Source organism: Cryobacterium sp. TMS1-20-1, assembly GCF_004402355.1.
GTDB lineage: Bacteria > Actinomycetota > Actinomycetes > Actinomycetales > Microbacteriaceae > Cryobacterium > Cryobacterium levicorallinum.
This window is the reverse complement of record NZ_SOGF01000011.1, coordinates 1-40,411: the sequence shown is the minus strand read 5'-3', so window position 1 is coordinate 40,411 and position 40,411 is coordinate 1. Positions and strand designations below refer to the sequence as shown.

The window sequence follows — 40,411 nt, the reverse complement described above, 5'->3', positions numbered from 1 at the left end:
CTCGATCGGCGATGTCAGCCCCGTCACCTTCGAACTGCAATACTCGTCAGAGACCGCGGAAGTTCAACTCGCCGCTTAACCCGTGTCCACTAACCGGGGGCAAGGCCACGGTCACGATATCGGGCGCGCGATCTGGCTTGGACGCGTCCACCCTGGCCGGCGTGCACTAGCCCGTGTGTCCTTTTTACGGCGAGCCAGCACCAGTACTTCTCATCTGCCGCAACCAATTATTTGACGGATGCCCGGAAGCTCGAGTTTGACGTCGGTTTAGCGCCGCGGCACCGAGTCGCGAATGATGAGTAGCGCCCACCACTCGCGCCTGGCTCACGGTCGGTTGACCGTGGTGGCGGGCGTTCCAGCAGACTCAGGCGCTCGTGGGATGCTCGGCCGGATACGCCGCCGGCCCCTGTAGATCACCCAATGTCGTATATGATTCAGAAAACGATAATAGAACACGGTGTTCTATTATCGAACGGTGACTGATCGCCGTGCGAGACCACACCGAGGAACCACACAGAGAAGTGAGGAAGCCGTGCAGTTTCACCACCACGGATACGTGTCCACCGATCCCCGCGTTCAGGACGCCGCCGGGGTCGGCATCGATCGCCCCGACGAACTTCCCGCCACCGTCGACGTTCTCATCGTCGGCACGGGCCCGGCCGGCATGATCACGGCCGCCCAGCTCTCCCAGTTTCCGAACATCACGACCCGCATCGTCGAACGCCGCGGCGACCGCCTGGCGATCGGGCAGGCCGACGGCATCCAGGCTCGCAGCGTCGAAACCTTTCAGGCCTTCGGTTTCGCCGAGCGCATCATCGCCGAGGCCTACCGCATCACCGAGATGGCGTTCTGGAAGCCCGACCCCACCAACCCGGCCAACATCATCCGCACCGCCCGGGCCATCGACGACCCGACCGGCATCAGCGAGTTTCCGCACCTCATCGTCAATCAGGCCCGCGTACTGGATTATTTCGCCGAGGTGATGGCCAATGCGCCCACCCGCATGACCCCGGATTTCGGTTTCGAATTTCACAGCCTTGTGAACACGAATGAGGGCGAGTACCCCGTCACGGTGACGCTCGTGCACACCACCGGCGCCCACAAGGGCCAGGAACGCATCGTGCACGCCAAATACGTCGTCGGCGCCGACGGTGCCCGCAGCGCTGTGCGCGACTCGATCGGCTGCACCCTCGCCGGTGACGCGGCCTTCCACGCCTGGGGCGTCATGGACGTACTCGCCGTCACCGATTTTCCCGACATTCGCACCAAGTGCGCCATCCAGTCCGGAACCGGCGGAAGCATCCTGCACATTCCGCGCGAGGGCGGCTACCTGTTTCGCATGTACGTTGACCTCGGCGAAGTCGCTCCCGACGACAATGGCGCGGTGCGCCAGACCTCGATGGAGCAGATCATCGCGAAGGCGAACGCCATTCTGCACCCGTACACCCTCGACGTGAAAAACGTCGCCTGGCACAGCGTGTACGAGGTTGCCCACCGCCTCACCGACCGCTTCGACGATGTGCTGCCGGTGGAGATCGGCATCCGCTCGCCGCGGGTTTTCATTCTCGGTGACGCCTGCCACACGCACAGCGCCAAGGCCGGCCAGGGCATGAACGTCTCGATGCAGGACGGCTTCAACCTGGGCTGGAAGCTCGGTTACGTGCTCGACGGGCGCAGCCCGGACAGCCTGCTCGGCACCTATTCGGCCGAACGCCAGGTCATCGCCAAGAACCTGATCGACTTCGACAAGGAGTGGTCGTCGCTCATGGCCGCCAAGCCGGAGGACCTCAAGGTACCGCTGGAGGAGTTCTACACGCAGACGGCGGAGTTTCCGGCCGGCTTCATGACCCAGTATCCGCCGTCGATGCTGATCGGCGAGGCGACCCACCAGTCGCTCGCGACCGGGTTCCCAATTGGTAAGCGTTTCAAGTCGGCCCCGGTGGTGCGGGTCGGTGACGCCAACCCGGTCGAACTCGGCCACCACCACCGCGCCGACGGCCGCTGGCGCGTCTACGCGTTTGCCGACGCCGCATCCGTTGAACTGGCCGCCTGGGCAGAGTGGATGCGCACCTCTGCTGACTCGCCGCTGCTCGCCCACACCCCGGACGGGAGCGACATCGACAGCATCTTCGACGTCAAGGTGGTCTACCAGCAGGCCCACGCCGAGGTCGACATCAGCCAGGTCTCCGAGGTGTTCCTGCCCAAAACTGGTCCGTTCGGGTTGATCGACTACGAGAAGCTTTACGCCACCGACCCCAAGCACGACATCTTCTCCCTGCGCGGAATCAGCCGCGACGGTGCCATCGTGGTCGTGCGACCCGACCAGTACGTCGCGAACGTGCTGCCGCTGACGGCGACCGACGAGCTCGCGGCGTACTTTCGGCAGATGTTGCTCGTGCGATAGCCGCTTCAAGCGGATGCCGATCGGTCAAGTGGCACCGTCCCGGGAGGCTATTGCCTTCTCGGCGAGCGGATACCGGTAGGCCGCCCCTAATCGGCAGCGGGACGCTGGCGGTTCTGCTTGGTGGCTGAGCGCTGCTGTTTGGCGGCGAGGTGCCGCCGCCCCGAGCCCTTCGTGGGTTTGGTCGCGCGGCGGGCGGGCGGCTCAGCCGCCAGCCCGGCGATCACCAGATCGGCGAGCTTCCGCAGGGCGATCTCGCGGTTGCGCAGCTGGGAGCGCTGCTCGCTCGCGGCGATGGTGACCACCCCGGAAACGATACGGTGCCCGAGGCGGGTGAGCAGCAGCATCCGCTCATCGTCGGAAAGCACCGTCGAGTCGGCGACGTTCCAGGACAGCTCTACCCGGCTGTCTGAGGTGTTGACGTGCTGGCCGCCGGGCCCGGACGAACGCGAAAACCGCCAGCCGAGTTCGCGCTCGGGAATGGTTAGCGCCGGCGATACCTCAAGATCCATGCATCAAGCGTGGCACAGACTCGTGCCGCGGCGGATCGATTCAGGTGTTCTGCAACCTTTCATCATGGGTAACGACGACGGACAGCTCAAGCTTTTGCCCGAGCGAATGCAGCGTCGCGGCGAGCTTTCGCACAGTTATATTCCGTTCGCCGGCAAGACGAGCCGTAACCTCACTCCTGCTCACTCCCAAGGCCCGCGCAAGTTCGGCCCGCGACATGCCGCTCCGCTCGAGAGCGGAGGCAATAATCTCGCTGGCCTCAACCATTGCGGATTCCTCCGCATACGTTGAGGCATAGGTGGGGTCGCCTGTAGGAAACACCGATTCATCGCTCACGAGACGTCTCCAATTCCTTCCCAGAAAATCTCCAGGGCTTTCTTGATTTCCTGGTTAACCTGATTGTCTTTGGGTTTCACGCGGCCATGCGTGGCGTACCAAGCTGATCGGAACCGCACGATATAGAGGCGATACTTGTCAACCTTGATCTCAAATACCACCGCAGCGGAACCCGGTAAACTCAACCGCCGAAAGTTCTCGGGCGATTTTATAAGGACTCCATCGCGAAGATATTCCAGATAACGCTGATACCGCGCTAAGAAGCGAAAATTCAAACTTCGAAGAAACTCCTGTGTGTCGCACGCCCCGCTCGGCCGCACAATAGCAAGCACGACAGAGCTACCGTCGAGCAGTTGCACGGGTTTATGTTCAGTCATAACTTAACACATCCTGTCCGCTGTGACAAGCATCCACGTGATTTTCGAGCCAATTCACACTGACCGCGCGGCCGCGCGATCGGCCCCCGTCCACTGAGTCCAATACTGCCGCGCACCACTGACATTGACGTTGAGCGCGAACGACAATCAGAACAGGGGCCAGGGCACCGCGGGCATGTCGCCGCTCGGTGCGGGGAACTCCCCCTCTGACCGCAACCGGCCGCAGCGTTCCGCGAGCGCAGCAACTTCTTCGGCGCTCAGAAGGCCAGCAAGGGTCGCGCCCAGCGCACCATTCAGGTCGGCCTGCACCCGGTCGATGCCCTCGAGTTCCTCGTCGGTGAGCGCATCGCCGAGCCAGCCCCACAGCACGGTGCGCAGCTTGTGCTCGATATGAAAGGTGAGCCCATGGTCGACGCCGTGCCGGTGACCGTCGGGCATGGCGAGAATGTGGTCGCCCTTGCGATCGGCATTGTTCACGACGATGTCGAACACGGCCATGCGGCGTAGCGCCGCGCTGTCTTCGTGGATGAGGGTGACCATCCGTTCGTGTTCGTCTCGCCCATCGAGAACGTGTCGCCACCCGGTATCCGGCACGGCATCGGCCGCGACAAGGTCGACGGCGGCCTGCGCGGGGTCAGACTCCTGCCACAGTTGCACCATGCCTTCGCCCATCGGTCCCTCGCGCAGCCAGGTGTGCGGCACGACGTTCCAGCCGAAGACCTGCGAGACCAAGTAGGCCGCCACCTCGCGATTGGCCAGGTGGCCGCCCGGAAAATCCCACAGCGGATGCTCCCCCGCCACCGGTTTGTAGACGACCACCGCGCCGTCGATGCTCCCCAGGAACGTTGCATTCGAGGCCGTCGTGATGCGGCCGGTGAGCTTCAGCTCACCGTTGATCAGGTCGGGAATCGGCATCAGGCTTCGGGCAGGGTGCAGGTGTGCCCGTCGGCGTCGACGGGGTAACCGCAGAGGGGGCACATGGGCCTGCCGGCGCCGACGACCTCGCGCGTGCGTTTGGCGAAGGCTCGCGCCGTGCCGACGGGCATGCGCACCAGCAGCATTTCAGCCACTTCTGCCGGATCGAGCAATTCCTCGTCATCGTCGGTGATCGGGTAGGCCTCGATCACGACCTGCACCGTCGACGGGTCCCAGCCCAGGCTCATCGCCCCGGTGCGAAATTCCTCGGCGACGGGCTGTTCGAGCGGGTCGTTGTCGACGAGCTCGATGGGGGTCGTGGTCGGAATGCTGAAGGGATTGCCTTCTAAGGTGATCAACTGGTCAAGAATCTCGTCGATCTTTTCGCCGAGAAGCGCCGACTGCTGTTTCTCCAGCGCGATACTCACGATGCGGGTGCCGCTGCGCACCTGCAAGTAAAATGTGCGCGACCCGGGCAGGCCGACGGTACCGACGACTACCCGGTCGGGCCAGTCGAACTCATGGACGATTGTGGGCATGTTAATATTTTACGCGGTCGAGGTGCGCGCTGGCTGATGACCGGCCCCACCGCCGACCGGCGCATCCGCTGAGTGGATGCTGCCAGCCAGCCAGGACAGATCGCCGCCGTCGGTGTTGGTCGCGTGCACGCTCGGCCTTTTGGGGCCGTATTGCACGATCGATACCGACGCGGGCCCGACGTTGATACGTTGGAACAGGTCGAGGTGTATGCCGAGCGCGTCAGCCAAAATGGACTTGATAACGTCGCCGTGGCTGACCGCGACCCACACCGCACCGGGCCCGTGCTGCGCCTCGAAGGCGGCGTCGTGGCGTCGAATCGCGGCCACCGACCGCGCCTGCATCGCCGCCATCGACTCGCCGCCGGGAAAGACCACGGCTGAGGGTTGCGTCTGCACCACCGACCAGAGGTCTTCTGTGGCCAGGTCGCTGAGGGTCCGGCCCTGCCACTGGCCGTAATCACACTCGGTGAGATCGTCGTCAATCGGCATGTCCGGGGAACCACTCTGGTGGTCGAGAATGAGCTGCGCGGTCTGCTGGCAGCGTTCCAGGGGGCTGGAGACCACGGCGACCAGGGGTACCACCGCGAGGCGTTTTCCGGTCAGCGCCGCCTGGTCCTGCCCGATCTGGTCGAGTCGCACGCCGGCGGCCCGCCCGGCGAGTATTCCGGCGGTGTTTGCGGTGGTGCGGCCGTGCCGCACGAGAATGACTGTGGCCATGGGTCTAGCCTAGGCATCCGTTTGGTGAATTTTGGACGCGCACCATCAAGGCTCGCGGCACGTGTTGGGGAAGTCCGCGCTGGTTTAAACACGTGTCAGCTTGTCAACCGCGTGTCGCGACGCCCGACACCCAGGCTCAGCCGACCTCACTGCGCAACGGGAGCGTTCGCACGCTGGCAAACTGCCGCGGGCGACCGTCGATCGGGTCGGTGAAGCGCACCCCGTTCGCCAGCAGCTGCAGGGGGTGGCTGAAATCGTCGATCGCGATATCTCGCACGACCGGATAGATCGGGTCGTCACTGATTGGAATCCCCAGGCCGAGCATGTGCATGCGCAATTGGTGGGTGCGGCCGGTGCGCGGCGTCAATGCGTAGACGCCCTGGCCGTCGATCACCGAGTCGAGTTCGATCAACGACTCAGCGTTGGCCGGCGCGTCCGGCAGTACCTCGGCCTGCCACTGACCACGGCGGGTCGTGAGGTGGTTGCGCACCGTCACGGGCAGGTCGAGGCTCGGCAGCAGCGGCGCCAGCGCCCGATAGGTCTTGGCGACCTCCTGCCGTTGGAACATCGACTGATACGCCCCGCGCCACCGCCGCTCGGTTGCCAGCACCACCAGCCCCGACGTCACCCGATCCAGCCGATGCAGCGGCGAGAGCTCCGGAAGCCCGAGTTCGGCGCGCAGGCGCACCACCACGCTCTGCACGACGTGGCGCCCGCGGGGAATGGTCGAGAGAAAGGCGGGCTTGTCGATCACGACGAGGCGATCGTCGCGATAGATCAGGTGGATGGGCCCCGGAACAAAAGTCTCGGCGGCCAGGTCGCGGTGGAACCAGACGAAGGCGTTCGGCCGGTACGGGTCGAGACCGGCTACCGCGGTGCCCGACTCATAGACCAATCGCCCCTGAGCCAGAAAGCCGGCTACGTCCACGAACTCCGACAAACGCTCATCCAGCCAGGCGCCCATCGTGTCCCAAAGCGGATGCTGCGCCCGTTCCGGGGTGCAGACCCACGCGGCCTCGAGGCCGTGACGTTGCGGAAGTGGCGAGCACGGCGGCATCCACTGATCGTACGTCGCATGGCTGCATAATTTTTCGTTGACATCATCGGGAGAGTCCAATAGCGTTCCTTCGGCGGCACCACATCTCGAATACAAAGCCCCATCAGCACATACTCAGGCAATCCACATAGGAGAAAAACTCCGAAATTCGCACCCCTTCAAGCCGTCCTTCCGTGGGCATTCCGAGCGAACTGGCCAACGCGCTGGCCCTCGAGGTAGGCATCGAGTCCACTCGTCATCGAACACCTGGTGCGGGGATAGCCGAGGGGTCGATGTGCAGGGCGCGCAGCACTCGGCGAATCGCAGCGATGCTCTCGACAGGTTTGCCGCGCTCAATTGCTGACAGAACAGTCAGGTCCACGTCGGCGGCCGCGGCGAGGTCGGCTCGGGTCAGGCCGCGAATAGCGCGTTCATCACTGACCCGCTGGGCAAGGTCAACTCTCTCCCGTAGATACGCGGCATGTCTGCGTTGGAGCACCTGCCGCACCCGGGCATCATTGCCGGCCACCGCATGGGCAATGAGATTGGACCCCGCATTCAAGCCGGCAGGCGGCTGGCCATTGAACCAATCCGCGAGCACCGCAGCTGGCGCATCGCTGCCACGCAGAAAGCGGATGCGCTGAGCTGTGCGTTCCCTGGTCCTCGAGTCGAGCCCTTCAAGGGAGTTGGTGCGAAAGAAGTCAATCAAGGCATCCTGCGAACGCGGCGCGAGCGGGCGGCGCGACGGCGTGTGTCGAGTCGCCGACGAGTCTTCAATGACCCACGCCTTGCTCCCCGGATTCCTGCTCGCGGGGATGCGCCACGGCCAGATAGTCGATCGCACCCCGGTCGTCGGTGAGGAACATTGCGTCAAGCTGCCGTCGAACGATGACAGCGATAGTCTCCGATTCTCCAAAGCTCCTTCCAGAAGGGTCACCCGGCGCCCGCAGTCGGATCTGAATGGCTCGGGCATCGACACGCTCCGCACGATCAGATCTGATGGGGACTCCGAGAATTTCAGGCACGTTTTTCAGGTCTTCGAGCTGCACAAGTTCTGCGGACCTCTCGCACTCCGCCGCGACGGACGACACCCAGCGCCCTCGACCCTGGAGAAGCCCCTCCAACACAGAGATCTGGCGAATGTGGGCAAAGTTCACCAGGACCGTGTTGTCCGGGAAAAAGAGAGTCACTTCGCCGGGACAAATCCGAATGCCGTCGCCATCGTATCCAGGTTGGTTTGAGCCTCCACTTCGTCGGAAGCTTCGTCGACCTCAACACCCAACATCCACGCCAGGGAACGCCGTGTTGTTTCAAATTTCTCGTGCGCGACAAGGATTCTGACAGGAAACCGTCGGCGGCCGGCGGCAACCCACCGCTGACTAATCGGGTCGTCGAAGACCCCGACGTCCATTGGTGGATACTTGCGAATCAGCTGCCCGGTGCGCAGCGTCACCTCGGGACGATCAATTTTGAGACTGTCCAAGCGCACGCCGAGCGCCCCGATCGAAACACCGCTCCCCCAGAGAAACTTTGCTAGCTCTGGCCCGCGAGTGGCGGACCAGTCGATCATTCGCATTTCCTCCTCGGGCAGCAGCAGTTGCGTCGCGAATGCATTCGCCGCCGACTCGTCCGATATTGAAGCTGGCTCGTCAATCGGCGTGAACTCCGCTCGAGAAATGTGCCCAAGCTCATGAGCTATTGTCCAATTCTGTCGACCCCAGAAGTTCTCAGTCGGGACAACAATGACAGTTGCGTTCGGCAACTGCATCGAATAGCCGGCGGCGTCGGGCATGGCTAGTTTGACGACGTCGATGCCGAAAACGCGCTCAACGGCATCCGCAAAGTGAAGTGTCCAATCCGCGCCAAATGCGTCGAGCAGCATCTTGCGGGCCTCGAATGGATCGTTCGGGACCGCGCGCCGAGCCAGGGGCTGCAGGTCGTCTACTGCCTGGCGGAACACCAGAGCAACATCGTCCAGAATTGCTCGCTCTCCCGCCGCCGCTCGTGACAGTTGGTAGCCGTTAATCTGCGAAAAGTTGTGGCGGGCAGCGATACGGATCGGAAATGGGTCTTCCCCCGTCAGTACCCAGTCGACCGACATCCGAAGTTCCCGTGCCAAGCTCACGAGTTCGTCACCCGTGAGTCCGCGTGTTTCATTGAGCGCACGCGACAGAGCGCTCGGCGCCATCCCGATGCGCCTCGCGAGTTCATTCTGAGACGTGCCGGGCGCCATCTGCTCCAGACACGTCAGAACGCGGTCTCGAAGGGTTTCCATCTCCCCAGAATACCCCTCGTTGCGAAAATCACATCGGTCGGTGTGCTCTGGTTTGCAGACCGCGAGAAGGTCGCCGGTATTAGCGGTCCCCGGCAAACCGCAGCGCCATCGACTCCATTTGCTCCATCACGAGCTTGATCGCACCGGGCTGCTGGTCGGGCGGGTAGCCGTTGAGCACGAGCAGCCGCTTGATCGACGAACGCAGCTTGGCACGCACGTCGTCGCGCACGGTCCAGTCGGTGCGCACGTCGCGGCGCATCACCTGCACCAGCCCGCGCGCAATGTCGGCCAGCTTGCCCTCGCCCTGCAGATCTACCGCGGACTCGTTCTGCGCCACCGCGTCGTAGAACGCGAGTTCATCGCTGGTCAGCTCCGGCGTGAAGTGCAAACCGCGCTGCGACTCGGCAGCGACCTCCCGCGACATCTCCACCAGCGCGGCAATCACCTCGGCCGAGGTCAGCTGCTGGTTGGTGTACTTGTTCATCAGCTCGGTGATGCGTTCCGAGAACGCGCGCTGCCGCACCATATTGTTGCGAGTGGATGCCACGGCCTCCTCGGTCAGCAACTTGCGCAACGCTTCAATCGCCAGATGCGGGTTGCGCGCCTGCTGCGTCTTCGCCACGAACTCCGGCGTCAGATCGCTGAGCGACGGCTTCGGCATGCCGGCCGCTTCATAGATGTCGAGCACGTCACCCGACGACGTCGCGGACGCGATCAGTTCCCCCAGCAACCGTTGAATCTCCTCGGGGATCGGCTCGCCGCGGGACTGCCGATCATTGGCATCGCCCTTGGCCATCCAGACCCGAATCTCCTCGTAGATCTGCACCTCTGGCCGCAATGAAGCCAAATTCTGCGACCCCGAACACAACGCCCAGGCCCGTGAGAGCTGACCGGAGTACCGGCGGTACTTCACGCCGAGTGTCTCTTCACCCTCAACGATCTGGTTGCCGGGCGTGCCGGGGGCCCGCAGATAGTTCACGGAACCGGTCACCGCGTTCAGGTAAGCCTTTGAACCGGCCTTCTGCAGCACGGCCTTCCAGTCGTACCCGGCCAGAAGGCCGCGCAGGGTCTCGACGAGCGTCTCGGTGAGGGCGACCACCTCGTCGATGTTGCGGCCGAGCGGTTTGCCGGTCTGGTCATCCGCTGTGTATTCGGCGAGCGCCTTGGCCAGGTTCTCAGCGAGCGGGGCATAGGCCACGAGCAGCCCGTCTTCCTTGCCGCGAAACGTGCGGTTCACTCGCGCGAGCGTCTGCATCAGCAGCGCGCCCTTGAGCGGGCGGTCGAGGTAGAGGGTGTGCAGCGGCGGCGAGTCGAAGCCGGTGAGCATCATGTCCTTGACGATGACGAGCTCGAGCGGGTCGTCGACGTTCTTCAGCCGCGCCTTGATCGCGTCGTTCTGGGACGTGCGTCGCACGTGGTTCGACACGGGCGGCTGGTCCGTCGCATCCCCGGAGTAGACGACCTTGATGGTGCCCTGGTCGAGCGCGGCGGAATGCCAGTCGGGCCGCAAGAGAACGATCGCCTCGTACAGCAGCGCGCAGATCTCCCGCGTACCACCGACGATCATGGCCTTGCCCGGGGCATCAATGAATTTGATCATCCGGCTGCGCCGATTCTCCCAATGCGCCACGATATCCAAAGCGAGTGCAGCGATGCGCTCGGGCGCACCATAGACCGCGTTGACCACGGCAACGCTCTGCTCGATGCGGGCGCGCTCGGTTTCGTCGAGCCCCTGGGTGGCGTCGTCGGCCGCGTCGTCGAGCATCTCTTCGGTGACATCCGCAGCCAACGAGACCTTGATCAGTCGCGGTTCGAAGTACACCGGCACGGTCGCGCCGTCGTCGACTGCGCGAGTGAGGTCGTACACGTCGATGTAGTCACCGAACACGTCCTGCGTGTTGCGATCATCGAATGAAATGGGCGTGCCGGTGAACGCGATCAGTGTCGCGTGCGGCAGGGCGTCGCGCAGGTGGCGGGCATACCCGTCGAGGTCGTCGTAGTGGCTGCGGTGCGCCTCATCGACGATCAGGATGATGTTGCGCCGGTCCGACAAGAGCGGATGCTCCATCCCGGCATCCTTCTCGGCTTTGCTGATTCCGAATTTCTGCAGCGTGGTGAAGAAGATTCCGCCGGTGTTGCGCTCGCTCAGCTTCTGCCGCAGGTCGGAGCGTTTGAGGATCTGCTCCGGCTTGCCCGGCAGCAGCAGACTGCGGTTGAACGACGAGAACAACTGCCCGTCGAGCTCCTTGCGGTCGGTGATCACCACCACGGTCGGGTTCTTCAGCTTGGGGTGCAGCGTCACCAGGTTGGTATACAACTCCATCTCCATCGACTTGCCTGACCCCTGCGTGTGCCAAACCACCCCGGCCTTGCCGTTGCTCGCGACGGCCTGCACGGTGCTCGCGACCGCCTTATTCACCGCGAAGAACTGGTGCGGCTTGGCGATGCGCTTGGTGAGGCCGTCGTCGCCCTCATCGAACGCGGTGAAATAGGTCAGAAGCTGCAGAAATCGCTCCTGGTCGTAGAGGCCGGCCAAAGCCGTCTCGAGCCCGGTGACCGCGTCGCCGTCGACCGTGATCGTGCCCGGCGCAACCGGCTTGCCATCGTCGTCGACGTTCCACGGCGAAAAGTGATTGAGCGGAGTGAACGGCGTGCCATACGACGCCGACTGCCCATCGGAGGCGAGCGTGAATACGCAGAACCGAAACGCCATCGGAAACTCGCGCAGGTAGGTCTGTAGCTGGGCGTGCGCTGCGGCCACGGTGGCCCGCTCGCTGCCCGCCTTCTTCAACTCGATGATGCTCACCGGCATGCCGTTGCAGTACAGCACGATGTCGAACCGGCGCAGATAGTCGCCCTGGCGCAGCGTCACCTGGTTCACGGCCAGCCAGTCGTTCTGCGCCGGGTCAGAACTGATCAAGCGGATGCTGGGGCTCACCTCGGCCCCGCTGGCATCGAGATAGCTGAACGGAAAGCCGTGCACGAAGTACTCGTGCATACGCTGATTCTCGGTGATCGCGTCCATCGATTTGGGTGCGGTCAGCTCGGCGAGCGCCTGGCGCAGGTACTCCACCGGAACGGTCGGGTTAAGATTGCGCAACGCCTCGAGCAGGCGCGGGCGAATGAGCAGTTCGCCCCACGACTCGCGCTCCCCAGTGCCCGGCGCGATCTTCTCGCCGGCGAGCGGAAGCCAGCCGAGCGGCTCCCCCAGCTGGTCGAGCGCGAAGTTCTCCCACGCGGCTTCGGACAGCCCCTGTGCTGCCGTAGATATAGTGATCGTCATTGCCTATCCCCTCAATTGCGGCGACGCCGATTTGTCATGACACGGTTTCCAATATGTCGAGCGAAATTGCCGTGCCCTGTGGTGACTCATTTGCGATGCCATACGGCACGTGCACACTTGCAGCGAATTCTGCCGTGGCAGTGAGATGGCCTTCCTGGTCATCAAAGAAGATATGCGGCCGTAGAACTTTAAGGACGGAGCCTTTGGAAATACCGCCAAGGAAAAAGGCGTCGTTTACCGTTATTCCCCAGGCGCTGAGTGTTCTCACGGCGCGTTCATGTGCCGGCGCATTTCGGGCCGTTACAATCGAGATTCGCACCCGCGGCTGATATTGAGGTTGCTCCAGCTTCTTGATCTTTTCAAGATTCTGGATCATGTGTAGATCCTTCAGCAGCTCGCGTAACGGTCCCGCGCTAAGAGATCGATCAAGGTTGAAGACCTCATGATCCTGAAATCCTTTCAAGCCGCCAGGGCCTTGAAAAATTCTTTCAGACTCGTCGTCGGCCAAGACTCCGTCAAAGTCGAACGCCACGCGCACTTCGCCACCATCCTCGGCGTAGCTCAGATCAGAAGGCATCACACGGCCGGCCGGAAACCCGAGTTCGACAGCCTTTCTTACGTCACGTTCATCTGCGGATAGAAAGAGGGACATCTCGAATGCACCGATGTACTCGTAGGGGGACTTGCCCTGTGTGAAAACTGCGCGAGTAATGGACAGCCCGTGAGATTCGATGGATCGCATGACTCGAAGTCCAGTAGTTGGGTCGTTTTTCGAAAGGACTATCACTTCGACCAAGGGATCGCCTATCGGACTAAGGTCGTTCAGCCCCAGTAGTCTCTGAATGAATGGGAAGGCCACCCCGGGAAGAAGCTGAGTATCTATGTTGGCATCTTGATAAGTTCGATACGGTTCTTCCCCCTCCGCGCGAAATATGGCGTCCGACTCGCTCAGGTCAAAAAGCGCGCTCGATGCGACACCGACGACGAGTCGGTTAGTAAGTACATAAGCCATGATTCCCCCAACTTTCTTGCGTATGGCGCATCATCTGATCTTAACGAAACAACTCCAAGCTCAGTCGCTTATTCTCACCAGAGATCAAACTCTGACTATGACCGGCTGCGTTCCCACAAGACACGGGCCAGTCTGGTGGTCATTTTTAGTGGTTTGTTCAATCGTGGGCGTCCGGGGAAATCTCTTCACCGGCGAGCTCGGCTTCGATTGTCTCGATCGTCGGCAGGCTGGAAGCGAACTCTTCCGGCAGGGAGTCTGTGATGGCATCCTTCCACTCAGCCACGCCAATGGGCATCGAGGAACTTCGGAGCGCGTACTCAGCCACGACATTGTTCTTCGTCTTGCAGAGCAGCAGCCCAATGGTCGGCTTGTCGTCGGGGTGGGCAAGGAGATCGTCGACGGCTGCCATATACATGCCGAGCTGCCCCACGAAGCCGGGGTTGAAGGCCGTGGCCTTCAACTCGACGACGACATAGCAGCGCAAACGCAAGTGGTAGAAAAGGAGGTCGGCAAAGAACTCGTCGTCGCCGATCTCCAGACGAACCTGCTCGCCAACGAACGCGAAACCCTGCCCGAGCTCCAGCAGAAACTTCTGCACGTGCGTCACCAGCTGGGTCTCCAGCTCACGCTCGTTGCGCCGGTCGGTCATCGCGAGGAAATCGAAGACGTAGGGATCTTTGGTGGCCTGCTGGGCCAGGTCGGAATCTGCCGGCGGAAGTGTCGCCGCGAAGTTGGTGATTGCTTTGCCCGAGCGTTCATGGAGCCGCGTGTCAATCTGGTGCACCAGAATATCGCGAGACCAGCCGTTTTCGATGGCTGCCGCCGCGTACCAAAGGCGCGTAGCCGGGTCGCCCAACTTCTCGAGTAGTGCGATCTGGTGATACCAGGGCAATCTTGCAAGCGAGCCTTGCAAGATTGAAGACTCGGGCCAAGCCGCGGCGAAACTCTTCATGTACCTGAGGTTGCGTGGAGAATACCCTTTCGTTCCGAGAAATTGACCGCGGATGTCTGCCGATAGTCTGAGCACGACGCGCGTCCCCCAGCCTTCTTGGGCTTCACGGTAGATAAGGTCTGCACCGATTGCCCAGTACGTGGCAAGCAATTCTGAATTGACCGCTGCGATCGCCCGCGAACGCCCAGCAGCAACGCGTCCGGCGACGGAGGCGAGCAGGTCGGGGTACCACTCGGGCATAGAAATTCGGTCAGGCGTGCTGGGAAACGATGCGCGGTTCGTCTCATTCGCTTCTGCATCTGTCGAGTCGTACTTGGAGCTCATGATCCAATCTCCTCAAATCGATCTGTTGCGACAAGATCCTCCTGCCGATTCGCAACCACAGTTCGTACGTCTAGTTGAGGCTCTATGAAAATAGTGGCAGGCACCACCGACATGCAGGTTTGCGCGCCTCGCGCTTCACGAGGCCATGTCATGACCGTCGCGACCCCCATTGATTGAGCCCCCGAACGACGTAACCATCCCGCTGATCGAGCCTGCCGAGATCGCAATGCGCATGACGGTGGCTGCGATCCCAACGCGGGTCGCGCTGGTCGATGGAGATCTCGGCAAGCTCGATCAACGGATGGGGCCAGACTGCAGGGTGGGTATCACAGCACGCCCGCGAGCGACTTCTCGACGTCTTTGACGCGCAGCTTGCCCGACATCAGCTGCGGGAGGAGGGCGTCGCGAGTGGCGGCCAGCTGAGCATTTTCTTGCAAGGCACTCTGTATCACTCGACGCAAGGGCTTGATTCGCGCGTTGAAAAGGGCGATATCTTGCCTGGTCGGACAGGATATCGTCGTCCCGACGATCACCTTGGCATTCATGTTCATCTGCACTGATCCCTGCATCGCTCCTTCCGAGTAGTTCCGATACTCGTCTGATCGCAAGAAATAGTAGATAAACAGTGCGTCATCTGGGTTCTTGGCCTTGAGCCGGACTAAGTAGGACGCAAAGACCGCTTCCGGATCCCCCTCATCGATGAAAGCCGCCTTGCCTGGGTCAGCCATTCGTGCAACGAGGATATCGCCTTCCTCAACCCGATACTTTTCCCGGTCGGCATCACCAAGCGTGCAATTTGGAGTTGAGCCCCAAGTTATCCACGGGTGTTTGTTGATGTCCGTTACACGCAGGAACTTCGGACCAGGTTCAGAGTGCGCCGATGTTGTGAATCCGTACTGGGTTGTGACGAGTTCGTCTAGGAGGAACCGCTCGCCGCGCCGAGATCGGACCGCTACATAAGTGGCCGTCGCAAGTTCAGCGGCTTTACCCGCCTGTTTGCCATTTACAGCGATCTTGTCATCGAGCGCGCCCAGCACCTCCGCGATCGCGCGTTGCTCAAGCAACGATGGAATTGCAATGGGCCACTCGGGCATCGTCGAAAGGCCGATTCGGTTGACCGTCGCGCCGTGGATTGTGTGCGTCGCAATCAAGGCTTGAAATACAGGGCTGAGATAGAAGTAGAGAAGAAACCCGGGCTCGACGACCGCACGGTTGGGCCGGAGCAGCGCCATCCGCCGACCAAGGCACGCCTCTACGTTGGGTGGCATAAGAGCAACATCTCCGAGTCGCGTCTCATAAGAGAAAAGTACGTCATCAGCCTTCGGAGTGACTCGTCGTGTCCACTTCGCGAAGTCGACTTCCGAAACGTGGTCCGACTGATCGAGGTCAAGTCGTCCATCAACCAGACTCGAGATGTTGAGAAAGTAGGGGCCTTCCGTCGTGCGTGTTGGGGTCGCATGAGGGCCATCGAATAGTTCACCCAAGTCGCCAAACGTCATCTCGGTGCGATCAAGCACGAACGCGCCCCAGCTGCTCGCGCACGACCGCCGCTAGGCGCTCCGACTCGTCGAACTGGGCGAAGAGCTCGGCGCTCAGCCGGGCGATCTTCTCCTCGATCGGCTCGGCATCCGATTCGGCCTCGGCTGCACCGACGTAACGCCCCGGGGTCAGCGCGTAGTCCGCGGCTTTGATCTCGGCGAGGGTCGCGGAGTAGGCGAAGCCGGGCTCGTCTGCGTAGACGAGCGAAGCATCCGTGGTCTCGACAGGCTCGACCGACGTGTGCGTGCCGCGCCAGGCGTGATACGTGCCGGTGATCTTGGCGATGTCGTCGTCGGTCAGGGCGCGCTCGGCACGGTCGACCATGGTGCCGAGGTTCCGCGCGTCAATGAAGAGCACCTGGCCGGTGCGGTCGATGCTGCCCTTCTCCCCCGCGGTCTTGTCTTTGGCGAAGAACCACGTGCAGACGGGAATGCCGGTGCTGCGAAACAGCTGGGTGGGCAGGGCGACCATACACGTGACGAGGTCGGCCTCCACGAGCTGCGCGCGAATCTCGCCCTCGCCGCCGGAGTTGGACGACATCGATCCGTTGGCCATGACCACTCCGGCGCTGCCGCCGGGGTTGAGCTTGGAGATAATGTGCTGGATCCAGGCGTAGTTGGCGTTGCCGGCGGGCGGCACGCCGTAGCGCCAGCGGGGATCCTGTTCGTTGCGGGCCCAGTCCTTGATGTTGAAAGGCGGGTTGGCGAGGATGTAGTCGGCCTGCATGTCGGGGTGCTGGTCGCGGGCGAAGGTGTCGCCCCAGCGGCTGGCGAGGTTGCCATTGAGGCCGTGAATGGCGAGGTTCATCTTGGCCATGCGCCAGGTGCGCTCGTTGAGCTCCTGGCCGAAGACCGAGAGCTCTGAGCCCTCCTTATGGTGGTTCTCGAGAAACTTTTCGGCCTGCACGAACATGCCGCCCGAGCCGCAGCACGGGTCGTAGACGCGGCCGCGGGTGGGCTCGAGCATTTCGACCAGCACGCGCACGACTCCGGCCGGGNCGGGTGGGCTCGAGCATTTCGACCAGCACGCGCACGACTCCGGCCGGGGTGTAGAACTCGCCGCCGCGCTTGCCCTCGGCCTTGGCGAATTTCTCCAGAAAATACTCGTAGACCTCGCCGAGCAGGTCGCGGGCCTTGGTCGACCCTTCGCCGGTAAACCGGGCGGAGTTGAACAGGTCGAGCAGTTCGCCGAGGCGGCGCTGGTCGACGCCGTCGCGGTTGTAAATGCGCGGCAGTGTGGCGGCAAGGGTGGGGTTGGCCACCATGATGAGGTCCATGGCCTCGTCGATGAGCTGGCCCACCTGTTTAAACGGCTCACCGGCGGCGCCCGCGATGCCCTTGGCGTTTTCGGCGATGTAGGTCCAGCGAGCTGCGGCCGGCACCCAGAACACCCGGCGGCCGGTGTATTCGTCGACGTCATCGATGAGCTGGCCGATCTGATCCTCGTCGAGGCCGTCGGCGGTCAGTTCGGTGCGAATCTGCTCGCGCCGCTCGTCGAAGGAGTCGCTGACGTACTTGAGAAACACCAGACCGAGAATGACGTCTTTGTACTGCGAGGCGTCCATGGATCCGCGCAGCTTGTCCGCGGCCTTCCACAGGGTGTCTTTCAGTTCCTTCATGGTCGACGGCAGTGCGGCGGCTTTGGTCTTCGGTGCCACTAGGTGGTTCCTTTCAAGAGTGCGTCAGAAGCGATGGTGATGGTGCCGGCGGTGACGCCGGCCATGAGCAAATCGGTGAGCTCGTCGAGTTGCCCGAGCCGATCAAGCGCCTGCTTCTGTTCCCACCGTAGCGAGGTGAGAGCGTCAGCGAGCGCCGCGCGTTGGTTCAGGGCCACCTGGCGCACCGGCCAGGACCGCCACCGGCGATGGCCGGGGGGCATTGACTGGATGTCGGCGGCGAGTACCGCATCGAGCAGACCATTCGGGTCGGCCTGCTCGATGCGAAGAATGCGGGCGGGAAAGAGCACGACGGAGGTGCCTTCCGTGTCGACCACCGCTGCCGGCCGGGGCGAGGTGGCGAACACCACGTCGCCCGGCTCGGTCACGCGGCCAGACGAGTACGCGGCCGCGAACCTCAGTCGGTCGATTCGCCGGTGGCCGAGCTGTGAGGGGTTCGCGACTTCGGCCGGTCCTATTAAGCGGATGCCGGCGGCATCCGTTGCCCCCTCGATCACGTCGTCGGCGGCGATGCGATTGCCCGGAATATAGTGCAGGTGCCCGGCTGTGAGGAGCTCGTGCACGGTCGAGGAGGCAGGCTTGTCGCTGGCGGGTTCAACCGCCAGGTCGGCGTCGAGCAAGGCTGCCAGCCGGTCAATGGTCACGGCGAGCGCCGCCGCCGGCTGATCGGCGGCCGAGGGAACCGTGTGCACTCCGGCCACGAGTGGCCGGCGACTGGCGAGCAGACTGCGGGTGAGCACGAGTCGGGCAAAGCGAAAGGCGTGGGCGCGCACGGTGCTCTGGCTGCCGAGTGACGCGGCGAGGTCGCTGACGAGGTCGTCGATGGCGGCGCCACCCAGCGGCGTCGCCACGAGGTCGGCGACCATGGCGTAGCGATCGGCGAGGGCGACCTCGGCGTGGGCGGCACCGAGCACCCAGAGCGCCTGCAACTGCTGCGGTTTGCCAGTCAGCAGCCCGGCGGGCAGACGCACGACGGCGCGCACTCGGCCGGAACGCAAGAGAGACGAGCGCAGCTCGTCGGCTTCGCGGCTGAGGCCGGTGTCGCTGAGCACCGCTGACGGAGCCAGAACCACGGCCAGCTGCTCATCGGTCATCTGCAGCACGATCTGCTCAATGTCCGAGAGAATCTGCACCGGCGTCATGGTCGGCCGGGCCGCTGAGGGGTATTGCGCCACGTGCACGGCGGCGCCGGTCACGCTGAAGGCACCGGAGGGCAGAACCTGCAGCTCGGTGCGCACGACCCCGTGCACCATCAGCCGCCGGCGCTGCAGACGTGCGGTGGGGCTGTCGATGTTCGCTGTCATCACCGGAACCTCGCCCTGGTGAATAGCAATGAGCAGGTCGCTCGCGCTGCCCGTGGGGTCGACGAGCACCGAATCAGCGGGCTGGGTGAGGCGCAGCGCGGCGACGGTCTCGGCCATGAGGTCAAGGGCTGCACGGCTAAGCGTGAGGTCACCCTCGCCGGCGAGGTTGCGCTTGAAACGGTCGGTGAGCATCCGTTCGAAGGCGGGCGCCGGGCCAAAAGCAGCCTCGACCAGGGCGTCGACGTAGACGGCCAGGGTGGGCAGGGTGTCGCCGAGGGCTTCGATCTCGCGTAACAGCAGGTCGTCGTCGGGGTCGTGCTCATCGGCCAAGTCGACCAGCTCGGCTTCGGTAAGGGTACTGAGCGCGTGATCGCACGCCGCGCGCAGGGCGAGCAGGGCGGTGACGCCACGGAAGGTTTGTTCGTCGTGCGCGTCGGGTACAGCGTAGGCAGCGGCATCCGCTGCGGCGTCACGGTTGTTGCCGCGGCCGGTTGCGCTGAGCCAGCTGCCCACCTGGTCGGCGTTGAAGAGGTCGACGCCGCGCTGTCGGCTGACCGGCGTGGGAAAGGGTGTGTTGGTGGCTGCGGAGCGGCTGCGCCAGACGGAGACGACCGGGCGTTGCACGTGGGCGAGGCCGGCGATGTCGGACATGGTCATCAGCAGTGCGGTGTCGGTCATTGCGTTCCCTTCTCGTGGGTTCAGGTTAGGGCAGATTCGTGTCGTCCATGTTGATTTGCTGATAACCCCTGTTATCGGTGTTCTTTGCGCCAAGAACGTGGCGCTGCAATAACTTGTTCCTGTGCCCGCCGCAGTCGGCTGGCACCAGCAGGTGAGGATCGGCCGTTGTCATTGGGGGGAATGGCCGCTCCTCACTTGCCCCTCCCAAGCACCATCACCAGCAAAGGACGTCAGAATGACTACCAGCCAGCGCCCCGCTCCGACCGGCGTACCGACCACCCAGCAGGAACAATTTCTGCTTCCCGCTCCCCCGATTCAGGCGGCCACCATGGCCAACCCGCCCATCTCGCAGAAATCGTTCGTGGCCACCTGGCTGTTTTCTTGGCTGCTCGGCATCTTCGCCGTTGACCGTTTCTACCTCGGCAAGATCGGTACCGGCCTCTTGAAGCTGGTGACCTTCGGCGGGTTGGGGATCTGGTGGCTCGTCGACCTCATCCTCGTGCTGGTCGGTGCCCAGCGCGACAAGCACGGCCTCACACTCGCCGGCTACGGCCAGTTCAAGAAGGTCGCCTGGATTGTCACCGGCGCGGTGACCGTGCTGTCGATGATCGTGTCCGGTATCAGCGCGGGTAATGGGCCGAGTGAGAGTCCGGCCGCTGTGGCGCCGGCCGCCGCAGTCGCCGATGCGGCGGACGAGCCGGTCGCTGACGAGCCGGTGGTTGACGAGCCGGTGGTTGAGGAGGAGCCGGTCGTTGAAGCGGCGCCCGTCGACACCGTGCAGTCCTGGGCCGACGACGCCTTCGGCACGTTCGAGGTCGTCTCGCAGACCGGCTTCGGCGATAACCTCGTCACCCTGCCCGCCGGTGCCACCGCGGGGATCGTCACCGCGACCCACGACGGGAGCAGCAATTTCTCGATTTCCGTTCTCGACGCTGCGAATGCATCCACTGGGCAACTGCTCGTGAACACGATTGGTGCCTACAACGGCACGACCGAGTACGGCTTCAGCTCCTTCGGTGAGGACGCGACGCTGCAGATCACCGCCGATGGCAACTGGAGTCTGACCATCGCGCCGATCTCTGCGGCACCCGTGCTCGCGGCATCCGGTGCCGGCGACGGCGTGTTTCTCTACGACGGCTCAGCCGGCAAGCTCACGGCGACCCACGACGGCTCGAGCAACTTTGCCATCATCGAGGAAACCGACGAGCTCTTCAGCATGGGGCTGCTCGTGAACGAGATCGGGCCCTACTCGGGAACCGTGCCGCTCAGCTCCGGCCCGTCGGCCATCGTCGTCAGCGCCGACGGCAACTGGACGCTGCTGGCCGAATAGTTCGACAAGGGGGCCGGGCCGTTGCGGCTTGGCCCCCGCTGGCTGCCTCGTGGCACGTGTTTGATCCCGTGGCACTGGTTCGAACCGGTGCCGGCTTCTCGAACACGTACCACGAGGCGCGACCACTTCTCCTGATCGGCGTGGCAGAACCGTGCGACGACGTTTTTGTAGTTAATCGGCGTGACTGCCTGGGAACGCGCCAGCGGCTGACTTGCTTAAAACGACACTCCGCACACCAGCGCCGCGTTGGCGAACGGCGTCGCCTCGCCCGTGCGTATGAAGAGCTTGGCCGTCGCGGAGAAGGACTTCAACTCCGCGTGGTTGATGTACTCGATGTCTTTGAACCGTTCGGCCAGCCAGGCCCCCGCGGGGGCGGTCTTGGCCTCCTCCGCCGCCACGCAGCCCTGGAACACCATCTCGTCGAGCAGGGCGTCGAGAACCTGTTCGAACCGCGGGATACCGTGCACCAGAGCCAGGTCGATCACGGGAACCCCGGGCGGAATCGGCATGCCGCAGTCCGCGAGCAGAATGATATCCGTGTGACCCAGCCGGGCGAGTGCTCCCGACAGCTCGGCGTTCAAAATTCCCCGCTTCTTCATGCGTGAACCTGGGCTTTCACCGTCGGCAGCTCGTCGGCCAGGGTCGGATAGGAGGGCTGGGTTCCCCGGCTCTGCACCGCGAACGCGCCCACCCGCACGGCCAGGCGAACGGCCTCAAGCAGACTCGTCCCGGCGGCCAGCTGCGCGCTCAGCGCGCCGACGAAGGCATCACCGGCTCCCGAGCTGTCCACGGCGACGACCGTCGGCGAAGCCACGGCATGGGTGCCCTCGCGGTCGCCGCAGATCGCCCCGCTGGCACCACGGGTCAGTACAACGGATGCGACGCCCCACTCCAGCAGTCGGGCAACCAAGTCGGCGTCCTCGGCCGGAACGGAGCGCTGCGGAGCCAGTTGAGCGAGCACGAGGGCAGCCTCGTGCTCGTTGACGACCAGCGGGTCGGCGCGCCGGATAGCGGCGGGATCCAGTTCGATCACGGGCGCCAGATTCAACACCACGCGTCCCGTTGCCAGCCGCGCCGCCAGGGCGATTCCCGCCGCGGGGATCTCGCCCTGGAGCACCACGACGGCTGCGGCCGCGATGATGTCGGCGCAGGCCTGAACGGCCTCTGCGCCCATCAGGGCGTTGGCACCGGGGATGACCACGATGGTGTTCTCGCCATCGTCGGCCACGCTGACCAACGCCAGCCCGGTGGGGGCGTCGACCGTGCGCACGGCCGACTGGTCGACACCGGCGCGAGTCAGAATCGCGGTGGCGACGTGGGCCTGTGCATCCCGGCCCACGGCGCCGACCAGAAGTACGCTCGCACCGAGTTGGGCCGCGGCCACCGCCTGGTTGGCCCCCTTACCGCCCGGCAGAAACTCCATCGACGTTCCGATGAGGGTCTCCCCCGGCTGCGGGTGGCGGTGCACACGGATCAGCTGGTCGACGTTGATGGAACCGACGACAACAACCGAACCGCGCTCGACGATGCCGATCGGTGGAACGAGCGCACTACTGGCCAGATGAATCACTTGGTGAAATCGCCGACATTCGTCTTGGTGACGGAGACAACCTCGACCGGCACGGTCGTCTCGATCGTTTCGCCCTTGATGGCCTTGACGGCGAATTCGATCGCGAGCTTGCCGAGTTCGGCCGGCTGCTGGGCAATGGTAGCCACCAGGGTGCCCGCTTCAATTGCGGCGAGTCCATCAGCGGTGCCGTCAAAGCCGACGACGAAGACCTCGGTGCCGGCCTTGGCGCCGAGCGCCTGGATGGCGCCGAGCGCCATCTCGTCGTTCTCCGCGAAGAGACCAGTGACACCCGGGTTGGACTGCAACAGGTTGGTCGTCACATCGAGCGCGGCGGCGCGGTCGAAGTTGGCGGTCTGCGTGGCGACCACGGTGATGCCGGGGTAGGCCAACATGCCTTCCTCGAAGCCGGCACCGCGCTCGCGGCTGGCCGACGTTCCGGCCACACCCTGCAGGTGAATGACGGTGCCCGCTTCGCCCATGGCCTTGGCGAGTTCGTCGGCCGCCTGGCGCCCGCCGGCTACGTTGTCGCTGGCGACGAGTGAGGCGAGGTCGACTCCGGTGACGGTGCGGTCAACGCCGATAACCGGAATACCGGCCGTGATCAAATCGCCAACGGCGGAGGCCGCGGCATCCGAGTCGACCGGGTTGATAATGACGGCCTGGGCACCGCTGGACGCAGCGGTGGCGAGCTGATTGGCCTGGGTGGCGGAGTCGTTCTGAGCATCGACGATGCTCAGTTCCACTCCGGCCTCGGCGGCGGCAGCTTCTGCTCCGTCGCGCAGTTCCACGAAGAACGGGTTGTTCAGGGTGGAAATCGCGAGCACGATTTTATCGCCGGACGCCTCAGCGCCGCCTCGGCCGCAGGCGGTGGTGCCCGCGAGGATCAAGGCCGCTGTCGCGGTCAGTGCCGCGATTTTGAGGAACGAGGATGACTTCATTGTTTTTCCTTTGGGTGGGGATGGAACGAACGGGGAGCGGTGAAAGATTGGTGGGTGCTGGCAGCGTCGAGTCAGCTGCTGCGCGTTTTGCGGCGCAGCACGTCGATGCCCACGGCCAGGGCGATCACGAGGCCGATGACGACCTGTTGCCAGAACGACGTGACGTTGAGCAGATTCAAGCCGTTGCGAATGACGACCAAAACCAGGGCTCCAACCAGGGTGCCGGAGATCCTGCCGAGTCCGCCGGCCAGGGAGGCGCCGCCGATCACGACGGCCGCAATGGCGTCGAGTTCGTAGCCGGCAGCTGCCTGAGGCTGCGCGGAGTCAAGCCGGCCGGCGAGCAGCAGCCCGGCGAGGGCCGCGAACAGGCCGGCCAGCGTGAAGACGGTGACCAGGATGCGCTTGACCGGCAGTCCCGAGAGCCGCGCCGCTTCGGCGTTGCCGCCGACGGCATACATCGAACGGCCGATCACGGTGCGGTTGAGGATGAACGAGGCGACCAGGGCGGCGATGACGAGAATGACGATCGGCATCGGAACCGGTCCCAGATTACCGCCGAGAAAGGAAACCTCGGGCGCGGTCTTGATCGGGCGGCCGTCGGAGATGACCAGGGTCAGTCCCCGGGCCACGCTGAGCATGGCGAGGGTGGCGATGAAGGAGGGAAGCTTTCCGTAGGCGTTCGCCATACCGTTGATGGCACCGGCCAGCGCTCCGACGAGCAAGCCTCCCACTAGGGCGAGCCACCCCGGAAGCCCGGCGCTGGCGAACATCCAGCCCGAGGACATGGCCGACAACGCCGCCACGCTGCCGACGGAGAGGTCGATCCCCCCGGCAACGATGACGAAGGTCATACCGAAGGCCAACACGGCCACGGTGGAGACCTGGATGCCGATGTTCAGCAGGTTCGGCCCGGTCAGAAAGTCGGGGGTGGCGATGAACAGGGCGAGGCAGAGCACGACGAGGCCGACCAGGGCACCGTTGTTGGCGAGGAACTTCTTGTAGTCGAGGCCGCGGCGCGGCGTCGGCAGAGTGGTGGTGGACATGAGGTTCTTCCCTATCTCTGTTCGTGCTTCTCGTCGACATCGCGGGCGGCGAGTGTCATGACTGCGTCTTGGGTGGCCTCCGCGGCCGTGAGCTCACCGGCGAGTCGGCCATCACGCATCACCAGAATGCGGTCGCTCATGCCGAGCACCTCGGGCAGTTCGCTGGAAACCATGAGGATCGCTCCCCCGGCCGCCGTGATTGTGTTCATCAGTTCGTAGATTTCGACCTTGGCACCCACGTCAACACCGCGGGTGGGTTCATCGAGCAGCAAGACCGTGGAGGCAGCGATGATCCAGCGGCCGAACACGGCTTTCTGCTGGTTGCCCCCGGAGAGGGCACCGATCGGTTGATCGATGGTGTGCATGCGGATGCGCAGTTTTTTCGCAACGGCGGCGGCCCGACGGCGCTGGCCGGCGAAGTCCACCAGCCCCAGCTTCGCGGTGGAGGCGAGGGTTGCGTAGCCCAGGTTGTTATTGACGGAGGCGTCGAGCACCAGTCCCTGCGCCTTGCGGTCCTCCGGAACATGCCCGATACCAGCAGCGATGGCAGCCTTGATATTTCCGTTGGGCAGGCTTTGGCCGCGAACGGTGACCGTGCCGGAGGTGTACCGGTCGGCGCCCGCGATCGCCCGGATCAGTTCGGTGCGACCGGCACCGACCAGGCCCGCGATTCCGAGCACCTCGCCGGCTTTGACGGTGAAGCTGATATCGCTAAACCGCCCTGTTGAGGTGAGCTTCTCCACGGTGAGAATTTCTGCGGCCTGGCTGAGGTCTGCGGAGTCCCGGGGAAACTGGTCGTCGATGCCGCGGCCGACCATCAGCTTCACGAGCTCGTCTTCGGGTGTCGAGGCGGGAACCTCCGCGATGTATTCCCCGTCGCGTAGCACCGTGACGGTGTCGCCCACCTCGGCGATCTCGTCGAGGTGATGGCTGATGAACAGCATGCCCACGCCCTGCCGTCGCAGATCGGCCATGACGGCAAACAGGCTTTCGGTTTCGTGTCGGGTCAGCGCCGCGGTGGGTTCGTCCAGGATGAGGATACGGGCGTCGACGCTCAAGGCCTTGGCGATTTCGACCAGTTGCTGCCGGGCGATGCCCAAGTCCCCCACCAGGGTGTCCACGTCGATATCGAGTCCGATCAGGTCGAGAGCGGCACGAGCTTGCCGTCGCATGGCGCGACGGTCCACGAGACCGTGCCGGGTCGGCATCCGCCCGAGCATGACGTTCTCGGCAATACTCATGGTGGCAACCAGGTTCAGTTCCTGATGGATCGTGGCGATGCCCAGCGCCTCGGCCGCTCGGGTGTTCGGCACGGTGACCGTTTTGCCATCCACCACGATGTGGCCGGAATCCGGCTGGTAAACCCCGGCCATCATCTTGATCAGGGTGGACTTGCCGGCGCCGTTCTCCCCGAGCAGCACCTGCACCTGGCCCGGGTAGACGCTGACCGTGACATCGTCGATGACCGTGACCGGGCCGAAAACCTTCCCCACGTTTTGCAGGGTGAGCAGCGGTTGTTGTGTCATGTCAGTTCTTCCTTCGGCTGGCTGCGGGCAGGATGGGCGACATCGACGACGCCCGGATGACGAGTTCACTGGGCAGAACCACCGATTGCGGGCTTTCCCCGGCGATGACCTGAAGGAGCAGGTCGACAGCGATTCGGCCCATGTCCTCGACGCTGTGGGAGATGACGCTGAGGGCCGGGTTGAGCAGGGCGAACCACTCGATGTCGTCGAAGGCGACCAGCGCGATGTCTGTGCCGATGCCCAGGCCCAGCTTGTGCAGAATCGCGATCGCACCGACGGCCATCAGGCTGTCGGCGGCGAGCAGGGCCGTGGGCGGGTCATCCAGTTGCAGCAGGGCGTGCACACCAGCCGAGCCACTCCCCGCTTGGAAGTCACCGAAGTAGACCAAATCGGAGTCCTGGCTGAGACCGGCGTCGGCCACGGCGGCCGTGAAGGCGGCGAATCGGTCGCGGCCCGTTGAGGTTGCCTGGGGGCCGGAGATGTAGCCAATCCGGGTATGCCCGAGGGCGGCGAGGTGTTTGACGGTCTGGCGAATGCCGACTTTGCTGTCGGTGGTCACGCTCGGCACGTCGATGCCATAGACGGTGCGGTCAACGAAGACCGTCGGGATCTCGCGCTCAATCAGAGAACGGATGCTGCCGCCACCGTCACCGAGCGGCGCCACGATGATGCCGTCCACGCGCCGCGAGATCAGGGTGTCGAGGTACCGGTCCTGCTGCACCTTCTGCTCATTGGCGTTGCCGAGCAGCGTGACGTACCCCTCGGTGAGGGCGGCTTGTTCGACGGTGTGGGCGAGGTCGGCGAAGAACGGGTTGCGTACATCCGGCACGAGCAGGCCGATCGAGTCGCTGCGGGTTGAACGCAGCGCTCTGGCCTGGGCGTTGGGCCGGTAGTCCAGCTCCTTGACTGCCGCGGCGACCTTGGCGCGCGCCTGCGGGGAGGTGGCCGGGTTGCCGGAGAGCACGCGGGACGTCGTCGCCGCAGATACGCCCGCGAGAGCGGCCACGTCCTTGATTGTGATGTCCGCCATCTTCTTCACCTCATTGTGTTCGTGGAATCGATTCCATGGAATCGATTCCACTTTAGGTCGTGGGGCGAACGAATGTCAACGCGATCAGCCGATTGGGCTCGCTCGTCAAGCGGGCTTCGGATCGCACCTGCGTCGTGGGTGTGTGCAATGCATGCCCGGGCCCCTGAGCCACGTCAAGAAAAATGGGGTCGCTGCGGGCTAGTGCCACGCGACCTCGTTGCGGCGCTCAACTGAAAAGCCCGCCCGTGTGTGACCACGGGCGGGCTTCTCAAACACGTGCCGCGACGTGCTCGCGGTCGCTCAAGTCAATTTGACGGCGGTCAGTCGGCGCTGATCTGCAGGCGGAACTGGTCGCGCTTGGTGTGCAGGTTCCAGAGGTGTTCGGCCAGTTTTGCCGGGTCCTTCTCGGGGTGGCCAGCAATGATTCCACCGCCGAACCCGTCGATGGCGAGATATTCCCGGCCGGTGCACGGTGAAGGCGTCGCGAAAGCGGATGCCCTGGGTAGGTCAGACAGTGCCATGCTGCGGCCTCGACGGTGTCGGTGGAGCGGCGTAATGTTGCACGAGCGGATGTCACCGCCGACACGTGCCACGGCACGGGGTTCCCCCGCATTCCACCACCGGTACCGAAAGAACTTTTCTATGACGACCACCGTTCCAGCCCTCGCCGCCCCCGCGGCCAATCAGCCCCTCGCTCGCACCACCATCGAGTTGCGCACCCCCGGCGCTCACGACGTCGCGATCGACATCAAGTTCGCCGGCATCTGCCACTCCGACATCCACCAGGCACGCGACGAATGGGATACCGGGCTGTTCCCGATGGTTCCCGGCCACGAGATCGCCGGCATCGTCTCGGCCATCGGCAGCGGCGTCACCCGATACCAGGTGGGCGACCGCGTCGGCGTTGGCTGCTTCGTTGACTCCTGCCGCGAGTGCGCCAACTGCCTCGCCGGCGAAGAGCAGTACTGCCTCAAGGGTGAGGTCGGCACGTACAACGACCGCAACCACGACGGCACCCCCACCAACGGTGGCTACAGCACCGCGATCGTCGTCGACGAGAACTACGTGCTCGGCATCCCAGACGGCATCGAGCTCTCCGAGGCCGCTCCCCTGCTCTGCGCCGGCATCACGCTGTTCTCCCCCCTCACGAACTGGAAGGCCGGCCCCGGCAAGAAGGTTGCCATCCTCGGCATGGGCGGCCTCGGACACATGGGTGTGAAGATCGCCCACGCGCTCGGCGCCGAGGTCACCGTGCTCAGCCAGACCCTGAGCAAGAAGGAAGACGGCCTGCGTTTCGGCGCAGATCACTACTACGCCACCAGCGACCCGACCACCTTCACCGAGCTCGAGAACCACTTCGACCTCATCGTGAACACCGTCGCCGCCAACCTCGACCTGGAGGGCTACCTGAAGCTGCTCGCCCTCAACGGCACGCTCGTGCACGTCGGAATCCCCACCGAGCCCGACAGCGTGAAAATGTTCTGGCTCGCCGCCCAGCGTCGCTCCATCGCCGCCTCCAAGATCGGCGGCATCCGCCAGACCCAGGAAATGCTCGACTTCTGTGCCACCCACGGAATCGGCGCCGACATTGAGATCATCTCGGTCGATCAGGTGAACGAAGCATACGAGCGTGTTATCCGCAGCGACGTGCGCTACCGTTTCGTTATCGACGTTGCCACGTTTGCGAACGAGACCCGCGTCGACGCGTAGGCGCACCGACCGGCGCGGCATAAGCCTCGCCGGTCGATAAAAAACCCGGGCACGAACCGCCCCGGGCCGCAGATTTCAACGCGGCCCGGGGCATCCGTCATTAAGGAACTCCGCGCCGAGGAGCGCGCCCGTCTCGAGGCACCGTACCTGCCGCGAATGCCCGGAGGGTTCTAAAAGCGTCAGCGAAGGGACTTGAGCGCGGCGGCATCCGTTTGATCGGTACGCCACGAGGCCAAAATGCGCAGGGCGTCGTTCGAGGCGGACCCGGGTTGCGTGCTGTAGACGAAGAGTTGTTGGTCGGGTTCGCCCGGAACCGGGAAGGTTTCGTAGTCCACGTCGACCCGACCAACGATCGGGTGTATGAAACGCTTGACTCCGAACGTGCACTCCCACACCCGGTGTTGACTCCACCAGGCGCGAAATTCGTCGCTCTTGACGGTCAACTCGCCGATCAGCTCGTTGAGTGCCCGGTCGTTCGGGTGAGATCGCGCGTCGTGGCGGAGCATGGCCGCCACGTCGCGGGCCACAATGTCCCAGTCCAGGTACAGGGTGCGTGCCGCCGGGTCGAGGAATGTCCATCTGGCCATGCTGCGCCCGAGTCCCACGCCCTGCGTGAAGTCCTTCAGCAACAGCTTGGCGAGGTCGTTCATGGCCAGCACGTCCATGCCAACGCCGAGCACGAACGCCGGCTGCGCGGGGAACGAGTCCATGATGGTGCGCACTGACGGCCGAATCGTGTTGGAGCGCCGCCGTTGCTGTATACGTCCACCGGTCGACGCCGACAACAGCGAGAACAGATAGGTGCGCTCCGCCTCATTCAGGTGCAGTACCTCGGCGAGCGCATTGACAACCGCATCGGATGCCTGCGTCACCCGGCCCTGTTCCATGCGCGCGTAGTAGTCAACGCTCACGCCGGCGAGCCCAGCCACTTCATCACGGCGCAGTCCGGGCACTCGCCGGGACGCCGCAAGCGGGTTGATAGGAAGCCCGACATCGGCGGGCGTTAGCCGAGCCCTGGCCGAGCGCAAAAAATCAGCGAGGGTATCTTTGTCGTCCATCCCTCCAGTATCTCTCGACTGCTTGACCGCGCACCGAGTTGCCCTCTACCCGCAGCGCAGCGCAGACTATACCTACCGGATCGCAACTGAGTCTTCCGCCTGTGGCTAAGGAGCTCACCATCACTGAACCGAACGACGCCCGCGTCGGCCTTTATATCGACTTCGACAACATCGTCATCTCGCGCTATCAGCAGTTGCACGGGCGCAATGCCTTTCAGCGCGACGGCATCCGCGATTTCAACAAGTCTTCAGCGGATGCCGACCCCGAGATCGCCGCACGGCTCGCCGCCGCGACCGTTGACTTCAACGCCATCATCGACTTTGCGGCGTCCTTCGGAACTTTGGTCGTCAATCGTGCCTACGCCGACTGGTCGGTTCCGGTCAATGCAAGCTACCAACGCCAGCTCATGTCCCGAGCGGTGGACCTGACCCAGCTGTTCACCACGACCACCCGCGGAACCAAGAACGGTGCGGACATCCGTTTGGCCGTGGATGTGGTTGAAGACCTTTTTCGGCTGCCCGATCTGACCCATGTGATCATCATCGCCGGCGATTCCGACTACATCGCGCTCGCCCAGAAGTCGAAGCGGCTGGGTCGCTTCGTGGTGGGCATCGGCGTCGCGGGCTCGACGAGCACCTCGCTGGCGGCGGCGTGCGACGAGTTTGAAGACTACGACTCGCTGCCCGGAATCGGCAAAGCCACCGCGACAGCTGTGGAGAGGCCCAAGTCCAGCAGGCGGGCGCCCGAACCCGCCGAAATTGCACCCGACCCGGCCCCCATCGAGGCCCGCAAGTTCACCACGATTCCCATGTTCTCGCACACCGATGACGCACAATTCGACGAGCCCGAAGCCGAAGACATCGACCCGCAGACCCTGGCCACCGAGCTCCTCGTGCGTGCGCTGCAGATCGGTCATGCCAAGGGTGACGACGACGAATGGCTCAACACGGGCACCGTCAAGAACCAGATGCGCCGCATGGACCCGTCTTTCAACGAGAAGCCGCTCGGTTTTCGTTCCTTCACCGATTTTCTCTCGTCGCGCAGCGACCTGGCCGAGCTGAAAGAGGATGGCCCGCAGCGGCTGATCCGGCTGCGTCCGGACGCAGAAATTAGGCGCTAAGCCACGCCCGCCCTGACCAGCCTCCGGAAGTCAATCGGAGGCTGGGGCCGGCAGTCTCCCGGCGTCGCAAGGACCTGACCAGCGGGTCTGCTCAGTGGGGTGGTACGACCCGCACGTGGTCGCCGACCGACACGGTTCCCGGACTGATCACCTCGGCATAAACGCCAAACATGATGTCGCTCGCCTGCAGCCGGTAGTTGGCGAGTGTTTTTAGCAGGTGGGTGCCGCGAGCGCCGGAGTCGGGGTCAATGTCGATGACCGCGCACCGGGGAATGCCGCCTTTCACGAGGAGTCGCACTCCCCCGAGCTCGAGTTCGTGGCCAGCCCAGGAGTCTTCCACGTGCGCGTCGGCGTCGCCGGTGTCAATGGTGAAAGTGCCGCGGAATCGGCGCGTATCGACCGCTGTTTGCGATTCGCGGGCCAACCGGGCCAGGGAACTCGACGTGGTGATCGTGACGGAGTCGCCGTACACCACGGATCCGGTGACAGTGCTCCGCGCGAGGGTGACGCTGCGCCCCAGCAGCCGGGAGAATTCGGTGGCCCACGGCCCCTCGATCACCTGCATGGCGGTGGATCGACCCCAGTAGTCCAGGTCGAGATACTCGTGCGTCATTTCGGGTTCCGCCGCAACTCGGCGGCTATCGAACGCGACGGCTAGCACGCCGTCAGCCCAGCGAGCCTCGCACCTCACCAGAAGCGGATGCTCAACCGTCTTTAGAATGGTGCCGGTGTTTCGATCGACGACGGCGAATTCGCGGTCACCGATGGGACCGTCGACCGCGAGCGAAACGGTTTCACGTGGCTGGTGGCGACCACCTTTGAGGGGCGACAGCCCGATCTCTCGAATGTGCATGATGCCGTTCAGCCTAGCGAGCAGCTTGGTTGTGCACGAGGTGAGCCCGCACCCGTCATGACTACATTTTCGTAGCACGGCCGCCTACTCCAAGGCCGCACCCAGCGCGAACTGGCTGCCGACTTGAGACCCAGCCAGCGGTACGTCTACGAAATGAAAACCGGCAAACCGCGACGGCACCGCGTGCTTCCCAGCCGTCGCCCCATGTGTTCTTGGGCGCTCTCAGAAAGCGGTAAGCTCTTACAGTTGTCTTCCGCAGGTTTTGATCGTTGAAATCGTGTTGTGGGAGCGGCGGGCTGTGGCGCAGCTTGGTAGCGCACTTGACTGGGGGTCAAGGGGTCGCAGGTTCGAATCCTGTCAGCCCGACAAAAGGGCCGTTCGCGAAACTGTTCGCGAAACGGCCCGGTTGGAACAAAAAGAAATCGCTCCTGAGGATTCTCAGGAGCGATTTCTGGTTTAAGTGGATGTTTCGTGAGTCTCTACCGGCGATTCGAGTCGTTTGACTGCCGGACTGGTGATTCTGGGCCTTTCAGGGCGCGTCGGATTGTCCAGAATGCTTGGAGTTTGCCCTCTCGGACGGTACGGGTGGCCTCGCTGGACCGGTTTAGGTTCTCCGGGGAGGTCCGCCGGTCTCATCGCCGTCTGATCGTTTGGGTTTGGTGGGTCGCTTTACATCGGGCGGGTAGGTGTCCGTGTCGGGATTGAACCGTCCCTGATTTCCTGCCGCTTTCTTTCTGGTGAAAGGATTCGGATATGCCCAAGAAACACCCAACAGCGGTTTGCGGATCACCCCGGGCGGTTGCGAATGTCCTCGTCGCACTGAATGGGTTGGTCCGGTCGGACCCACTGCTGCTGGACAACAAATGGGCTCCCGCACTGCGTCTGATCGTCGACTTGAACCGCGCCATTCAGAATGGTGCTGAGCGCGCAAGCCGGCCGCGCCGTTGACGCTGAGATCGTCGCGGTACCGGAGCACGGAAAGGATGAAACTCAGGCTTGCGTCATCTTGCTAGATTCCGTCTAGAGAAAGCATGCAGGGGTGTGTTATCGGATAGCGTCGCATTTATTTCGCGGTTCGCGGGCCTGTCCATCTGTGGAGGTGCGCACGCGCACGCACTTCCATGGCTACGGTTGTAACGAGCACAGTGATTGAGAGCACGTGATGACGTACAGCGTAATTCGAGTTCGCGCGACGCCTGGTGCCTCGCGCTCAGGGCACATGGGTGACGTGCTCGTGGTTGCTGGTATCGCGGTGGCCGCGTGGATCTCTTTCGGCCGCCACCTCTTCGGGATCGGTGGCGACCTCACCATCATCTACGCGGCGACGCTGGGTGTGATTTTTGCCGCCTTGCTGGTGTTTACGGGGCTCGCGGTACGACGCACGGCACGTCGAGGGTTCGAAACTCGCGCGATTACATACGTGTTTTTCCTTGCATCAGGCGTTATCGGACTCTTGTTGGGACTCACGCTTCCAGATTCAACACCTCGCGGTTTGCAGACAATCATCAGCGGACCCACACAGCCTGCGTTGGATATCGCTATTGGTATCGCGAACCCCCTGGGCGTTATCGGAATCGCGACCGCGATCATTGCGCTCGTGCTTTCGATTCGCGATTCGCGCGGGCGAATCACGCTTGTTGAGTCTTGGGGCGACGAGGATGACGGCGCCCTTGTCGACCCCGCGTAGCGGCAATTCGTTGCATCGACGCAACTCACGAAGTGACTAGACCCCGCTTAGCGCTTCCGCATCCGCATCCGCTTCCGCTTCCGCTTCCGCTTCCGCTTCCGCATCTGCCGCAACATTCTTCTGCACGGCGAACTGGGTCCGGTGCAATTCCTCGTACCGCCCACGCACAGCCAGCAATTCCTCGTGCGTACCGCGCTCCACGATCGAGCCGTCCTCAACCACGAGGATCAGGTCCGCGCTGCGGATGGTGGAGAGGCGGTGTGCGATCACCATCGCTGTCCGTCCCTCGAGCGCCTCGCTGAGCGCCGCCTGCACGGCGGCCTCAGACGTAGAGTCCAGCGCCGCTGTCGCCTCGTCGAGGATGACGACGCGCGGCTGGGCGAGCAGGAGCCTGGCGATGGTCATCCGCTGGCGCTCTCCCCCGGACAATCGGTAGCCACGCTCGCCCACCATGGTGTTCAGCTGGTCGGGCAGGGACCGGATGAGCGGCTCGAGCCGCGCACGGCGAACGGCATCCCACACCTCATCGTCGGACGCTTCCGGCCGCGCGAGCCGCAGATTGGAGAGGATGGTCTCGTGGAACAAGTGGCCGTCTTGCGTCACCATACCCAGAGTGTGCCGCATGGAGGCGAACGTGACATCGCGGACATCCGTCCCCGCGAGACGCACGGCGCCGCTGTCGACGTCATACAGGCGCGAGAGAAGCTGCGCAATCGTGGATTTGCCGGCACCGGACGAACCAACGAGGGCAACGGTCTGACCCGGCTCGATCCTGAAGGACACGCCGTGCAGCACCTCCTCGCCGCCGCGCGTGTCCAATGTGGAAACCTCTTCGAGAGACGCGAGAGATACCTTGTCCGCGGACGGGTAGGCGAAGCGCACGTTGTCGAACTCGACGGACACCGGGCCTTCGGGCACGGCGACGGCGTCGGGCTTCTCCTTAATGAGCGGGTCAAGGTCGAGCACCTCGAAGACGCGCTCGAAGCTGACCACCGCGCTCATGATCTCCACCCGTGCGTTTGCGAGGCCGGTGAGCGGCGCGTAGAGGCGGGTGAGAAGGAGCGCCAGGGTGACCACGTCACCGGTGTTCAGCTGGCCGGCTAGTGCGAGGAAGCCGCCGAGCCCGTACACGAGCGCCAGGGCGAGAGCGGAGACGAGCATCAGTGCGGTGTAGAAGACGAACTGCAGCATCGCGGCCCGCACACCGATATCGCGGACACGGGCGGCGCGGACGCGGAACTCCTCGGCCTCCTCGTCGGGCCGGCCGAACAGCTTGACGAGGGTGGCGCCGGGCGCTGAGAAGCGCTCGGTCATCTGCGTGCTCATGGCGGAATTGTGATCGGCGGCCTCGCGGCGGAGCGCGGCGAGGCGGCTCCCCATGCGGCGGGCGGGTACCAGGAAGATGGGGAGCATGATCACGGCGAGAACCGTCACGAGCCAGGACGTGCTGAGCATGACGATCAGGGTGAGGATCAGCGCCACGACGTTCGTGACCACGCCGGACAGCGTGCCGCTGAAGGCCTGCTGAGCGCCGATCACATCGTTGTTGAGGCGGCTCACGAGCGCGCCCGTTCGTGTGCGGGTGAAGAACGCGATCGGCATCTTCTGCACGTGATTGAAGACGGCGGTACGGAGGTCCAAAATCACGCCTTCGCCGATCCTCGCCGAGTACCAGCGCGTCACGAGTGACACGGCTGCGTCGGCCACTGCCACGAGCGCGATGACGACGGCGAGCCACACAATCGTGGTGACCGCGCCCTGGGCGACGATGACGTCGACCACCTGGCCGGCGAGTACCGGCGTCGCGACCGCGAGGAAAGCTCCCACGGTGGAGAGGGTGATGAAGATCAGCAGCTTGGACCGGTAGGGCACCGCGAACGTCATGATCCGCCTCACGGACTCACGAGAGAAGCCGTGCTTGCCGTCCCTAGCACGCGAGATCTTGTGCAGCGAGCTCCAGGCCGCGCCTTCCATGCTCATGGTGGTTCCTTTCGCTCGTACTAAACCAAGTTTAGATAACGAGTTGCCCGAGCTCGGTGTTCTCCCCAGTGGCGGCGAACCGGGGCTTCTTTCATGAAACGGCTCGGCCGCCAAAGAGAAATCGCTCCTCGAGCGATTCTCAGGAGCGATTTCTGTTACGAGCGGATGCTGCGCGAGCGTTGATGGGACGATTCCACGCACTTCCCCGCCAGCCGCTCGCTCGTTCCTAGATCAGCCAGGGAACGCTGCGTCGTAGACCGCGCGAAGCTCGGCACTGTCGGCCCCGGTCACGCCGCATCCCGTGATCGTTCCATCGACTGCGCCGACGAGGTAGCTCTGGCCGACCGCGAAGGGCACGCCCGAGAAGTCAGAGGTCATCGCGTCGACCTGCGTCACCTCCACGCGGTCGGCGACCTCGCCGACAAAGCGCTCTGTGACCTCCAGCAAAACGGTGTTGCCCTGCATCTGCAGCACCGTCGCGGCGAACGCCTGCTCCTGCGCCGCGACAGTCGCCGGCTCGAGCACGAGGCAGCTACCGCTCGCGAGGCCTCCACCCATGGGAGGCTGCAGCGCCTCGATGGTGGGTTCCGGACCACCGAGAACGAGGGGTACGACGATAGCGGCGGCGATGGCGAGGCCCGCGGCGACGCCGGCCACCGGCATCCACCGCCGGAACGCGCGTCGCGGCGTCTCGGGGGTGACAGTCGGGGTGGTAACGGATTGGTCGATCATAATCTGCTCCATTCTGTGGTCGAGCCACGTCGGCGAGGCAGGGGGCAGCGCGCGGGCCGGATCGGCGGCGCGCAGCTGATCGCGCAGCGCACGGTCATCGTCGTGCATCGTCGCTCCCTTCGTCGTAAGGTATATGTCCGGTCGGGTGGCCCGATTTCAGTAGCTCCTGCTTGAGGCGCGCCTTCGCGCGGTGCAGCCGGATCGCCGCTGCGTTCGCGCTGACGCCGAGCACAACGGCAATCTGCGGGCTCGTCAACTCGTCCCACGCCCACAGCCGCAGGATCTCGGCATCGTCTCGACGCAGGCCGGCGAGGGCTGCGGTCACGCGGGCCGCCACGGCAGTGCCTTCATCGACGGTGGATGCTGCCGGGTTCTCGTGTGCAACGGCCGGCGGCGGGTCGATCGTGATGATGCGGCCGATGAGACGGGTGCGGCGACGCTCGGCGCGTTGGGCGTTGCTGAGGCACTGTCGAGCGACGACGATCGCCCAGGGGAGGGCATCGTCGGGCACCTCGTCGAGGCGGCGCCAGCACACGAGCAGCGTGTCGCCGATCACATCGTCGGCCGTCGCGGCGTCGGTGCGGCGGTGCAGGTAGCGGCGTACAGGGTCGCCGACGAGCGCGACGAGGTTGCGCATCCGCTTTTCGCGCTGGGTGTCGGTCACAACTCTCATACTGAGGCATGTCCGGCAGAGGCGCGAGGATTTCATGCGAGGCACGCTCGCACCGTTTCACCCCGTCGGTTCCCGGCCTGGCCCACATCTATGCCCCTCTACGTGGGCCTTGCGGCCGGGAAAGGCCTGGATGCTCGATGCGGTGTCATCGGCCGCATCATTGATAATTTGCTGCCAGCACTCAATGACGTCCGTGCACAGCGAGGTGATTACCGGCGGTTCATGAGGGCGTGCAGGGCTGCGCGACGCGCTGCGGTCATCCGAATCCCCGCGAAGCGGTGAGTGCTAATTTCTGCGAACTGGAGGAAAATCGCGCGCCGTGCGGAGGAAAATCGTTCCCCGATTCCCCCGCGATCCGCGCCCTGCTGGGTTTCGCGAACGGCCCACCAAAAGTCCCGGAAAATCGCAAGATCTGCCGGGACTTTTCATTTCCATTTAACTGCTCATCTTCTTGACTCGATTTCCCGACGGGGAGAAACAACCGGGAGAGCCGTCCGTTCTGCGCGATCGAGCCTGGTCCGCCACATGGCGGGTACACCGAACGCAAATGCGTATCGACGGCGGTCCCGTTGCCTTGGCGACAGGCGGCATACTCGGGTCAGGCCACAAAGCCGTGACCGAGACCAATGGAGGTCCACATGACGATTGCAACCCACCCCGCTCCACCGTTCGATGTCGAACTCGGCGCTGTTCTTGCCGTCATTGGAGAAATGCTGCCACCGACGATCACCCCGGAACTCATCGTTCCCTTTCGCCAAGGCGGCCTGCTCGGGACGCCGATCAACGAGATCATCGGAGACCGTCCGATCCGCCATGAGGAGCGAACCATTCCCGGCCCGGTTGGTGCACCAGACCTGACCGTATCGATCTTCTCCCGCACCGATCATGTCGCCGGCGGCCCCGGAATCTATCACCTGCACGGCGGAGGAATGATTATCGGCGACCGGTTCACGGGTGCTGACGAGTATCTCGCCTGGGTTATGGAGTTCGATGCTGTCGTCGTGTCGGTCGAGTACCGTCTGGCGCCGGAGAATCCCGACCCCTACCCCGTTGATGACTCGTATGCCGGACTCGTCTGGATGGCCGATCATGCTGACGAACTCGGTATCGACGTCGACCGAATCGTCGTCGGTGGTGCCAGCGCTGGTGGCGGACTGGCGGCCGGAGTGGCCCTCAAAGCGCGCGATCTCGGCACTCCGACCCTCGCCGGTCAGCTGCTGATCTATCCCATGCTCGACGATCGCAATGAAACCGTTTCGAGCCACCAGATTGACGGATTCGGTGTTTGGGACCGCGGGAGCAACGACACGGGCTGGGACTCCCTGCTCGGTGATCGACGCAGGACCGAAAACGTATCTATCTATGCCGCGCCGGCCCGCGCCACCGACCTGACCAATCTTCCACCAACCTTTATCGACGTCGCGACGGCCGAGGTGTTCCGTGACGAAGACGTCGCCTATGCGACGAAGATCTGGGAGCAAGGCGGTATTGCGGAGTTGCACGTCTGGCCCGGCGGATTCCATGGCTTCGACGCGATGGCTCCTCAGGCAGCTCTGTCCCTCGAGGCGCGAGCGGCGCGCGTCGCCTGGTTACACCGCATCCTCGGCGCGTAAAGACCTCGTTGTGCCCGCCCTTCCCGTCGGCGTCGACTGTTATGGTGGGCACAACGACTAACCCAAATGAGTGGCGAAGATGCAGGAACTCGTGGGTCGTCTCACGGCTCTCGACGCCGAGGCGACCGAAACCATCAAGGTCATCGCGTACTTCGACGCCCTCGTCGCCGGCCACGCCAGCACACAGGTCATCTTGCGGGGGGCCGCGATTTTAAGCGGATGCGCTGCCGGCTTCAGCTCCGACGGCGCCGTCCTGCGCGTCGATGCTTCGGGGGCTCGCGCTCTGGAACCCCGCACCCGTGATGGATGGCCGTCGCATTCCTTCGGCGGCGGCGTGGCCTGGATCGAACGCGAGGGATCAGCTCACGCGAACGACGACATGATCCTCGAACGTTTGGCCATTGCACTCGGGATCGCATGGGAGCGAACATCTCCTGCCGCTGCGACGCGGCGCGCCCTGCAAGTGATCATTGACTCAAAGTCAACGCCACAAGCCCGCCTCGAGGCTACACACCGACTGCGTCTGGGGCCCCGCACGCTCTACCGGGTTTCCGCCACTCCGGAGGACACGATACTGAGCGGGCCCAGCGTCGTTTTGAGCACGGGCTTCGGATCCATTCGCGCGGGCCTTCAGGCTGCCGAGATCATGGAAGTCGTGGAGCCAACCGAACGCGCCGGGATCGGGATCTCGACACTGCCCGACGCGCTCGACCGATCCTGGGCATCCGCTTTGATCGCGCTTCGGCTCTCATCGGAGCGCGAGCCTGTCGTGAACGCCGAGGAACTCGGAGCCATGTTACTTCTCGCCGATGCAACGGACGGGCGTGCGCATGATTCCCCCGACCTGATCGCGCTGGAAGCTTTGGTGCAGTCACAGCCCCGCGCTGCCGCAATTCTGGAGTCAATCGCAGGCACTGACAGCCTGCGCGCCGTCGCTGTGGAAGTCGGACTCCACCACTCGACCGTCCAGGCCAAGGCGGCTGATTTCGCACACGCCCTGGGGTTCGACCCGCGCTCTCCCCGCGGACGCGTGCGTCTGGCACTCGCCCTCGCCCTGCGACGCCTGGCGACTAACCGGTTCGACTGAATCCAGGTGCGCTCCACCCAGCGCTGACCATGCCGCCGGGACGAGAATGCGGCGGAGGAGCTCCGCTACCCCTCCGCCGCATTGTCGTGCACTCAGACTGCAAAGTTCAGGATGCAGCCGGGCGAAGCCTCAGCATGCCCGTCTAGAGAACGACCGTGATCACCTTCTCCTCGGCGCCGGCGAGCATCCCCGCGACCAACGCGGTGACTTTCAATCCGGCGTTCGCGCCGAAGTATCCAGGCCGGCTCAGCCGGGCATCGACGAGCTCCCCGAGAGCCGTTTTCACCGCGAGAGCCAGCGCCGGGACCAGCCCTGCGGCCGACAAACGGTTCGAAGTATGGAAAAGTTGCATCTACGAGGTGCCTCTCGGATCGGTCGAATTGAACCCTAAGTCAGTTCTATTTTTTCTGATCCGACAGGCATTCTCGCTTTAACGCGCCACCACAACCTCAACTCGACCGGTGGATCGAGGCTAAGAGCAATACCGTTCAGTTAAGCACTTGAATGGTGATTTCTGGCTCGTGACCGGGTTGTGGCCAGTGGGCGTGGTGGAAGCGTTTGGCGGGCCATTTCGAGACCTTGCGTTT

General features: G+C 63.9%; 35 protein-coding genes, 1 tRNA gene and 1 pseudogene. 8 read left to right on the top strand and 29 right to left on the bottom strand.

What is annotated here, in order from left to right:
• The first annotated feature begins 532 nt into the window (after positions 1 to 532).
• Complete coding sequence (locus tag E3O45_RS01800; protein WP_134441294.1) at positions 533 to 2,404, top strand: FAD-binding monooxygenase; 1,872 nt, start codon at positions 533 to 535, stop codon at positions 2,402 to 2,404.
• Between the two features lie 86 nt (positions 2,405 to 2,490).
• Here E3O45_RS01800 and arfB read toward each other — a convergent pair whose 3' ends face one another.
• From arfB to E3O45_RS01725, 16 genes are all read right to left on the bottom strand, one after another.
• Complete coding sequence (arfB, locus tag E3O45_RS01795) at positions 2,491 to 2,913, bottom strand: alternative ribosome rescue aminoacyl-tRNA hydrolase ArfB (RefSeq protein WP_134441293.1); 423 nt, start codon at positions 2,911 to 2,913, stop codon at positions 2,491 to 2,493.
• A 40-nt stretch (positions 2,914 to 2,953) separates the two neighbouring features.
• On the bottom strand, positions 2,954 to 3,247 hold the full coding sequence (locus tag E3O45_RS01790) for a helix-turn-helix domain-containing protein (protein WP_134441292.1): 294 nt from the start codon (positions 3,245 to 3,247) through the stop codon (positions 2,954 to 2,956).
• Entirely contained in the window at positions 3,244 to 3,624 is a 381-nt protein-coding gene (locus E3O45_RS01785; RefSeq protein WP_134441291.1) for a hypothetical protein, read from the bottom strand. The genes E3O45_RS01790 and E3O45_RS01785 overlap by 4 nt, the downstream gene beginning before the upstream one ends.
• A gap of 147 nt (positions 3,625 to 3,771) precedes the next feature.
• The gene (locus E3O45_RS01780; protein ID WP_134441290.1) at positions 3,772 to 4,539 is read right to left on the bottom strand and encodes an SCO1664 family protein; all 768 of its coding nucleotides are present in this window, start codon (positions 4,537 to 4,539) and stop codon (positions 3,772 to 3,774) included.
• Positions 4,539 to 5,078 carry a DUF3090 domain-containing protein gene (locus E3O45_RS01775; protein WP_134441289.1) on the bottom strand — a complete coding sequence of 180 codons (540 nt, stop codon included), beginning with the start codon at positions 5,076 to 5,078 and terminating at the stop codon, positions 4,539 to 4,541. Before E3O45_RS01775 ends, E3O45_RS01780 begins: the two co-directional genes overlap by 1 nt.
• A 9-nt stretch (positions 5,079 to 5,087) precedes the next feature.
• The gene (locus E3O45_RS01770; RefSeq protein ID WP_134441288.1) at positions 5,088 to 5,795 is read right to left on the bottom strand and encodes a histidine phosphatase family protein; all 708 of its coding nucleotides are present in this window, start codon (positions 5,793 to 5,795) and stop codon (positions 5,088 to 5,090) included.
• A gap of 136 nt (positions 5,796 to 5,931) precedes the next feature.
• The gene (locus E3O45_RS01765) at positions 5,932 to 6,852 is read right to left on the bottom strand and encodes a pseudouridine synthase (protein WP_134441287.1); all 921 of its coding nucleotides are present in this window, start codon (positions 6,850 to 6,852) and stop codon (positions 5,932 to 5,934) included.
• Positions 6,853 to 7,087: 235 nt separating this feature from the next.
• Positions 7,088 to 7,540, bottom strand: a complete 453-nt coding sequence (locus E3O45_RS17385) for a helix-turn-helix domain-containing protein (protein WP_166789362.1) — start codon at positions 7,538 to 7,540, stop codon at positions 7,088 to 7,090.
• 477 nt (positions 7,541 to 8,017) lie between these two features.
• Entirely contained in the window at positions 8,018 to 9,106 is a 1,089-nt protein-coding gene (locus tag E3O45_RS01755) for an XRE family transcriptional regulator (protein ID WP_134441285.1), read from the bottom strand.
• A 79-nt stretch (positions 9,107 to 9,185) separates the two neighbouring features.
• Positions 9,186 to 12,389 (bottom strand): type I restriction endonuclease subunit R, encoded by a 3,204-nt coding sequence (locus tag E3O45_RS01750; RefSeq protein WP_134441284.1) that lies wholly within the window; start codon positions 12,387 to 12,389, stop codon positions 9,186 to 9,188.
• A 34-nt stretch (positions 12,390 to 12,423) separates the two neighbouring features.
• A complete protein-coding gene (locus E3O45_RS01745) occupies positions 12,424 to 13,401 on the bottom strand; it encodes a 5'-nucleotidase (RefSeq protein WP_174843038.1) in 978 nt (325 codons plus the stop codon).
• Between the two features lie 157 nt (positions 13,402 to 13,558).
• Positions 13,559 to 14,677 carry a YhcG family protein gene (locus E3O45_RS01740; RefSeq protein ID WP_134441282.1) on the bottom strand — a complete coding sequence of 373 codons (1,119 nt, stop codon included), beginning with the start codon at positions 14,675 to 14,677 and terminating at the stop codon, positions 13,559 to 13,561.
• Positions 14,678 to 15,003: 326 nt separating this feature from the next.
• Positions 15,004 to 16,194 (bottom strand): restriction endonuclease subunit S, encoded by a 1,191-nt coding sequence (locus E3O45_RS17380; RefSeq protein WP_166789361.1) that lies wholly within the window; start codon positions 16,192 to 16,194, stop codon positions 15,004 to 15,006.
• The gene (locus E3O45_RS18315; protein WP_370450288.1) at positions 16,187 to 17,194 is read right to left on the bottom strand and encodes an N-6 DNA methylase; all 1,008 of its coding nucleotides are present in this window, start codon (positions 17,192 to 17,194) and stop codon (positions 16,187 to 16,189) included. Before E3O45_RS18315 ends, E3O45_RS17380 begins: the two co-directional genes overlap by 8 nt.
• A complete protein-coding gene (locus E3O45_RS18310) occupies positions 17,088 to 17,873 on the bottom strand; it encodes a type I restriction-modification system subunit M N-terminal domain-containing protein (RefSeq protein ID WP_370450286.1) in 786 nt (261 codons plus the stop codon). Before E3O45_RS18310 ends, E3O45_RS18315 begins: the two co-directional genes overlap by 107 nt.
• Positions 17,873 to 19,873 carry a hypothetical protein gene (locus E3O45_RS01725; protein WP_134441281.1) on the bottom strand — a complete coding sequence of 667 codons (2,001 nt, stop codon included), beginning with the start codon at positions 19,871 to 19,873 and terminating at the stop codon, positions 17,873 to 17,875. Before E3O45_RS01725 ends, E3O45_RS18310 begins: the two co-directional genes overlap by 1 nt.
• A gap of 235 nt (positions 19,874 to 20,108) precedes the next feature.
• On the opposite strand from E3O45_RS01725, the gene E3O45_RS01720 reads away from it, so the two are divergent.
• Positions 20,109 to 21,203 carry a TM2 domain-containing protein gene (locus E3O45_RS01720; RefSeq protein ID WP_134441280.1) on the top strand — a complete coding sequence of 365 codons (1,095 nt, stop codon included), beginning with the start codon at positions 20,109 to 20,111 and terminating at the stop codon, positions 21,201 to 21,203.
• Between the two features lie 215 nt (positions 21,204 to 21,418).
• On the opposite strand, the gene rbsD is transcribed toward E3O45_RS01720, so the two are convergent.
• The 7 genes from rbsD to E3O45_RS01685 form a co-directional block, all read right to left on the bottom strand.
• On the bottom strand, positions 21,419 to 21,802 hold the full coding sequence (gene rbsD / locus E3O45_RS01715; RefSeq protein ID WP_092451482.1) for a D-ribose pyranase: 384 nt from the start codon (positions 21,800 to 21,802) through the stop codon (positions 21,419 to 21,421).
• Positions 21,799 to 22,773: a ribokinase gene (locus E3O45_RS01710; protein WP_241985178.1), complete on the bottom strand. Its 975-nt coding sequence runs from the start codon at positions 22,771 to 22,773 to the stop codon at positions 21,799 to 21,801. The genes rbsD and E3O45_RS01710 overlap by 4 nt, the downstream gene beginning before the upstream one ends.
• Positions 22,770 to 23,711, bottom strand: a complete 942-nt coding sequence (locus E3O45_RS01705; RefSeq protein WP_134441279.1) for a substrate-binding domain-containing protein — start codon at positions 23,709 to 23,711, stop codon at positions 22,770 to 22,772. The genes E3O45_RS01710 and E3O45_RS01705 overlap by 4 nt, the downstream gene beginning before the upstream one ends.
• Before the next feature lie 71 nt (positions 23,712 to 23,782).
• Positions 23,783 to 24,754 (bottom strand): ABC transporter permease, encoded by a 972-nt coding sequence (locus E3O45_RS01700; protein WP_134441278.1) that lies wholly within the window; start codon positions 24,752 to 24,754, stop codon positions 23,783 to 23,785.
• An 11-nt stretch (positions 24,755 to 24,765) separates the two neighbouring features.
• A complete protein-coding gene (locus E3O45_RS01695; protein WP_134441277.1) occupies positions 24,766 to 26,280 on the bottom strand; it encodes a sugar ABC transporter ATP-binding protein in 1,515 nt (504 codons plus the stop codon).
• 1 nt (position 26,281) lies between these two features.
• The gene (locus E3O45_RS01690; RefSeq protein ID WP_134441276.1) at positions 26,282 to 27,310 is read right to left on the bottom strand and encodes a LacI family DNA-binding transcriptional regulator; all 1,029 of its coding nucleotides are present in this window, start codon (positions 27,308 to 27,310) and stop codon (positions 26,282 to 26,284) included.
• Between the two features lie 320 nt (positions 27,311 to 27,630).
• Positions 27,631 to 27,831 (bottom strand): hypothetical protein, encoded by a 201-nt coding sequence (locus E3O45_RS01685; protein ID WP_134441275.1) that lies wholly within the window; start codon positions 27,829 to 27,831, stop codon positions 27,631 to 27,633.
• 121 nt (positions 27,832 to 27,952) lie between these two features.
• Between E3O45_RS01685 and E3O45_RS01680 the strand changes: the two genes are divergently transcribed.
• Positions 27,953 to 29,020: an NAD(P)-dependent alcohol dehydrogenase gene (locus E3O45_RS01680; protein WP_134441274.1), complete on the top strand. Its 1,068-nt coding sequence runs from the start codon at positions 27,953 to 27,955 to the stop codon at positions 29,018 to 29,020.
• A gap of 179 nt (positions 29,021 to 29,199) precedes the next feature.
• Here E3O45_RS01680 and E3O45_RS01675 read toward each other — a convergent pair whose 3' ends face one another.
• Entirely contained in the window at positions 29,200 to 30,078 is an 879-nt protein-coding gene (locus E3O45_RS01675) for a helix-turn-helix transcriptional regulator (RefSeq protein WP_134441273.1), read from the bottom strand.
• A gap of 101 nt (positions 30,079 to 30,179) precedes the next feature.
• Between E3O45_RS01675 and E3O45_RS01670 the strand changes: the two genes are divergently transcribed.
• A complete protein-coding gene (locus E3O45_RS01670) occupies positions 30,180 to 31,199 on the top strand; it encodes an NYN domain-containing protein (RefSeq protein ID WP_241985177.1) in 1,020 nt (339 codons plus the stop codon).
• 91 nt (positions 31,200 to 31,290) lie between these two features.
• Here the strand turns inward: E3O45_RS01670 and E3O45_RS01665 are convergent, their stop codons facing one another.
• Positions 31,291 to 32,052 carry an MOSC domain-containing protein gene (locus tag E3O45_RS01665; RefSeq protein WP_134441272.1) on the bottom strand — a complete coding sequence of 254 codons (762 nt, stop codon included), beginning with the start codon at positions 32,050 to 32,052 and terminating at the stop codon, positions 31,291 to 31,293.
• Between the two features lie 292 nt (positions 32,053 to 32,344).
• Between E3O45_RS01665 and E3O45_RS01660 the strand changes: the two genes are divergently transcribed.
• Positions 32,345 to 32,418, top strand: a tRNA-Pro gene (locus E3O45_RS01660).
• Positions 32,419 to 33,271: 853 nt separating this feature from the next.
• A complete protein-coding gene (locus E3O45_RS01655) occupies positions 33,272 to 33,739 on the top strand; it encodes a hypothetical protein (protein ID WP_241985176.1) in 468 nt (155 codons plus the stop codon).
• A 36-nt stretch (positions 33,740 to 33,775) separates the two neighbouring features.
• Here the strand turns inward: E3O45_RS01655 and E3O45_RS01650 are convergent, their stop codons facing one another.
• From E3O45_RS01650 to E3O45_RS01640, 3 genes are all read right to left on the bottom strand, one after another.
• Positions 33,776 to 35,719: an ABC transporter ATP-binding protein gene (locus E3O45_RS01650; protein ID WP_134441270.1), complete on the bottom strand. Its 1,944-nt coding sequence runs from the start codon at positions 35,717 to 35,719 to the stop codon at positions 33,776 to 33,778.
• Positions 35,720 to 35,950: 231 nt separating this feature from the next.
• Entirely contained in the window at positions 35,951 to 36,559 is a 609-nt protein-coding gene (locus E3O45_RS01645; protein WP_134441269.1) for a hypothetical protein, read from the bottom strand.
• Positions 36,546 to 37,115: an RNA polymerase sigma factor gene (locus E3O45_RS01640; protein WP_134441268.1), complete on the bottom strand. Its 570-nt coding sequence runs from the start codon at positions 37,113 to 37,115 to the stop codon at positions 36,546 to 36,548. Before E3O45_RS01640 ends, E3O45_RS01645 begins: the two co-directional genes overlap by 14 nt.
• 647 nt (positions 37,116 to 37,762) lie before the next feature.
• On the opposite strand from E3O45_RS01640, the gene E3O45_RS01635 reads away from it, so the two are divergent.
• Together E3O45_RS01635 and E3O45_RS01630 are read left to right on the top strand one after the other, a co-directional pair.
• Complete coding sequence (locus tag E3O45_RS01635) at positions 37,763 to 38,737, top strand: alpha/beta hydrolase (protein WP_134441267.1); 975 nt, start codon at positions 37,763 to 37,765, stop codon at positions 38,735 to 38,737.
• A gap of 70 nt (positions 38,738 to 38,807) precedes the next feature.
• Positions 38,808 to 39,824 (top strand): hypothetical protein, encoded by a 1,017-nt coding sequence (locus E3O45_RS01630; protein ID WP_370450284.1) that lies wholly within the window; start codon positions 38,808 to 38,810, stop codon positions 39,822 to 39,824.
• 169 nt (positions 39,825 to 39,993) lie between these two features.
• On the opposite strand, the pseudogene E3O45_RS01625 reads toward E3O45_RS01630, so the two are convergent.
• Positions 39,994 to 40,176: pseudogene (locus tag E3O45_RS01625) on the bottom strand (IS1380 family transposase); the annotation flags it as partial.
• Between the last annotated feature and the right edge of the window lie 235 nt (positions 40,177 to 40,411).

Bases quoted from the DNA above. Each gene is read 5' to 3' on its own strand.
- arfB (WP_134441293.1), bottom strand. From the start codon at position 2,913: ATGGATCTTGAGGTATCGCCGGCGCTAACCATTCCCGAGCGCGAACTC.
- E3O45_RS01785 (WP_134441291.1), bottom strand. From the start codon at position 3,624: ATGACTGAACATAAACCCGTGCAACTGCTCGACGGTAGCTCTGTCGTG.
- E3O45_RS01780 (WP_134441290.1), bottom strand. From the start codon at position 4,539: ATGCCGATTCCCGACCTGATCAACGGTGAGCTGAAGCTCACCGGCCGC.
- E3O45_RS01775 (WP_134441289.1), bottom strand. From the start codon at position 5,078: ATGCCCACAATCGTCCATGAGTTCGACTGGCCCGACCGGGTAGTCGTC.
- E3O45_RS01770 (WP_134441288.1), bottom strand. From the start codon at position 5,795: ATGGCCACAGTCATTCTCGTGCGGCACGGCCGCACCACCGCAAACACC.
- E3O45_RS01765 (WP_134441287.1), bottom strand. From the start codon at position 6,852: ATGCCGCCGTGCTCGCCACTTCCGCAACGTCACGGCCTCGAGGCCGCG.
- E3O45_RS01755 (WP_134441285.1), bottom strand. From the start codon at position 9,106: ATGGAAACCCTTCGAGACCGCGTTCTGACGTGTCTGGAGCAGATGGCG.
- E3O45_RS01750 (WP_134441284.1), bottom strand. From the start codon at position 12,389: ATGACGATCACTATATCTACGGCAGCACAGGGGCTGTCCGAAGCCGCG.
- E3O45_RS01745 (WP_174843038.1), bottom strand. From the start codon at position 13,401: ATGGCTTATGTACTTACTAACCGACTCGTCGTCGGTGTCGCATCGAGC.
- E3O45_RS01740 (WP_134441282.1), bottom strand. From the start codon at position 14,677: ATGAGCTCCAAGTACGACTCGACAGATGCAGAAGCGAATGAGACGAAC.
- E3O45_RS01725 (WP_134441281.1), bottom strand. From the start codon at position 19,873: ATGACCGACACCGCACTGCTGATGACCATGTCCGACATCGCCGGCCTC.
- E3O45_RS01720 (WP_134441280.1), top strand. From the start codon at position 20,109: ATGACTACCAGCCAGCGCCCCGCTCCGACCGGCGTACCGACCACCCAG.
- rbsD (WP_092451482.1), bottom strand. From the start codon at position 21,802: ATGAAGAAGCGGGGAATTTTGAACGCCGAGCTGTCGGGAGCACTCGCC.
- E3O45_RS01705 (WP_134441279.1), bottom strand. From the start codon at position 23,711: ATGAAGTCATCCTCGTTCCTCAAAATCGCGGCACTGACCGCGACAGCG.
- E3O45_RS01700 (WP_134441278.1), bottom strand. From the start codon at position 24,754: ATGTCCACCACCACTCTGCCGACGCCGCGCCGCGGCCTCGACTACAAG.
- E3O45_RS01695 (WP_134441277.1), bottom strand. From the start codon at position 26,280: ATGACACAACAACCGCTGCTCACCCTGCAAAACGTGGGGAAGGTTTTC.
- E3O45_RS01690 (WP_134441276.1), bottom strand. From the start codon at position 27,310: ATGGCGGACATCACAATCAAGGACGTGGCCGCTCTCGCGGGCGTATCT.
- E3O45_RS01685 (WP_134441275.1), bottom strand. From the start codon at position 27,831: ATGGCACTGTCTGACCTACCCAGGGCATCCGCTTTCGCGACGCCTTCA.
- E3O45_RS01680 (WP_134441274.1), top strand. From the start codon at position 27,953: ATGACGACCACCGTTCCAGCCCTCGCCGCCCCCGCGGCCAATCAGCCC.
- E3O45_RS01675 (WP_134441273.1), bottom strand. From the start codon at position 30,078: ATGGACGACAAAGATACCCTCGCTGATTTTTTGCGCTCGGCCAGGGCT.
- E3O45_RS01665 (WP_134441272.1), bottom strand. From the start codon at position 32,052: ATGCACATTCGAGAGATCGGGCTGTCGCCCCTCAAAGGTGGTCGCCAC.
- E3O45_RS01655 (WP_241985176.1), top strand. From the start codon at position 33,272: ATGGGTGACGTGCTCGTGGTTGCTGGTATCGCGGTGGCCGCGTGGATC.
- E3O45_RS01650 (WP_134441270.1), bottom strand. From the start codon at position 35,719: ATGAGCATGGAAGGCGCGGCCTGGAGCTCGCTGCACAAGATCTCGCGT.
- E3O45_RS01645 (WP_134441269.1), bottom strand. From the start codon at position 36,559: ATGCACGACGATGACCGTGCGCTGCGCGATCAGCTGCGCGCCGCCGAT.
- E3O45_RS01635 (WP_134441267.1), top strand. From the start codon at position 37,763: ATGACGATTGCAACCCACCCCGCTCCACCGTTCGATGTCGAACTCGGC.